At 64.4% G+C, this 56,701-nt stretch carries 53 protein-coding genes and 1 tRNA gene (2 of these 54 only partly in view); 14 read left to right on the plus strand and 40 right to left on the minus strand.

All coding sequences use genetic code 11. The annotated features are described in order from the left end of the window. Together accC and aat are read left to right on the plus strand one after the other, a co-directional pair. A protein-coding gene (accC, locus tag F3W81_RS09405; RefSeq protein ID WP_193083325.1) for an acetyl-CoA carboxylase biotin carboxylase subunit crosses the window boundary here: on the plus strand, positions 1-272 show its 3' portion. 1,078 nt of this gene lie to the left of the window's left edge; 272 of the gene's 1,350 nt are visible here — the last part of the coding sequence; the start codon falls outside the window, past its left edge; its stop codon occupies positions 270-272. A gap of 141 nt (positions 273-413) precedes the next feature. Next, on the plus strand, positions 414-1,082 hold the full coding sequence (gene aat, locus F3W81_RS09410; RefSeq protein ID WP_193083326.1) for a leucyl/phenylalanyl-tRNA--protein transferase: 669 nt from the start codon (positions 414-416) through the stop codon (positions 1,080-1,082). Between the two features lie 6 nt (positions 1,083-1,088). Here the strand turns inward: aat and F3W81_RS09415 are convergent, their stop codons facing one another. The 5 genes from F3W81_RS09415 to F3W81_RS09435 all read right to left on the minus strand — a co-directional run bounded on the left by F3W81_RS09415 (position 1,089) and on the right by F3W81_RS09435 (position 4,847). Continuing rightward, positions 1,089-1,562: a DUF2155 domain-containing protein gene (locus F3W81_RS09415; RefSeq protein WP_319022309.1), complete on the minus strand. Its 474-nt coding sequence runs from the start codon at positions 1,560-1,562 to the stop codon at positions 1,089-1,091. Continuing rightward, a complete protein-coding gene (gene mlaD / locus F3W81_RS09420; protein WP_193083327.1) occupies positions 1,559-2,017 on the minus strand; it encodes an outer membrane lipid asymmetry maintenance protein MlaD in 459 nt (152 codons plus the stop codon). Before mlaD ends, F3W81_RS09415 begins: the two co-directional genes overlap by 4 nt. A gap of 135 nt (positions 2,018-2,152) precedes the next feature. Further along, the gene (locus F3W81_RS09425; RefSeq protein WP_193083328.1) at positions 2,153-2,536 is read right to left on the minus strand and encodes an NADH:ubiquinone oxidoreductase subunit NDUFA12; all 384 of its coding nucleotides are present in this window, start codon (positions 2,534-2,536) and stop codon (positions 2,153-2,155) included. A 251-nt stretch (positions 2,537-2,787) separates the two neighbouring features. Beyond that, on the minus strand, positions 2,788-4,053 hold the full coding sequence (gene clpX, locus F3W81_RS09430) for an ATP-dependent Clp protease ATP-binding subunit ClpX (protein WP_193083329.1): 1,266 nt from the start codon (positions 4,051-4,053) through the stop codon (positions 2,788-2,790). Between the two features lie 161 nt (positions 4,054-4,214). Further along, positions 4,215-4,847, minus strand: a complete 633-nt coding sequence (locus F3W81_RS09435; RefSeq protein ID WP_193083330.1) for an ATP-dependent Clp protease proteolytic subunit — start codon at positions 4,845-4,847, stop codon at positions 4,215-4,217. Between the two features lie 320 nt (positions 4,848-5,167). On the opposite strand from F3W81_RS09435, the gene F3W81_RS09440 reads away from it, so the two are divergent. Further along, positions 5,168-5,854, plus strand: coding sequence for a DUF1045 domain-containing protein (locus F3W81_RS09440; RefSeq protein ID WP_193083331.1), 687 nt, complete (start codon positions 5,168-5,170; stop codon positions 5,852-5,854). A gap of 126 nt (positions 5,855-5,980) precedes the next feature. Here F3W81_RS09440 and F3W81_RS09445 read toward each other — a convergent pair whose 3' ends face one another. The 5 genes from F3W81_RS09445 to F3W81_RS09465 all read right to left on the minus strand — a co-directional run bounded on the left by F3W81_RS09445 (position 5,981) and on the right by F3W81_RS09465 (position 12,156). Continuing rightward, the gene (locus tag F3W81_RS09445) at positions 5,981-6,865 is read right to left on the minus strand and encodes an acyl-CoA thioesterase (RefSeq protein ID WP_193083332.1); all 885 of its coding nucleotides are present in this window, start codon (positions 6,863-6,865) and stop codon (positions 5,981-5,983) included. 190 nt (positions 6,866-7,055) lie between these two features. Further along, a complete protein-coding gene (locus tag F3W81_RS09450) occupies positions 7,056-8,246 on the minus strand; it encodes an MFS transporter (protein WP_193083333.1) in 1,191 nt (396 codons plus the stop codon). 386 nt (positions 8,247-8,632) lie between these two features. Further along, a complete protein-coding gene (locus F3W81_RS09455; RefSeq protein ID WP_193083334.1) occupies positions 8,633-9,316 on the minus strand; it encodes a Fe2+-dependent dioxygenase in 684 nt (227 codons plus the stop codon). Positions 9,317-9,456: 140 nt separating this feature from the next. Further along, positions 9,457-11,685: a TonB-dependent receptor gene (locus tag F3W81_RS09460; protein ID WP_193083335.1), complete on the minus strand. Its 2,229-nt coding sequence runs from the start codon at positions 11,683-11,685 to the stop codon at positions 9,457-9,459. 384 nt (positions 11,686-12,069) lie between these two features. Then, positions 12,070-12,156 (minus strand) — tRNA-Leu (locus tag F3W81_RS09465). Between the two features lie 337 nt (positions 12,157-12,493). Here F3W81_RS09465 and lipB point away from each other — a divergent pair. From lipB to F3W81_RS09485, 4 genes are all read left to right on the plus strand, one after another. Next, positions 12,494-13,102, plus strand: a complete 609-nt coding sequence (gene lipB / locus F3W81_RS09470; RefSeq protein WP_264298915.1) for a lipoyl(octanoyl) transferase LipB — start codon at positions 12,494-12,496, stop codon at positions 13,100-13,102. Between the two features lie 118 nt (positions 13,103-13,220). Continuing rightward, positions 13,221-13,643, plus strand: coding sequence for a c-type cytochrome (locus tag F3W81_RS09475; protein WP_193083336.1), 423 nt, complete (start codon positions 13,221-13,223; stop codon positions 13,641-13,643). A gap of 347 nt (positions 13,644-13,990) precedes the next feature. Further along, a complete protein-coding gene (gene ctaD, locus F3W81_RS09480) occupies positions 13,991-15,661 on the plus strand; it encodes a cytochrome c oxidase subunit I (protein WP_193083337.1) in 1,671 nt (556 codons plus the stop codon). Between the two features lie 151 nt (positions 15,662-15,812). Then, positions 15,813-16,298, plus strand: coding sequence for a DUF2244 domain-containing protein (locus F3W81_RS09485; protein ID WP_193083338.1), 486 nt, complete (start codon positions 15,813-15,815; stop codon positions 16,296-16,298). A 91-nt stretch (positions 16,299-16,389) separates the two neighbouring features. Here the strand turns inward: F3W81_RS09485 and F3W81_RS09490 are convergent, their stop codons facing one another. Further along, a complete protein-coding gene (locus tag F3W81_RS09490; RefSeq protein WP_193083339.1) occupies positions 16,390-16,572 on the minus strand; it encodes a DUF3008 family protein in 183 nt (60 codons plus the stop codon). Positions 16,573-16,889: 317 nt separating this feature from the next. Beyond that, positions 16,890-17,351 (minus strand): GatB/YqeY domain-containing protein, encoded by a 462-nt coding sequence (locus tag F3W81_RS09495; RefSeq protein WP_193083340.1) that lies wholly within the window; start codon positions 17,349-17,351, stop codon positions 16,890-16,892. 366 nt (positions 17,352-17,717) lie between these two features. On the opposite strand from F3W81_RS09495, the gene carA reads away from it, so the two are divergent. Both carA and F3W81_RS09505 read left to right on the plus strand, forming a co-directional pair. Beyond that, a complete protein-coding gene (gene carA, locus F3W81_RS09500; protein ID WP_193083341.1) occupies positions 17,718-18,884 on the plus strand; it encodes a glutamine-hydrolyzing carbamoyl-phosphate synthase small subunit in 1,167 nt (388 codons plus the stop codon). A gap of 180 nt (positions 18,885-19,064) precedes the next feature. Next, positions 19,065-20,978 (plus strand): glycosyltransferase family 2 protein, encoded by a 1,914-nt coding sequence (locus F3W81_RS09505; protein WP_193083342.1) that lies wholly within the window; start codon positions 19,065-19,067, stop codon positions 20,976-20,978. Here F3W81_RS09505 and F3W81_RS09510 read toward each other — a convergent pair. Next, positions 20,975-21,625 (minus strand): GntR family transcriptional regulator, encoded by a 651-nt coding sequence (locus F3W81_RS09510; protein WP_193083343.1) that lies wholly within the window; start codon positions 21,623-21,625, stop codon positions 20,975-20,977. The genes F3W81_RS09505 and F3W81_RS09510 overlap by 4 nt on opposite strands. 114 nt (positions 21,626-21,739) lie before the next feature. Here F3W81_RS09510 and F3W81_RS09515 point away from each other — a divergent pair, with 114 nt between their 5' ends. Then, a complete protein-coding gene (locus tag F3W81_RS09515; protein ID WP_193083344.1) occupies positions 21,740-22,384 on the plus strand; it encodes a pyrimidine 5'-nucleotidase in 645 nt (214 codons plus the stop codon). A gap of 66 nt (positions 22,385-22,450) precedes the next feature. After that, a complete protein-coding gene (locus F3W81_RS09520) occupies positions 22,451-23,647 on the plus strand; it encodes a UbiH/UbiF family hydroxylase (protein ID WP_193083345.1) in 1,197 nt (398 codons plus the stop codon). 68 nt (positions 23,648-23,715) lie between these two features. On the opposite strand, the gene F3W81_RS09525 is transcribed toward F3W81_RS09520, so the two are convergent. Together F3W81_RS09525 and F3W81_RS09530 are read right to left on the minus strand one after the other, a co-directional pair. After that, positions 23,716-24,174 (minus strand): Lrp/AsnC family transcriptional regulator, encoded by a 459-nt coding sequence (locus tag F3W81_RS09525; RefSeq protein ID WP_193083346.1) that lies wholly within the window; start codon positions 24,172-24,174, stop codon positions 23,716-23,718. Then, positions 24,171-24,626 carry an Lrp/AsnC family transcriptional regulator gene (locus F3W81_RS09530; protein WP_193083347.1) on the minus strand — a complete coding sequence of 152 codons (456 nt, stop codon included), beginning with the start codon at positions 24,624-24,626 and terminating at the stop codon, positions 24,171-24,173. The genes F3W81_RS09525 and F3W81_RS09530 overlap by 4 nt, the downstream gene beginning before the upstream one ends. A gap of 127 nt (positions 24,627-24,753) precedes the next feature. Between F3W81_RS09530 and ilvC the strand changes: the two genes are divergently transcribed. Both ilvC and F3W81_RS09540 read left to right on the plus strand, forming a co-directional pair. Continuing rightward, positions 24,754-25,776 carry a ketol-acid reductoisomerase gene (ilvC, locus tag F3W81_RS09535; protein ID WP_193083348.1) on the plus strand — a complete coding sequence of 341 codons (1,023 nt, stop codon included), beginning with the start codon at positions 24,754-24,756 and terminating at the stop codon, positions 25,774-25,776. Positions 25,777-26,147: 371 nt separating this feature from the next. After that, positions 26,148-27,395 carry an Hsp70 family protein gene (locus tag F3W81_RS09540; RefSeq protein WP_193083349.1) on the plus strand — a complete coding sequence of 416 codons (1,248 nt, stop codon included), beginning with the start codon at positions 26,148-26,150 and terminating at the stop codon, positions 27,393-27,395. A gap of 4 nt (positions 27,396-27,399) precedes the next feature. Here F3W81_RS09540 and folP read toward each other — a convergent pair whose 3' ends face one another. The 8 genes from folP to F3W81_RS09580 all read right to left on the minus strand — a co-directional run bounded on the left by folP (position 27,400) and on the right by F3W81_RS09580 (position 38,317). Next, positions 27,400-28,419, minus strand: a complete 1,020-nt coding sequence (gene folP / locus F3W81_RS09545; protein ID WP_193083350.1) for a dihydropteroate synthase — start codon at positions 28,417-28,419, stop codon at positions 27,400-27,402. Between the two features lie 80 nt (positions 28,420-28,499). Next, positions 28,500-29,444 carry a dihydroneopterin aldolase gene (locus F3W81_RS09550; protein ID WP_193083351.1) on the minus strand — a complete coding sequence of 315 codons (945 nt, stop codon included), beginning with the start codon at positions 29,442-29,444 and terminating at the stop codon, positions 28,500-28,502. A gap of 319 nt (positions 29,445-29,763) precedes the next feature. After that, positions 29,764-30,396 carry a cell wall hydrolase gene (locus F3W81_RS09555; protein ID WP_193083352.1) on the minus strand — a complete coding sequence of 211 codons (633 nt, stop codon included), beginning with the start codon at positions 30,394-30,396 and terminating at the stop codon, positions 29,764-29,766. A gap of 157 nt (positions 30,397-30,553) precedes the next feature. Beyond that, positions 30,554-33,118, minus strand: coding sequence for a putative PEP-binding protein (locus F3W81_RS09560; RefSeq protein WP_193083353.1), 2,565 nt, complete (start codon positions 33,116-33,118; stop codon positions 30,554-30,556). A gap of 121 nt (positions 33,119-33,239) precedes the next feature. Continuing rightward, a complete protein-coding gene (gene glyS / locus F3W81_RS09565) occupies positions 33,240-35,504 on the minus strand; it encodes a glycine--tRNA ligase subunit beta (RefSeq protein WP_193083354.1) in 2,265 nt (754 codons plus the stop codon). Between the two features lie 165 nt (positions 35,505-35,669). Next, a complete protein-coding gene (locus F3W81_RS09570; RefSeq protein ID WP_193083355.1) occupies positions 35,670-36,590 on the minus strand; it encodes a DUF1206 domain-containing protein in 921 nt (306 codons plus the stop codon). A 152-nt stretch (positions 36,591-36,742) separates the two neighbouring features. Then, positions 36,743-37,276: a DUF6446 family protein gene (locus F3W81_RS09575; RefSeq protein ID WP_193083356.1), complete on the minus strand. Its 534-nt coding sequence runs from the start codon at positions 37,274-37,276 to the stop codon at positions 36,743-36,745. 81 nt (positions 37,277-37,357) lie between these two features. Further along, positions 37,358-38,317, minus strand: a complete 960-nt coding sequence (locus tag F3W81_RS09580; RefSeq protein WP_193083357.1) for a glycine--tRNA ligase subunit alpha — start codon at positions 38,315-38,317, stop codon at positions 37,358-37,360. 200 nt (positions 38,318-38,517) lie between these two features. On the opposite strand from F3W81_RS09580, the gene F3W81_RS09585 reads away from it, so the two are divergent. Then, positions 38,518-40,299: a serine protease gene (locus F3W81_RS09585; protein ID WP_193083358.1), complete on the plus strand. Its 1,782-nt coding sequence runs from the start codon at positions 38,518-38,520 to the stop codon at positions 40,297-40,299. 78 nt (positions 40,300-40,377) lie between these two features. On the opposite strand, the gene cynS is transcribed toward F3W81_RS09585, so the two are convergent. From cynS to metZ, 17 genes are all read right to left on the minus strand, one after another. After that, positions 40,378-40,827: a cyanase gene (gene cynS / locus F3W81_RS09590; protein ID WP_193083359.1), complete on the minus strand. Its 450-nt coding sequence runs from the start codon at positions 40,825-40,827 to the stop codon at positions 40,378-40,380. Positions 40,828-40,850: 23 nt separating this feature from the next. Continuing rightward, positions 40,851-42,560 carry a bifunctional protein-serine/threonine kinase/phosphatase gene (locus tag F3W81_RS09595; RefSeq protein WP_226941933.1) on the minus strand — a complete coding sequence of 570 codons (1,710 nt, stop codon included), beginning with the start codon at positions 42,558-42,560 and terminating at the stop codon, positions 40,851-40,853. A 64-nt stretch (positions 42,561-42,624) separates the two neighbouring features. After that, positions 42,625-43,464, minus strand: coding sequence for a formate/nitrite transporter family protein (locus F3W81_RS09600; RefSeq protein WP_193083361.1), 840 nt, complete (start codon positions 43,462-43,464; stop codon positions 42,625-42,627). A gap of 360 nt (positions 43,465-43,824) precedes the next feature. Beyond that, positions 43,825-45,207 (minus strand): siroheme synthase CysG, encoded by a 1,383-nt coding sequence (gene cysG / locus F3W81_RS09605; RefSeq protein WP_193083362.1) that lies wholly within the window; start codon positions 45,205-45,207, stop codon positions 43,825-43,827. 249 nt (positions 45,208-45,456) lie between these two features. Beyond that, the gene (locus F3W81_RS09610; protein ID WP_193083760.1) at positions 45,457-46,905 is read right to left on the minus strand and encodes a TrkH family potassium uptake protein; all 1,449 of its coding nucleotides are present in this window, start codon (positions 46,903-46,905) and stop codon (positions 45,457-45,459) included. Between the two features lie 82 nt (positions 46,906-46,987). After that, entirely contained in the window at positions 46,988-47,611 is a 624-nt protein-coding gene (ureG, locus tag F3W81_RS09615) for an urease accessory protein UreG (RefSeq protein ID WP_193083363.1), read from the minus strand. A 17-nt stretch (positions 47,612-47,628) separates the two neighbouring features. Next, positions 47,629-48,360: an urease accessory protein UreF gene (locus F3W81_RS09620; RefSeq protein ID WP_319022311.1), complete on the minus strand. Its 732-nt coding sequence runs from the start codon at positions 48,358-48,360 to the stop codon at positions 47,629-47,631. Then, positions 48,260-48,874: an urease accessory protein UreE gene (locus F3W81_RS09625; protein WP_193083364.1), complete on the minus strand. Its 615-nt coding sequence runs from the start codon at positions 48,872-48,874 to the stop codon at positions 48,260-48,262. Before F3W81_RS09625 ends, F3W81_RS09620 begins: the two co-directional genes overlap by 101 nt. A 46-nt stretch (positions 48,875-48,920) precedes the next feature. Beyond that, a complete protein-coding gene (locus F3W81_RS09630; RefSeq protein ID WP_193083365.1) occupies positions 48,921-49,148 on the minus strand; it encodes a hypothetical protein in 228 nt (75 codons plus the stop codon). A 203-nt stretch (positions 49,149-49,351) separates the two neighbouring features. Beyond that, positions 49,352-49,975 (minus strand): hypothetical protein, encoded by a 624-nt coding sequence (locus F3W81_RS09635; RefSeq protein WP_193083366.1) that lies wholly within the window; start codon positions 49,973-49,975, stop codon positions 49,352-49,354. Between the two features lie 6 nt (positions 49,976-49,981). Continuing rightward, the gene (gene ureC, locus F3W81_RS09640) at positions 49,982-51,730 is read right to left on the minus strand and encodes an urease subunit alpha (protein WP_193083367.1); all 1,749 of its coding nucleotides are present in this window, start codon (positions 51,728-51,730) and stop codon (positions 49,982-49,984) included. 111 nt (positions 51,731-51,841) lie between these two features. After that, complete coding sequence (locus F3W81_RS09645; protein WP_193083368.1) at positions 51,842-52,579, minus strand: hypothetical protein; 738 nt, start codon at positions 52,577-52,579, stop codon at positions 51,842-51,844. A 54-nt stretch (positions 52,580-52,633) separates the two neighbouring features. Then, positions 52,634-52,939 carry an urease subunit beta gene (locus tag F3W81_RS09650; protein WP_193083369.1) on the minus strand — a complete coding sequence of 102 codons (306 nt, stop codon included), beginning with the start codon at positions 52,937-52,939 and terminating at the stop codon, positions 52,634-52,636. A 134-nt stretch (positions 52,940-53,073) separates the two neighbouring features. After that, on the minus strand, positions 53,074-53,376 hold the full coding sequence (locus tag F3W81_RS09655; protein WP_193083370.1) for an urease subunit gamma: 303 nt from the start codon (positions 53,374-53,376) through the stop codon (positions 53,074-53,076). 1 nt (position 53,377) lies between these two features. Then, positions 53,378-54,169: an urease accessory protein UreD gene (locus tag F3W81_RS09660; RefSeq protein ID WP_193083371.1), complete on the minus strand. Its 792-nt coding sequence runs from the start codon at positions 54,167-54,169 to the stop codon at positions 53,378-53,380. A gap of 191 nt (positions 54,170-54,360) precedes the next feature. Then, on the minus strand, positions 54,361-55,452 hold the full coding sequence (gene folE2, locus F3W81_RS09665; RefSeq protein ID WP_193083372.1) for a GTP cyclohydrolase FolE2: 1,092 nt from the start codon (positions 55,450-55,452) through the stop codon (positions 54,361-54,363). Positions 55,453-55,649: 197 nt separating this feature from the next. Beyond that, on the minus strand, positions 55,650-56,701 hold the 3' portion of the coding sequence (metZ, locus tag F3W81_RS09670; protein ID WP_193083373.1) for an O-succinylhomoserine sulfhydrylase. The gene runs 133 nt beyond the window's last position; only the last 1,052 of its 1,185 coding nucleotides appear in the window; its start codon lies beyond the right edge, outside the window; its stop codon occupies positions 55,650-55,652.

Consider the following 56,701-nt stretch of genomic DNA (forward strand, 5'->3'; position numbering starts at 1 on the left):
GTGGGCTTGGCGTGCGGATGGATTCGGCGCTCTATGACGGCTATTCGATCCCGCCATACTACGACAGCCTGATCGGCAAGCTGATCGTGCACGGCCGCGACCGTCGCGAGGCTCTGGCCCGCCTCGACCGCGCTCTGGGCGAGCTGATCGTCGACGGTGTCGAGAACACCGTGCCGCTGTTCGTGCGGCTGCTGCAGGACCCGGATATCCACTCTGGCACCTACAACATCCACTGGCTGGAAAAATGGCTGGAGCGGACCTACGCACGCTGATCGCCCCACACCAGCGACAAGACCTTCGGGCAGGATCATCCCCATGACCCTGCCCGACACGGTGCCTGAGGCCCTACCGGGCGCGGCGCAATACGATCTTTACCCCTCGGGTGCACGCTGCCCCGCAAAGACGGGTGCCCCATGAAAGATCACGACGACGATACCGCCATCACGCCGGAGCTGCTGCTGCAGGCCTATATGTCGGGTATTTTCCCCATGTCCGAAGGCCGCGACGATCCGGAGCTGTTCTGGGTCGATCCGCGTCGTCGCGGCGTGTTTCCCCTGGACGGTTTCCACATCTCACGCTCACTCGCGCGCAGCCTGCGCCGCCCCGACCACCGTGTCTCGGTGAACGAGGATTTCGCGGGTGTGCTTGAGGGCTGTGCGGATCGTCCCGAAACCTGGATCAACGATGAAATCGCCGGGCTCTATCTGGACCTTCACCGCCGCGGCTATGCCAGCTCGGTCGAGGTCTGGGATATGGAGGGTGCGCTGATCGGGGGCGTCTACGGCGTCACGCTGGGGCGCGCGTTTTTCGGCGAAAGCATGTTCTCGCGCCGCACCGATGCCTCGAAAATCGCGCTGGCCTGGCTGGTGGACCGACTGAACCTGACCGGTTTCAGCCTGTTCGACACGCAGTTTCTGACCACGCACCTCGCCTCGCTCGGCGGGGTCGAGATCAGCCGTGCAGAATATCACAGGATGCTGGCAGAGGCGCTGCAGGGCGGTGCCGACTTCGACCCACCCGCCCTGCAGCAGTCAGCCGACGATCTGCTGGCGCGTCATGCACGCCTGCAGATCGCGAAGTAGGACACCTTAGTCGACGGGTGCATTCTCGTCGGGGGCCAGATCTTCGACTTCGGGGGGCGGCGGTGGCGCTTCCTGGGCCGGATCCTGCACACCGGCAGGCACGGTGCAGCGCAGCACCCAGACGTCATAGCGGAAGTGGTCCAGCGCGTTCAGCGCCGGCGAGGAGGCAATCATCCAGCCGTCGAACAGATCCTTGGACTGGCCGCCCTCAGTCTCGCGGATATCGAGGCTGGCGAAGGCATCCCCCGACGGGTTCCCGACCGGATAGCGACAATCGCGCAGGCTGATCTCAAGGCTGCCAAAGCGCGCGCTCTGGCCATTCGGGATCTCGAGATCGGTGGTGTTGGCGTCGATCTTGTCCAGACCGCGCAGCACAACCCCTGTGCCGAGGCTCACCTCTTCCTGCGCCTGCGACGCCCCGGCCAGCCCTCCTGCCGCGAAAACAGCGGCGACCAGTGCAACACCTCTGAGCATCATCATTTATCCGAACTGTCGCCGCTACCGGCAACGAATTTCAGCAGCAGGGTGATCAGGCTGACCGAGCCCTGCGTGTCCAGAATCTCGTCGCCCGCAGCATAGTTGAAGGTCGACCCGCCGGGCATGATCTCGACGTAGTTGCCGCCCAGCAGCCCCTCGGAGGAGATGATCGCCTGACTGTCATCGGGCACGTCGACGCCGTTGCGCAGGCTGAATTCGGTGCGCGCCCGGAATGTCTTTGTGTCCAGGGTAACGCCCGTCACCGTGCCGACCTTGACGCCCGCCAGCCGCACATCCGTGCCGACATTGACACCTTCCGCCGAGCGGAAGGAGGCAGACAAGGGGTAGCTGCTGGCGCCGCCGCCGATACCGCTGACCTGTCCAGCATAGATCAGAAACGCCGCAGCGATGGCAAGAACGCCCGCGCCAACAACGACTTCAGTGGTGTTTTCGGACATTTTCCGTGAATTCCCGTTCTGGTCCCGCCCCCGAGCGGACCGTGCCGTCACGGTCGCGTCGCTGTCCGGGCAATCTGGTGCGCCCTGCCGCCCTGCCGACGCCGCCGCGATGGGGCGCCGTGTCAGGGCTGGTGGTTATTCCGGCGTCCAGGCCTGATAATCTTCGCGTGCGACCGGCACAGGGCGGCGCAGCGATCCCGGAGGCGCATAGGCCAGCGGCGAGCCGGTCAGGTTTTCCTGATGCGGCTTTTCCCAGGATTTATGGACGATCGGTCGATCGGTCGGCGTGGTGTCCACGGTGTGGTGCAGCCAGCCGTGCCATTCGGGATTGACCCGGCTCGCCTCGATCTCGCCATTGAACATGACCCAGCGACGCTTGGCGTCGGCGCTCGTGTAATACACGTTGCCCTGATCGTCTTCGCCGACCTTGGTGCCTTTACGGCGCGTGTAGAGTGCGGTGTTCAGCGTCGAGCCGTTCCACCATGTTACGCCGCGCAAGATTGATTTCAGAACGCCCATCAAAGCCTCCGATGTCTGTTGCCTAGGATATGGCCCATTCGGGCGCGAAGGTCCAGAGGTGCGCCGCCCTATCACGCCCTCACTCACCGCCAAATTCCGATGATTCTAGCAAAATGCACAAGGCATTGGCCCCGGATCGGCACCTGCACTGGCAGGTTCATGCCACTTGCCGCCTGTAACGAGCCTGAACCCCGCAACGAAAAAGGCCCCACCCGAAGGTGGAGCCTTTGAAACCGAGTCACCTGCGGGGATCAGCCAGCAGTCGCCTCTTCCTTTTTGGAATCGGAGTAGATCATCAGCGGCTGCGCGTCAGAGTTCACGGCCTCTTCATTCACGACAACCTCTTCGACCTCATCCATGCCGGGCATCTCGAACATCGTGTTCAGCAGAATATCCTCAAGGATCGAGCGCAGACCACGCGCCCCGGTCTTGCGCTTGATCGCCCGTTTGGCAATCGCACTGAGCGCATCGTCGGTGAAGGTCAGCTGCACGCCTTCCAACTCGAACAGGCGCTGGTACTGCTTGACGAGCGCGTTCTTCGGCGCCGTCAGGATGGTGACCAGAGCATCTTCGTCGAGGTCTTCCAGCGTTGCCAGAACCGGCAGACGGCCCACAAACTCAGGGATCAGGCCGAACTTCAGCAGATCTTCCGGCTCAAGTTCCTGGAAAATCTCGCCGACGCCGCGATCATCGTTGTCGCGCACATCAGCGCCAAAGCCCATCGCACTGCCCTTGCCGCGCTGCGCGATGATCCGGTCGAGACCGGCGAACGCGCCACCGCAGATGAACAGGATGTTGGTCGTATCCACCTGCAGGAATTCCTGCTGCGGATGCTTGCGACCGCCCTGTGGCGGAACGGAGGCCACAGTGCCCTCCATCAGCTTCAGCAGCGCCTGCTGCACGCCCTCGCCCGACACGTCGCGGGTGATCGAGGGGTTTTCGCTCTTGCGGGTGATCTTGTCGACTTCGTCGATATAGACGATGCCGCGCTGCGCCTTCTCGACGTTATATTCGCTTGATTGCAGCAGCTTGAGGATGATGTTCTCGACATCCTCGCCCACATAGCCCGCTTCGGTCAGCGTGGTCGCATCGGCCATCGTGAAGGGTACATCCAGAATGCGCGCCAGCGTCTGCGCCAGCAGCGTCTTGCCGCAACCCGTCGGGCCGATCAGCAGGATGTTAGACTTCGCCAGCTCGATATCGCCGCCCTTGGCGGAATGGTTCAGCCGCTTGTAGTGGTTGTGCACAGCCACCGAGAGCACCCGCTTGGCCGTCATCTGACCGATCACGTAATCGTCCAGAACCGCGCAGATTTCTTTCGGGGTCGGCACGCCTTCGGAGGATTTCAGACCGGTGGATTTGGTCTCTTCACGGATGATATCCATGCAAAGCTCGACGCATTCGTCACAAATGAAGACCGTCGGCCCCGCGATCAGCTTGCGTACCTCGTGCTGACTCTTGCCGCAGAAGCTGCAGTATAGCGTGTTCTTGCTGTCTCCGCCGGAATTCGTCGCCATCTTACGTTCTACCTTTCGCCCACTCGTGGGGCCTTTCTCTCGCGTCCGGGGGTGCCGTCCCCCGCAGCATGCAGGACAGACTAGGACAGCACCTGCGTGGCCACAACGCCAAAGTTACGCTTCGGCCCTTCCCCGCAAATCGGGAAAGGGCAATGGCAAACTTACTTAGCGGCGCCCGGGATGGCGTCGCGGCTGGCCACGATCTCGTCGATCAGGCCCCATTCTTTCGCCTCTTCGGCGCTCATGAAGTTGTCGCGTTCAAGCCCATCGACAATTTTTTCGTAGCTCTGTCCGGTATGTTTGACATAGATACGGTTAAGCCGCTCTTTAAGTTTCTTGGTATGCTCGGCGTGGATCATGATGTCCGTCGCCTGCCCCTGATAGCCGCCAGAGGGCTGGTGCACCATGATTTCCGAGTTCGGCAGCGAGAAGCGCATGCCCTCGGCACCGCCTGCCAGCAGCAGAGACCCCATCGACATCGCCTGACCGACGACCAGCGTCGAAACCTTGGGCTTGATGTACTGCATCGTGTCGTAGATCGACAGGCCAGCGGTCACGACACCACCTGGGCTGTTGATATACATGGAAATTTCCTTCGACGGGTTTTCCGCCTCAAGGTGCAGCAACTGTGCTACGATCAGGCTCGACATCCCGTCGTGCACCGGACCGGAGAGGAAAATGATCCGCTCTTTCAGCAGCCGAGAGAAGATGTCATAGGCCCGTTCGCCGCGGCTTGTCTGCTCGACCACCATCGGCACCAGATTGTTCATGTAAAAGTCTACCGGATCTCGCATGCTCGCCCTGCCCTTGATGTTCTATCCGATCCCTATCGATCAGACCCTAACAGAGTCTTAGTATTGCGCCGGATCAGCTGCAAGGGCAGGTGGCCATTTTGCCACGTCATGGTTGACGGCGCAGCCTTGCCCTGCCCTCCCCCTGCCCGCATCGCCACATAGGCTTGGGGCGCACTCAGGCCGCCATGGGGCTGGGTCCGACGCGCGCCACCCCGCAAAAACGTGATCAGCCCGGCCCCGTCGACGCCGTGTCATTTCCCTGTCATCCTGCCTGCGCTAACAGAGCCGCACAGACCCAAGGCCACAGTCAGGACGTCCCGATGACCGATTTCACCCGCTATGCGATCTACTACATGCCCGAACCGGGTGCGCTGGCCGCGTTTGGCGCGGCGTGGCTCGGCTGGGACGCGCAGGCGGGGCGCACCGCCCCCCACCCCGAGATCCCCGGCCTGCCGCTCAGCATAGACCAGATCACCGCGACGCCGCGCAAGTACGGCTTTCACGGCACGATCAAGCCGCCGTTCCGCCTTGCCGAAGGTCAGACACTTGAGGCGCTGCGCACCGCCGCTCGCGCCCTTTGCGCCGCGCAAACGCCTGTGACGATGGCGGGGCTGGACCTGCACAGCCTTGGGGCCTTTCTGGCGCTGACCCCGCGGGGCGACGCGGGCGCGCTGGCGGCTCTGGCGGGGGCGACGGTGCGCGGCCTCGACGACTTCCGCGCCCCGGCGCCCGAGGCCGAGCTGGCGCGTCGTCGCAAGGCCGGTCTCTCGCCGCGTCAGGAGGAGCTGCTGCGCGACTGGGGCTATCCCTATGTGCTGGAGGAGTTCCGCTTTCACCTCACGCTCTCGGGTCGTCTCGCGCCCGACGATGCCGCACGCACCGCCGAGGCCCTCGCCCCCCATCTCGCCGCGATCGAGGCCGCGCCGTTTCACATCACCAGCCTGTGCCTGACGGGCGAGGATGCCGATGGCCGCTTCCATCTGATCGAGCGCCTGCCTCTGGGCTGAACAAGCAACAGGCCGTCATACCCCTGTCATCTGCCGCGCCTAAGCTCGCGTCATCCCTTTTGCAGCACGAAAAAGGGCGGAAGGTCGCTGACCCCCGCCCGATTTTCGTGCCTTTGAGCTTCCCGGTCAGCCGGTCGGATCTTCGACCCGCAGCATCCCCTCCTGCGCGACCGAGGCCACCAGCCGCCCGTCCCGCGTGAAGATCTTGCCGAAGGTCATGCCCCGCGAATTCCCCGCCCAGGGGCTGTTCATGGCATAGAGCAGCCAGTCGTCCATGCGGAAATCGCCGTGCAACCACAGCGCGTGGTCCAGCGAAGCGACCTTGGCCCCGGGGTCGATCCAGCTGCGGCCATGCACCGTCAGCGCCGCCTGCAACAACCCCATGTCCGAGGTATAGGCCAGCGCCGCGCGGTGCAGGATCGGGTCATCCGCCAGCGGAAACCGGGTGCGGATCCAGCGATACTGCGTGCCCTCGCGCGGGCTCATGTCGAAGGGCGGCATCGGGCCGACCGGGCGCACCTCGATAGGCCGGTTCAGCCGCAGAAAGGCCAGGGCATCGCCGCTCAGCACATCGGGATAGCGCTCTGCCAGCTGCAGCTCGTTCTCCAGCTCCTCCGGCGGAGTGATACCTGGCGGAAAGGCTTCCTGATGCGACAGGCCCGCGTCCTCGATCTGGAACGAAGCCGACATGGTCAGGATCGGCTTGCCGCCCTGAATGGCGACAACGCGGCGGGTGGCAAAGCTGCGCCCGTCCATGTCGCGCGACACCCGGTAGAGCACCGGCTCCACCGCCTTGCCGGGGCGCATGAAATAGACATGCAGCGAATGATTGCGCCGCTCGGGGCCGACCGTATGGGTCGCCGCCATCAGCGCCTGCGCGATGACCTGCCCGCCGAAACTGCGCCCCTTGCCGCCGGGTGTGGCGATGCCGCGATAGAAATCCTCCTCGATCCGCTCAACCGTCAGGATCGGGGTCAGGGTATCGTCGACCTCGGGGGTGTCGTCGTGCATGGCTTGGCCTCCGGGCTGTTCAGCTGTGCCCCGCCGTGGGGCTGGCGCCCCAAAATCGCGAATTGCGCCGACATTGCAAGGCCTCTCAGCCGGCGCGGCGCGCGATTAGGGGGATCGCCGCGCCGCTTGTGGCAGGCGGAATGCGCGGTAGCGCGCCTTTGGATCCCGCCCTCAGCCGCTGCGCCGCGGCTCAGCCCGGCACGATTCCGCGACGGCGCGGCGCATCGTCGATCATCGCGATGCCCCAGACCACCAGCCCCGCCAGCGACAGCCCGACGCCGACCAGCCCGATCGACGGCCAGCCCAAGCCCGCCGCCAGAGCCATCCCGCCCAGCCACGGCCCGAGGGCATTGGCAAAGTTGAACGCACTGTGGTTCAGCGCCGCCGACAGTGTCGGCGCATCCGCCGCAAGGTCCATCAGCCGCGTCTGCAGGATCGTGCTCAGCCCGCCGGTGATCCCGATCACCAGCAGCACCGGAGCCATCAGCCAGACATTCCCGGCCACCGCCCAGAACGCCAGCATCGCCACCGCGCTCACCACCAGACAGACCGCGGCCGAGCCCATCAGCGATTTATCCGCCGCCCAGCCAAAGATGAACTGCCCGGCCGTCATGCCGACACCGAAGATCAGCAACATCACCGGCACCACCGATTCCGGTGCGCCGGCATATTCCATCACCAGCGAGGCGAGGTAGGTATAGACGCAGAACATGCCGCCGAAGCCGACCGCGCCAATGCCCAGCGTCAGCCAGACCTGCCGGTTCTTCAGCGTCGACAGCTCGCGCATCGGGCTGGCATCGGTCGCCGCCGCCAGCTTGGGCGCATAGAGCCAGACCAGCGTCGCACAGGCCGTCGCCAGAACGGCGACCAGCGCAAAGCTCCACCGCCAGCCGACCTGCGCGCCAAAGATATTCGCCAGCGGCACGCCCAGAATCGTCGACACCGTCAGCCCCAGCATCACCCGCGACACCGCCTGCGCCCGTTTGCCCTTGGGTGCCATCGAGGCCGCCATCAGCCCCGCAACGCCAAAATACGTGCCATGTGGCAGGCCCGCAAAGAACCGCGACAAAGTAAAGCCGCCCCAGCCCGGCATCAGCCCCGAGGCCGCATTGCTGATCGCATAGAACGCCATCAGGGCCACCAGCAGCCCGCGCCGCGACACCCGTGCCCCGAGCAGCGCAATCACCGGCGCGCCGACGCAGACGCCCAGCGCATAGGCACTGATCGCCCGGCCCGCCGCCGCCTCGGTCACACCGAACTCGCGCGAGAAATAGGGAAGGATGCTCATCGTGGCGAATTCCGCCACGCCGATGGCGAAACCGCCAAGGGCGAGGGCAAGCATGACAAGGCCGCGCCGCTGCGCGGTAATGACGTCAGACATCTGGCTACTCCGAAGCGCGGACACACCACGCCAAATCTGGTACGCCAGTCGCTGTGCCCGCCGCCCGAAGCCCCTTGCAGAGAGCCGCCCGTGCAGCGCGCACGATCTGGCGCGGATTGCTGGGGCAAGCGGAACAGACGCGACCAGAGCTCTGGCCAAACCGACTGTCTCAGACTCGCCTTTTTGACTGTTTCCGACGCATTCTCCGTCGGCGCAAGACCCACCACAGGCGATTGCCCCGGATTAACCCTGCCACAGGCGCATAGCTGCCATGACACGCCTGAAAAACCGCGCTTTCCCTCAGGAACAGGACAGTTTGGTCACTGTTTTGTGAAACTGCGGCTGTGCGGCAATCGCCCCTCAGCCGCCCCCTCGGACCCCGGCGCTCAGACTTCGGACCACTGCCGGATCATGTTGTGATAATGCGCCGTGATGCCCGTCACGCCCGGATCGTCGTCGGGCAACAAAGAGCGGATGCGCATGATCGACTGGTCCAGATCATACAGCATATGGCGCTGCCAGTCGTCGCGCACCATCGACTGCGCCCAAAAGAACGACCCCCAGCGCGACCCGCGCGTCACCGGCGTCACCGAATGCAGGCTGGTCGCGGGATAGATCACCGCCTGCCCCGCCGGCAGCTTGATGCGGTGTTCACCGTAGGTGTCATGCACCACCAGCTCGCCCCCGTCATAGTCCTCGGGCGGCGTCAGAAAGATCGTGGTCGAGACATCTGTACGCAGCCGCTGCCCCGTCCCCGGCGCCACCCGGATCGAGCCGTCGACATGCGCGCCAAACGTCATGCCCTCATCATAGCGGTTGAACATCGGCGGCAGCACATGCAGCGGCAGCACTGCCGAGGAATAGGTCGCATTGCGCGCCAGCGCCCGCAGCACGATGGTGCCCAGCTCTGCCGCCTCGGCACTCTCAACAGGGACCTGAAGGTTGTGCTTCACCTTGCCCGCCTGATCTCCGGCGGTGTGACGCCCGTCGATCCAGCCCGTCCCCTCCAGCACCTGCCGCATATAGGCGACCTCTTCGGGGGTCAGCAGATCGGGAATGGTCACAAGCATGGCGGTCTCCGTTGTCTTTGCGGGCAGATTACCGGGCTGTCGCCGGAAAGTTAAGTGTTTCCGTCAGGAATTATTCCCGCGCGTATCGCGCATGAAAAAGGGCGGCCGAAGCCGCCCCTTTCCCGGTCCCGAGGCCTGCCTCAGAACGAATGTTTCAGCGTGATGGCAAAGTTGCGGCCCGGCTCGGTATAGACGTGCTGGGTGACATGGGAATCGCCATAGATGTGCTTGTCGAAGACGTTGTTGACGTTCAGCTGCAGCGACGTGTCCTGGTTGAACTTGTAGGACACCATCAGATCGGTCTGCCAGCTGGACGGCATCACCCCGGCGACAGAGCCGTCGGTGGAATAGCTCGCCACGCGCTGATCGACATAGGTGGCCCCGGCGCCAAAGGTCAGGGCGTCGTTGACCTCATAGGTGCTCCAGAGCGAGAAGGTGTTCTTCGGGATCTTCGTCAGCTGCTTGCCGTTGCCCGGGTTCAGGTAGGGCGTGCCGCCCCCGCGCGGGGTCGAATAGCCGCCATCGATCAGCTTGACGTCCTGATAGACATAGCCGCCCGAAACGCCCCACTGCTGGGTGATCTGGCCGGCAAAGCCCAGCTCGATACCCTGCGCGCGGGTCTTGCCGATGTTCTCGACCTCGCCCAGAGCATTGGTGACGCGGGCATTGTCCTTCTCGGTGTGAAACAGGCTGGCCGAGAGCATCAGCTGGTCGTTGAACATCAGCCACTTGGTGCCGAGCTCATAGCTCAGCGTGCGTTCCGGATCGAGCTCGTTCAGGCTGTCGTCCGCGGATTCACCGCCTGTGCCCGCGCCCTGCCCACCGGGGGTCGAAGCACTGCTGATCGAGGCATAGAAGCGGCCCTGTTCAGTCGGTTTGTAGACCAGACCGGCAGACCCGTTCACCAGATCCGACGTCACCTTGTCGCTGTCTGTCGCGGTTTTGCTGGTCACGTCGTAGTTGCTGTAGCTGAGGCCGAAGGACGCCTCGAACTGCGGCGAAAGATCAATCGTGTCAAAGGCATAGACGGTGGTCGAGCGGGTCTCGTTCCACTGGCTCTTTTCGCCCGCGGTGATCGTGCCGGTCCAGTTGCCAAGTTGCGGATCGGTATAGCTGACATTGCCCGGCGTCGGGGTATAGTTGTAGCCGCCGTACTGCGTCGCCTTGGATTTCGAGATATCGACACCCACTGCAAAGCTGTGGTTCAGCGCCAGAACATCGGCCTCGCCCTTCAGCTGCGCGTTGAAGGCCAGCGTGTCGTTCTCACGATGGCTCGACTTGGCGCCCCGGCTGATCTCGCCCGTGCTGGAGATCCCCGGCTGCGTCGCCAGATAGGAGGTATCATCGCGCGTGGCGCGCAGCGTCGCGGCAAAGCTCAGGTTGCTGGCAAACTCGTGGTCCAGCCGCACATAGGCGCTCTGGCTCTCGCCGTCCGAAAAGTCGCGCCCCGGCGTGCCATAGAAGGTGTCGGTCGGCACATCGATCGGACGCCACGGATCGGACGCGGTGCCCGAGCCTCTGCGATAGGCGTCCGGCACGTTGTCGTTGGACATCCGCACGCCGTAATCGGGCATGTCCTCGTTCTTGTAGTAATAGAGACCGGCAGTGACCTTGGTGTCCGCATCGACCTGATAGCTCAGGCTGGGCGCGATGCCCCAGCGCTTGGAGGTCTTGCCCTTCTTGCCGCCCAGATCGTCCGCATCCTGATACATCAGGTTCAGCCGCACGCCGACATCGCCGACCTGACGGTTCGAATCCAGCGTGGCGCGCTTGAAGTTGCCGGTGCCATAGCTCAGCGACACATCGTCGAACGTGCCCGGCATCGGCACCTTGGAGTTCAGGTTGATCGACCCACCGGCCGAGCCTGCGCCCGTCGTCACGCCGTCCGAGCCCTTGGTGATCTCGACCGTTTCCAGGTTGAAGGATTCGTAGCTGGTGCGCGAGGCATTGCGCAGCCCGTCGATCATGATGTCGTTGCTGGCGTCAAAGCCACGGATCTGCGGGATATCGCCCGCAGGCACGCCGCCCTCGCCCGCGCGCATCGTGATGCCCGGCGTGGTGCGCAACACGTCATAGAGCGACGTCGCGCCGCGCTCCTCCATCTCCTTGCGGGTGACGACGGTGACGGATTTCGGCGTGTCGATCAGCGGCGCTGTCGCCTTGCCCGAGGCCGCATTGGTCACGGTATAGCTGTTGGCCGCTTCGCCCTCGACATCGCTTTGCACGGTGATCGGGGCCAGATCGACGGTCTGGGCAAAGGCAGGCCCGGCCACGGCGGCGGTCATCGCGATGATCGGCAGCAGGCCAAGGGTGGGTGACAGGCGCGCAGTGGACGACGCCGCACCCGGTTTCGGTGTGGTAAATGACATCTGGATCAGGCTCCCCAGCATGAAAAGGAAAACCGCCCAAACGGCTGAAAGAGGCCGGGGCGGTGAGATATTGCTGGCTTGCGGCTTGCGAGATTTCTGCGGTCCGCCCCCGGTGAAACGGGGGTCACTGACCGCGCAACGCCTTTCCAATTACAGCAGGCCCACGTTGTCAATCGGCCAGTCTTGCGAAAAGTCGCATTTCGCAAAAGCGTGGCAAAAGGCCCTCACCCCGGCGCGCTGGCGCGACGACACAGCGCGACCCTGCACAGCAAAACCGCCGGACAAAACACGCGTATCGCGGGACAATCATTCAGAAAAGAGAGGGGGGAAACGACCTTAGATCGGACCGGCCCGCTGAGCCTGTTGCTCAAGCCGGGCCTGAAATGGTGCGGTCGAGAGGACTCGAACCTCCACGGGTGTTACCCCACAGCGACCTCAACGCTGCGCGTCTACCAATTCCGCCACGACCGCACGTGATCAGGTAGTTAGCGGCGATATACCCAGCCGGTTTGGCAATGTGAAGACCAAAATTGCCCTGCCCGAACTATTTTCTCGCACCCCGGCTTTTCGCACGTCTCGCGCCCCGATGTTCCCCGCCTATCTGCCCCTGCCTGCCCCGCCCTGCGCGCATCCAAGGGTGACGTTGCATTCCCCCCTGCAATGGCGGAAAACTGGCCAGCCCCGCCGCGCTGACGGGGCACGAGATCCCAAGCTCCGGAGACCCGCCTTGTCCGCCACCCCACCCGATACCACCCCCGAATGGATCATCTCCGAAGGTCTGACAGGCTACGCCGAGGCGCTCTCCTTCATGGAGGCCCGCGTCGAGGCGGTCGCCCGTGGCGAAGCGCGTGAGGCGATCTGGCTGCTGGAGCATCCGCCGCTCTATACCGCTGGCACCTCTGCCAAGGTGCGCGATCTTGTCGACCCGGATCGCTTTCCGGTCTTTGATGCGCGGCGCGGCGGGCAGTACACCTACCACGGCCCCGGACAGCGCGTCGCCTATATCATGCTGGACCTGACCAAGCGTGGCCGCGACGTGCATGCCTTCGTTCTGGCGCTGGAAAACTGGATGATCGCGACGCTGGCCGAATTCAGCATCACCGGCGAAATCCGGCAGGGCCGCGTCGGCGTCTGGGTGAATCGCCCCGACAAGGCCCCCCTGCCCGACGGCACCCCGCGCGAAGACAAGATCGCCGCCATCGGCATCCGCCTGCGCAAATGGGTCAGCTTTCACGGCATTTCGATCAACGTCGAACCCGAGCTTGAGCATTTTTCCGGTATCGTGCCCTGCGGCATCACCGGCCACGGCGTCACCAGCCTTGTCGATCTCGGCCTGCCCGTCAGCATGGAAGATCTCGACGTCGCGCTGATGACCACCTTTGCGCGCGCCTTCCCGGAACCGGGCTCCGCCAGCTGATCCTGCCGCCTTCGCGCGGCCGCCCCTGCGACAATTGCGCGGCCCCGCCCCCCTTTGGCCTGCCCCCGCGATGCCCTAGAGTGCCCGCATCGCCAGACGCCACCCCGGAGGATCCGACATGACCCGCACCCTGATCACAGCCACCGCCCTGCTCTGCCTCGCACTCCCCGCCCTCGCGGACATGGGCAACGTGGCAGAAGGCGAGAAAGAGTTCAGGAAGTGCAAATCCTGCCACCAGATCGCCTCGGCTGACGAAGTGATCGTCAAAGGCGGGCGCACCGGCCCGAACCTCTACGGTGTCATCGGCCGGCACGCCGGGGCCGAGGATTTCCGCTATGGTGCCGACCTCAAGCGCGCCGGCGAAGAGGGCCTCGTCTGGGACGTCGACAACATCCAGGCCTATATCACCGACCCGCGCGGCTTCCTGCGCGAAACGCTGGGCGACGACAGCGCACAGGCCAAGATGTCGTTCCGCCTGCGCGACCATCAGGGCGACGTCGCCGCCTACCTCGCGCAGTTCTCCGGCGACGGCGGCTCCTGAGCCACCGCCCTTTAGCCCGCGAATCGCCGCGCGGTTGCGCGCACCCCCGCGCCGGCTCCACCCCAGCGTGTCGCATTTTGCACCCTGCGCGTGTAATGCCCCTCGCCGCGCGGCATCTCCCAGCCGCCGCGGGCCGCGACCGACACCCCATGCCCGCCAGACCCCGCGCAACCATGCCGAAAGTGTCACCTCAGCATCACGCAGCCTCGCGCGTTGACAAAAATAATTGATCTGCGTCAATACCGGCCATTGCCCCGAAGGGGTGGCTCTTTTAAAAAGCCTCTAATCAACGTGCGCGCGGGAGGAGACACCCACTCAGGCGCTTCAACTTCTAGCAGGAGGCAGACATGGCCGACGCAGCCGTTCATGGCCACGGGCATGAAGACAACCGTGGGTTTTTCACCCGCTGGTTCATGTCCACCAACCATAAGGATATCGGGATCCTGTATCTGATCGTCGCCGCCGTGGCCGGTCTGATCTCGGTTCTCTTCACCGTCTACATGCGGATGGAGCTTATGCACCCCGGCGTTCAGTTCATGTGCCTTGAGGGCGCACGTTTCTGGCCGTCATCCGCAGAGTGTACCCCCAACGGGCACCTCTGGAACGTCATGATCACCTATCACGGTGTCCTGATGATGTTCTTCGTCGTCATTCCCGCGCTGTTCGGCGGCTTCGGCAACTACTTCATGCCGCTGCAGATCGGCGCTCCGGACATGGCCTTCCCGCGCCTGAACAACATGTCGTTCTGGCTCTATGTCGGCGGCCTCTGCCTCGGCGTCGCCTCGCTTCTGGCGCCCGGTGGCAACGACCAGATGGGCTCCGGGATCGGCTGGGTGCTCTATCCGCCCCTCTCGACGTCCGAGGGCGGCTATTCCACAGACCTCGCGATCTTTGCCGTGCACGTCTCCGGGGCCTCCTCGATCCTCGGTGCGATCAACATCATCACCACCTTTCTGAACATGCGCACGCCCGGCATGACGCTGTTCAAGGTGCCGCTGTTCGCCTGGTCGGTCTTCGTCACCGCCTGGCTGATCCTTCTGGCGCTGCCGGTTCTGGCCGGTGCCATCACCATGCTGCTGACCGACCGCAACTTCGGCACCACCTTCTTCAACCCTGCAGGGGGCGGCGATCCGATCCTCTACCAGCACATCCTGTGGTTCTTCGGTCACCCCGAGGTCTACATCATCATCCTGCCCGGCTTCGGCATCATCTCTCACGTGATCTCGACCTTCTCGCGCAAACCGATCTTCGGCTACCTGCCGATGGTTCTGGCGATCATCGCGATCGGCGTGCTGGGCTTCGTCGTATGGGCGCACCACATGTACACGGTCGGCCTATCGCTGACCCAGCAGAGCTACTTCATGATGGCCACCATGGTCATCGCCGTCCCGACGGGCGTGAAGGTCTTCTCCTGGATCGCAACGATGTGGCAGGGCTCGATCGAGTTCAAGACACCCATGCTCTGGGCCTTCGGCTTCCTGTTCCTGTTCACCGTCGGTGGCGTCACCGGCATCGTGCTCAGCCAGGCTCCGGTCGACCGCGCCTACCACGACACCTACTATGTGGTCGCCCACTTCCACTACGTGATGTCGCTCGGGGCCGTCTTCGCCATCTTCGCCGGGATCTACTTCTGGTTCGGCAAGATGACCGGCCGCCAATACCCCGAATGGGCCGGCAAGCTGCACTTCTGGGCGATGTTCATCGGCGCCAACCTGACCTTCTTCCCGCAGCACTTCCTGGGTCGTCAGGGCATGCCCCGCCGCTACATCGACTATCCCGAAGGCTTCGCGGTCTGGAACTTCTGGTCCTCCATGGGCGCCTTCCTGTCCTTCGCCTCCTTCGTGTTCTTCTTCGGCGTGATGTTCTACTCGCTGTTCCGCGGTGCCAAGATCACCGAGAACAACTACTGGAACGAATACGCCGACACGCTGGAATGGACCCTGCCCTGCCCGCCGCCCGAACATACGTTCGAGCAGCTGCCCAAGCGTGAAGACTGGGACAAGGTCCACGCCCACTGAGCGCAGATAGCCTCACCGATACCACCAAAGGGGCGCCTCCATCGGGCGCCCCTTTTTCAGTTGGGCAGGCTTCTTCTTGCCCTGAATATTCCGGGGTCCGGGGCAGCGCCCCGGGGCTTGCCCCAGGACCCCACCCCGCAGGGAGAGCCCCTTGCCCTACCACTGGCACGATCCCGGCCGGCTTGAGCTGACACCGCATCGCTCCCTGCCACCCCAGGGTTTTGCCGTGGTCATCGGCCTGTTCTTCAGTCTGGCGATGGTGCCGCTCTTCACCATGCTGGGCTCACCGGTGCTCTGGGGATTGCTGCCCTTTGCGATGATTGCCCTCGGCGCGCTCTGGTGGGCGCTGCGCCGCTCCTACCGCGACGGCATGATCCTTGAGCGTCTGCACCTGGACGAGGACAGCTGGACCCTGCTGCGCGACGGCCCACGCAACCAGCACCATGAATGGCAGTGCAAGCGCTACTGGGTCCGCGTGCAGATGCACGAGACCTCCGGGCGTGTGCCCTTCTACATCACCCTCTCCGGCAATGGCCGCGAGGTCGAGATCGGCGCGTTCCTGTCGGAGGACGAGCGCAAAGCCCTCTTCCCCGAGCTCCTCAATGCCGCCTCGCGCAAAACAGATAGCCCCAACTGACGGGACGACGGGCGGCATGATGCCCGCATCGCGGGCGGGCGCCGGTCCCGCACTTCCGTCAGGCCTGCTCCTCCCGCTCAGCGCTTAGCGCTCACTCCGCCTCATCCGGCAAACCCTTGCGTGCAGTCGAGGCCATCTCTTCCAGTTCCGCCTCGCTCATGCTGTCGTACATGTCTTTCGAGGCGCCCTGCAAATCCGCCACCTTGCTCTCGCCCCGCTTGGCGGACAGGGCCGCCCCTGCCGCCCGCTGCTGCGCTTTCGATGTCGCTTTCATAGCTCAGATCCTCTCCGATGTTGCGGCCCCGCGCCCGGCCCTCACAGCCCGCGCGCGCCGACTCCAGAACCAAACCCGCCCTGCTCGCCCCGGGTTCCCACAGCCCCCAAAACCCCCATCCCACCGATTCGCACACGCCGCTGACACAGCATCTCCGCTGAAATGACACCGTTCGGATACCGTTCAGATACCGACGCAATACCGACATGGCGTTTTGGGCCGCCCGAAATCGCCCTCCGGGCGCACATACCCCCAGAAACCAAAAAGCCCCCACCGGTTTCCCGGCAGGGGCTCTCACATCTCTCTGAAGCGTAACCTCAGGTGGTCAGGCGTTTTTTCACCATCGGGCCAACGGCACCAAAGTCCATCTGTCCGGTGTATTTGCCCTTCAGATGCCCGATCACCTTGCCCATGTCACGGATCGAGTTGGCCTCAGTTGTGGAAATGGCCTCTTCTATCGCCGCCTCGACTTCCTTGTCACGCAGCTGCCGCGGCAGGAATTCCTCGATCACCTTGATCTCTTCCAGCTCCTGCTCTGCCAGATCGATCCGCCCGCCTTCCTCGTAGGCCCGCGCGCTCTCTTGGCGCTGCTTGGTCATTTTCCCCAGTATAGCAAGCACTTCGGCCTCGCAGACACCGTCATCCTTGCCGTCGCCGCGTGCGGCGATGTCCCGGTCCTTGATGGCTGCATTGATCAGCCGCAGGGTGCAAAGCCGATCCTTGGCGCGCTCTTTCATCGCGGCCTTCATGGCTGTGTTGACCTGGTCTCTCAGTTGCATCTCACGTCTACCCCGGAGTTGGTTGCAAGTGACGACATATATAGAAACGTGCGGCCATCGACAAGCGTTCCACATCCCTTTCGCCGCGCTGCGGAACTGTTTTGAGCCTGTACTGAGGGGTTTTGCCGGGTCAAACCCCCTCAGATCAAGGGAAACCGCCGCACCGCAGCAATCGCGCGCCCTCAGGACCTCTCCGACTCAGCCCGTGTCACACTGCCCTCCCTGCCCAAACCGCATGGCGGCAAGCGAGCCGCCCCCCGCATTCCCCCCGCCCAAAGCCCCACAGGCCCCTACCAGCCCTTGACCCGCCCGGTCTGCGCTTCTAGGTATGCTTCGATTTGCCATATTCCCAGAAGAGTTGTTGCCATGCCCCTTATCCAAGGACAGAAACCGACTGCCTGCCTCGCGCTTGCTGATGGGACGATCTTCTACGGCAAGGGGTTCGGCGCCACTGGCGTGACCGAAGCCGAGCTTTGCTTCAACACTGCCATGACGGGCTACCAGGAGATCATGACGGATCCCTCCTATGCCGGTCAGATCGTCACCTTCACCTTTCCCCATATCGGCAACGTCGGTGTGAACCCCGAGGATGACGAGACCGCGAACCCCGTCGCTGCAGGCATGGTCGTCAAATGGGACCCAACCGAGCCCTCGAACTACCGTTCGGCTGGTGAGCTCGGCGATTGGCTGGCGTCGCGCGGCCGCATCGCCATCGGCGGGATCGACACCCGGCGGCTGACCCGCGCCATTCGCGCCCGCGGAGCGCCCCATGCGGCCCTCGCCCACAACCCCGACGGTCAGTTCGATGTCGAGGCTCTGGTCGCCCGCGCGCGTAGCTTTTCGGGCCTTGTGGGGCTGGACCTGGCCAAGGATGTCACCTGCGCCCAAAGCTATCGTTGGGATGAGATGCGGTGGGCCTGGCCTGATGGCTTTACCCGTCAGACCGAGGCGCGCCACAAGGTCGTTGCCATCGATTACGGTGCGAAACGCAACATTCTGCGCTGCCTTGCATCGGCAGGCTGCGATGTGACTGTGCTTCCCGCAAGTGCAACTGCCGAAGACGTTCTGGCCCACAATCCTGATGGTCTGTTCCTTTCGAACGGTCCGGGCGACCCTGCCGCGACCGGCAAGTACGCCGTCCCGATGATCCAGAAGGTTCTGGAGCGCTCTGATATGCCGATTTTCGGCATCTGCCTCGGCCACCAGATGCTGGCGCTGGCGCTCGGCGCACAGACCGTCAAGATGAACCACGGCCACCATGGCGCCAACCATCCTGTGAAGGATCTGGACACCGGCAAGGTTGAAATCACCTCGATGAACCATGGGTTTGCCGTCGACAGCCAGACCCTGCCAGCTGGCGTCAAGGAAACCCACGTCTCGCTTTTCGATGGCTCCAACTGCGGTATCCGGATGGCCGATCGTCCGGTCTTTTCGGTACAGCACCACCCCGAAGCCAGCCCCGGGCCGCAAGACAGCTTTTACCTGTTCGAGCGCTTTGCCACCTCGATGGACAAGGTCAGCAGCGCCGTCTGAGCGGGTGTAAATTGCGACAGGAAGGGGGCCAGCTGGCCCCCTTTTTTCATGCCCTCCGCTGTCTTGCCCGTGCGTCTGACCCAGAGCCCGAGCGCAATACCCTCATGGAAAGGTCTTATTAACGACCAATTAACCTTGGCTTGCGAAACAGGTCTGCGGCAGAAAAAAGGGCCTTCAGTCATGGTGTCGAACCTGCGCAAGCTGGACACGCAGTCATCGGCACATGGCGCCCTTCCCCAATCAGGGGGGATGGACGCGGCTCAGCCCGGGCGTTTTCAGGAACTTGCCATCGACTTTCGGCGGCCCCCGGAGGGTACCTCTGAAGGCCGCTCTCTTGCAGACAATCTTCGCCGCTCATGGGCAGAGGGCGAGATCACCGAGCGTCACGTATTGGATCTCCTCAGCCTCAGCCTTGGGCTGAGCCGGGTCGACTTTGCGAGCGAGGCTCCTGACAAGCACCTGCTGGGCCTCTTTGATCCGGGATTTTGCCTCAAACATCAGATCGTTCCATGGTCGTTACACCAAGGTCGCCTGGTGATTGCGACCGCCCGTCCTGAACGCTTCCTGACGTTGCTGCCCACGCTGGAACGCAGCCTCAAGGACCCTCTGCAGATCGACAGCCGACCTGTGGTCGCCACACATGACGACATCCAGAACTACCTGGCCGAGGCGCATCACGACGTGCTTTATGCCGCGATGTCCGCCCGCGTCCCGGCGGTTGAGAGCTGCCGCACCTGGTCCCATACGTCACATCGGGTTCAGATCCTGATGCTGATCCTGATGGGCCTTGCCGCGATACTGTTGCTCTATCCAAAGCTGGTCTTTCTGGCTGGCGTGACCTGGGCAACCCTGACCCTGGCGCTGGCGATGCTTCTCAAGGGCGGCGCGGCCCTCACGCACCTGCTCAAACCTGAGGAACCAGAGCCGGTGCCAAGGGAGCCCACCGCACTGCTGCCGGAGATCTCTGTTCTAGTCCCTCTCTATAAGGAACGCCGGATCGCGGAATTGCTGATCAAGCGGTTGGGAAGGCTCAACTATCCGCGTGACAGGCTGGATGTTGTTCTGGCGCTGGAGGAACATGACAACGTCACCCGTGGCGCCGTCGCGGATCTGGAACTGCCGCGCTGGATGCGGGTCGTCGTCGTGCCGGATGGGGTGCCGCGCACCAAACCGAGGGCGATGAACTATGCGCTCGATTTCTGCAGGGGCGAGATCATTGGAATTTATGACGCCGAGGACGCCCCCGAGCCGGACCAGTTGCTGAAGGTGGCGGAGCGTTTTGCCACCAAGCCCCACCGGATCGCCTGCCTGCAGGGGGCACTGGATTACTACAATACGCAACAGAACTGGATCGCGCGCTGTTTCACGGTGGAATACAATAGCTGGTTCCGACTGGTTCTGCCCGGCATGTCGCAGATGGGGCTGGCTGTCCCGCTCGGCGGCACCACGGTCTTCATGCGCCGCGATGTGCTGGAGGAGCTGGGCGGCTGGGACGCCCATAACGTCACCGAGGACGCCGATCTGGGCTTTCGTCTGGCAAGGCACGGCTATCACACTGAAATCCTTGCCTCGACCACGTCAGAGGAAGCCAATTGCCATGCCCGCCCCTGGGTGACGCAACGCTCGCGCTGGTTGAAGGGGTATGTCGTCACCTACCTCGTGCATCTGCGCAACCCCCGGCTGGTGCTGCGTCAACTGGGGCTCTGGCGGTGCCTGGGCTTCCACGCGCATTTCATCACGGCGGTGTCGCAATTCATGCTGGCCCCGCTGCTCTGGTCGTTCTGGCTGATCCTGCTGGGACTGCCGCATCCGCTGCGCCACGTCATCCCGCCACCGCTTCTGACCACCTGCGCGGTGCTGTTCTTTACGGCGGAGATCCAGAACATCACTTTAGGCCTGATCGCCACAAAAAAGGCGGGGCACCGGCATCTCTGGAAATGGGTGCCGACGCTGCATTTCTACTACCCGCTCGGGTGCCTCGCCTCATACATGGCCTTGTATGAGCTGATCTTTTGTCCGTTTCACTGGCATAAGACCCAGCACGGCCACTCTATCCCCGAGCAAGATGAGACCGCGAATCCCCCCGGGGCCTAGATATGATCCTCATCACGCACCGCATCGAGCTTGAGACGCGTGATGAAGGCCTTGGAAATATGGGTGCGCAGGGCATCGCCCGCCTTCCCTTCATCGCGCGCGGCGATAGCACGGACGATGGCATCATGTTCGGCGAGTGAATCCTCGTCCCGCCCCTCCGCCGCCAGAGACGTCGTGGCCAGCAGCGCCATCGAGCGATGCACGAGGTCGAGTTGCTGCACCAGAAACCGATTGTGCGAGGCAAGGTGGATCTGGTGGTGAAACCGCCGGTTCGCCCGGCTCAGCGCCTGCGGATCCCCAAGGTATTTCCGGTCGTCAGAGATCATGTCCTGCAGCACACGCACCTCTTCGGGATTGGCATGACGCGCTGCGAGACGCGCCGCCAGCGCCTCGAGCTCAGCTCGAACGATGTAAAGCTCCGCCAGCTGGTTGTGATCGAGCGAGGCGACGATCAGCGACCGGCCATCACGCGTCAGCAGCGCCTGTGTCTCAAGCCTTTGTAAAGCCTCGCGAATCGGGGTGCGAGAGACGCCAAAGCGCTCTGCCAGCTCGCTCTCGACCAGACGGTCACCGGGGCGATAGACGCCGACGTCGATCGCTTCGAGAATGAGCGAATACGCATCCCCCTGCGCGGGTTTGATGGCCATGCCGAGCGGCTCCTTTTAAAGTCGTGTTACATTAGGCCTGAGGGGGCGAACATGGCAAGCAATCGGTCGCCCCGATGACTTGCGCGCGCCCCGCAGTGACGGTAGCGTCCGACCATGCAAAAAGCTTCGTTCAGCCATGTGACCAGCTGGGTCTTCGACCTCGACAACACGCTCTACCATCCCTCGGCCAGGCTTTTTGATCAGATCGAAAAGCGCATGATTGCCTGGATCATGACGGCGCTGAAGGTTGATGCGATCGAGGCCAACCGCCTGCGCGGGCATTATTGGCGCACCCATGGCACCACTCTGGCAGGGTTGATGCGCGAACACAGCGTCGATCCCGCCGCCTTTCAAAGCGATGTGCATGCGATCAACGTCGACCATCTGGAGCGCGACCCCGTGCTGGCCGACCATATCCGCGCCCTACCCGGCCGCAAGATCGTCTATACCAACGGCTCCGCGCCCTATGCCGAACGGGTGCTGGCCGCGCGCGGGCTGGAGACACTTTTCGATGCGGTTTATGGCGTTGAGCATGCAGGGTTTCTGCCGAAACCGGAACGCGCCGCGTTTGATACGGTCTTCGGCATTGATGGCCTGGACACGGCCCGGGCGGCGATGTTCGAGGACGATCCGCGCAATCTGGCCGAACCCTTTGCCATGGGGCTGCGCTGCGTCCATGTTGCCGAGGCCCCGGTTGAGGCCGCACATATCCACTTTCACACCGATGACCTGTCAGGCTTTCTGGGCAGGTTGCGCTGAGGCGCGACGGTTTGGCGCTTTTCCAGCGCCCGGCGCCGCTCTAGATACCTGATCAGGAGGTACGCCATGGACAAGCGTTACGATATCGTGATTTCGGGCGGCGGAGTCGCCGGTCTGACGGCAGCCTGCACCTTTGGCGCGGCCGGTTTTTCTGTCCTCTGCCTTGACCCGACGCCCCCCGTCGTCGCGCGAGAAGCCGAGGGCTCAGATCTGCGCACCACCGCCTTTCTGCAACCCGCGCGTAGCCTGCTTGAGGAGATCGGCCTGTGGCAGGCGCTGGCGCCCCACGCCGCACCGCTGAACATCATGCGGATCGTCGACGCTGGCGGGCCTGAGCCCGAAGCCCGTGTCGTGCGCGATTTTAATTCTGCCGAGATTTCCGACCTTCCCTTTGGCTGGAACCTGCCCAACTGGCTGCTGCGACGCGAGATGGTGGCCCGCATCGAAGCGCTTGAAACGGTTGAGTTTCGCCCCGGAGTTGGCAGCAAGAGCCTGTTCACCCGCGAGGCAGAAGCCTTTGTCGGTTTGAGTGATGGCAGCCGGGTGCGCACCCGTCTGGTGATCGCGGCCGATGGTCGCTCTTCGCCAATGCGGCAGGCGGCGGGGATCGCAGTGACGACGCGGCGCTATGGGCAAAAAGCGCTGGCCTTTGCCGTGACCCACCCGGTGCCGCATGACAATGTCTCCACCGAGATCCACCGCACAGGCGGGCCGTTCACTCTGGTACCTTTGCCGGATCTGGAGGGGCGCCCCTCCTCGGCGGTGGTCTGGATGGAGGATGGACCGCGCGCGCTGGAGCTGGCCGCGATGAACGTCAGCGCATTTGAAGATGAGATGATGCGGAGAAGCTGTGGGATTCTGGGGCCGCTGAAGCTGGAGACCCGCCGCTCGGTCTGGCCAATCATCACGCAGGTGGCTGAGCGGATGAACGGCCAGCGGCTGGCGCTGATAGCCGAGGCGGCCCATGTGCTGCCGCCGATCGGCGCTCAGGGGCTGAATATGTCGCTCGGGGATCTGCGGTGTCTGAGGGATCTGGCGGTCACGGCACCGGAGCGTCTGGGCGATGCAGGGATGCTCGACGCGTTTCATCAGGAGCGCCACCGGGAGGTGCAGATCCGCGCTGCAGGGATTGATGCTCTGAACCGGGCCTCGCAGATTTCATCGCAGCCATTGCGGGATCTGCGGGCGGCGGGATTGAATGCGCTCTATTCGGCGGCGCCTGTGCGCAAGGTGCTGATGCAGATGGGGCTGGGCGTGAAGTGAACCGTCGGCAGAGGGGCTCTGCCCCCGGCCTGCGGCCTCCCCCGGGATATTTTCAACAGGGAAACGTATCAGCCGAGCGGGCCCGGGAGGCGTTCTTCGGAGAGGAGGACGTTGGCATCGACGTTGCCAATGCCGGGCAAGGTCATGATTCTGCGGCGTAAAACGCGTTCAAAATCAGGGATGTCGCGGGCGGTGACGCGCAGGCGGTAATCATATGCGCCGAGGATGTGTTCGACGGTCTGGACCTCGGGGATGGCGGAGACAGCGCGTTCGAAATCTTCAAGGCTGAGGCGGCCCTTGGTGGCGAGTTTCACGCCGAGAAAGACTGTGACGCCGAAGCCGAGGCGGGCGAGGTCGAGCTCGACCCGTTTGCCACGGATGGCGCCTGCCTCTTCAAGACGACGGATGCGGCGCCAGGTGGCAGGCTGCGAGAGGCCCAGCTTGCGGCCGAGGGCACCGGAGCTTTGCGTGGCATCTTCGGAGAGCGCGCGCAGGATGCGGCGATCGAGGTCGTCCAGATCAATCATAGCGGGACCGATTCATCGTATTTGATGCGGGAGATATGCATCAGGGCGTCGAGGTCAGTGATATGGGGCAGCGGCAGGATGCGGCTGCGGTAGATCTCCTGGTAGTGCAGCATATCGCGGGCGATGACGCCGAGACGGGCATCGACTTGACCGAGGAAGGTTTGAATTTCAAGGACTTCTGGGATCTTGCGCGCTTCGGCGGCGAATTCTTCAAAGGCGCGGGGTTGGGTCTTGTCAAGGGTGATGCGCAGAGAGACCTCAACCTCGTACCCAAGAGCCTGCCAGTTGATCACGGCACGGGTGGCGTGAATGATGCCCTGTTCCTGCATCCGCTCAATACGGCGCCAGCAGGTGGCCTGCGTCAGACCGGAACGTTCGGCCAATTGCGCAGCAGAGGCAGCCGGGTCTGCCTGATATTGTCGCAGTATGCGTCTGTCGGCATCATCGAGCATGATTTTTACATCTTACAAAAATATAACGAATTGATTTTTTGATTATCACTTAAATGATGCAGGATTTGCAACGTTCGTGACGGAGAAACCGGTATTCTAAGTGTACAAATTGCAAGGAGAAGCACCGATGCGTGTTTATTATGACCGTGACTGCGACATCAACCTGATCAAGGACATGAAAGTGGCCATCCTCGGCTACGGTTCGCAAGGTCACGCCCATGCGCTGAACCTGCGCGATTCCGGCGCGAAGAACCTGGTCGTCGCACTGCGCGAAGGCTCGGCATCGGCAAAGAAAGCCGAAGCGGAAGGCCTGACCGTGATGGGGATCGCCGAGGCCGCTGCCTGGTGTGATCTGATCATGTTCACCATGCCCGATGAACTTCAGGCAGAAACCTACAAGAAATACGTCCATGACAACCTGCGCGACGGCGCGGCGATTGCCTTTGCCCATGGTCTGAACGTGCATTTTGGTCTGATCGAGCCGAAAGCTGGCGTCGATGTCATCATGATGGCGCCCAAGGGCCCCGGCCATACGGTGCGCGGCGAATACACCAAAGGCGGCGGCGTGCCTTGCCTGGTGGCGGTGAACAATGATGCGTCCGGCCGCGCTCTTGAAATCGGTCTGAGCTATTGCTCGGCCATCGGTGGCGGGCGCTCCGGCATCATCGAGACCAACTTCCGCGAAGAGTGCGAAACCGACCTGTTCGGCGAGCAGGCGGTGCTGTGTGGTGGTCTGGTCGAGCTGATCCGCATGGGCTTTGAAACCCTCGTGGAAGCGGGCTATGCCCCTGAAATGGCTTACTTTGAGTGCCTGCACGAAGTGAAGCTGATCGTCGATCTGATCTATGAAGGCGGCATCGCCAACATGAACTACTCGATCAGCAACACGGCCGAGTACGGCGAGTATGTTTCGGGCCCGCGCATCCTGCCCTACGACGAGACCAAGGCGAAGATGAAAGCGGTTCTGCGCGACATCCAGACCGGCAAATTCGTGCGTGATTTCATGCAGGAAAACGCTGCAGGTCAGCCGTTCTTCAAGGGCACCCGTCGTCTGAACGACGAACATCAGATCGAACAGGTTGGCGAGAAGCTGCGCGGCATGATGCCGTGGATTTCCGCTGGCAAAATGGTTGATAAAGCCAAGAACTGATCGCTTTTCGGAGCGATGGAGTTTGGGGAGGCCCTGCCAGTTGGCGGGGCCTTTTTTTGCGTTTGAGGCGCGTACCGGACAGGTGCGTGGCGAGGGCAGACTGGTGCGATTTGGCGTGTCGGTATTGCGTCGGTATCTGAACGGTATCTGAACGGTGCAAAATCCGGGAGGTCGAAGCCTGCGCTCTCAGAGGGGGCTCTGCCCCCGGAGCGCGCCGGGCGCGCCCCTCCCCCGAAGTATTTCGGGCAAGATGAGAGAGCGGCGGGCGCGACGGGGGCAGATCTCTGCGCGGGGGCGGGGCGCGGAACGGGCTTGCGCAGGGGGGCGGCTTTGGGTAATTCCGCGGGCTTCGTACAGCGCAGGAGGCTTTCATGTCGGACCGGATTCTGGCCATCGACTTTGGCACATCGAACTCGGCTGCGGCCGTGTTGATCGACGGCGCGCTGCAGCGGCTGCCGATCGAGGTCGGCGCCGAGACCCTGCCGACGGCCGTGTTCTTTGAGGCTGATACCGGCGCCATGCGCATCGGTGAGGCGGCGGCGAAATCGCTGATCGAGGGCGAGGACGGGCGCTATATGCGGGCGCTGAAATCGGTGCTGGGCACGACGCTGTTTCATGAAAAGCGCCTGATTGGCGGCAAGCGGCGCACTCTGGCGGATATCGTCACGGCGTTCATCCTGGCGGTGAAGCAGCGGGCCGAGGCGCAGCTGGGCCATGAGGTGCATCGTGTGCTCTCGGGGCGGCCGGTGCATTTCCATTCCTCGGACCCTGAGCGCGATGCCCAGGCGGAGGCGGATCTGCGCGGTTGCTACGCGGCGGCGGGGTTTACCGATGTCGCCTTCATGTTCGAGCCGGAAGCGGCGGCACGGGCCTCGCTCGGGCGCGAGCGCAGTGGCGAGCTGGGGCTGATCGTCGATATCGGCGGCGGTACGTCGGATTTTACCGTGTTTCGCGCCGAGGCGGACCGGCTGGAGGTTGTGGCGAGCCATGGCATCCGGCTGGGGGGCACGGATTTTGACCGGGAGGTGTCGCTGAGCCATGCGATGCCTTTGCTGGGGCATGGTGGCCAGCTGAAGCGCGAGATGGGTGAGGGGCTGTTGCCGATGCCGGTGTCGATCTTTGTCGATCTGGCGACCTGGGCGAAGATCCCGTTCCTCTATGCGCCGGATGTGCGCCGCTCGGTCGCGCATATGCAGCGCAGCGCGGTGGAGGCGAAGCCGCTGGCGCGGCTGGCCAGCGTGCTGGAGGACGAGCTGGGGCATGAGCTGGCCTTTGCCGTCGAGCGCGGCAAGATCGCGGCCAACCGGGGCGACACGGGCCGCGCGGTGATCAACATGACGATGATCGAGCGGGCGCTGAGTGCCGAGATCAGCCCCGCCTCGCTGGCCGAAGCGCTGGTCAAGCCGCGCGAGATGCTGGCGCAGGCCGCCGCCGAGACGCTGGAGATGGCGGGGGTGCGCGCCGATGAGATCACGGCCGTGATCCTTGTTGGCGGGTCGAGCCTGATGGCGATGGTGGGCGAAGTGGCGCGCGCCCTCTGCCCCGGTGCGCGGATCGAGACGTCGGAGGCGTTTACCGCTGTGGTCGACGGGCTGGCGCTGGCAAGCGGCGACGCCTGAGCCCTTAGCTGGCGGGCGACCAGGCGCCGGTGTGCACCGCCTGCCAGAGCCGCAGCGCCTGCGTGGTTTCGCCGACGTCGTGCACGCGCAGCATCTGGACCCCCTGCGACACCCCGGCCAGCGCCACGGCGATCGAGCCGGGGGCGCGGTCGCGCGCGCTTTCGGCGCCACCGATGGTGCCGATGAAGCGCTTGCGCGACACCCCCAGCAGCAGCGGGCAGCCGAGACCGTGAAACAGCGACAGCCGGTTGAGGATTTCGAGGTTATGCTCAAGCGTCTTGGCAAAGCCGATGCCGGGGTCGGCGAGGATGCGGGCGCGCGGTATGCCCTGCGCCTCGACCGCCTGAATGCGGGCCTCAAGCTCGTCATAGGTTTCCAGCAGGGCGTTGCCGTAGTGCGGCGCGAGGTGCATGTCGCCGGGGGTGTCGCGCATGTGCATGACGCAGACCGGCAGGGCGGTGGCGGCGGCGACCTCGGCCAGGTCAGGGTCATAGGTGAAGCCGGAGACATCATTGATCAAACTGGCACCGGCGCGGTAGGCGGCGCGGGCGACCTGCGCCTTGCGGGTGTCGATGGAGATCCGCGCGCCCATCTGGTGCAGGGCCTCGATCACCGGGGCGGTGCGGCGGATTTCTTCGTCCGGATCGATCAGGGCGGCACCGGGGCGGGTGCTTTCGCCACCGACGTCGATGATATCGGCCCCCTCGGCCAGCAGGGTGCGGGCATGGGCGACAGCCGCGTCACGCCCGTCGTGCTGGCCCCCGTCGGAGAAGCTGTCGGGCGTGGTGTTGACGATGCCCATGACCAGAGGCCGGTCCATCGGCAGGCCCGCCAGCGCCGGGCGCGGGCGGCAGAGGCGGCGTGACCAGTCCTCGGGCAGATCCTCGGCCGTGGTGACCTTGATGCCGCTGCGGGTGATCATTTCGATCTGATTGAACCAGAGCGGACCGCCGCAGAGGGGCAAGGCGCCCTCGGGGCGGGGCATGCCACCCTGAACGATGGGGCGATAGTAGATACGGGTCATGGGAAGCCTTCGCGCTGATCTCTAGGTGTTTTGCGACAGCATTCTTACCAAGATATTGAATGCCTGAGAGACGGGCCGCGTCAAGGCAATGTCAGGGTCACGTCGTCGAGGCTGGCGCGGGTCACGTCGGTGGTGCTGGACGCGAGGTCCGGGACCGTGTCGCCGATGATCAGCATATGGGTGGATTTCATCACCCCCGCGAACCAGAGCGCCAGAGAGGCGCCGTCGCCGATGCTTTCGGGGCGGTCCCCCACGGCGTCCAGCACGATCTTGGAGGGCGCCCATAGGCTGATCTGGCCCTGCTTCATCGCCCAGTCAAGCTCGGTCCGGGTGTTGACCACGACGCAGCGGCGGTCCTTGCCGGCGAGCACCCAGGCGGCCTGTTCAATGGCCAGCAGATCGATGCGCCGCTGCACGAGGGCCGAGGCGGATGTGGGGCGCGGTGCGTCGCCTGGCCCACAGCACAGGATCACCGGAAGGGCGGCGGCCTGCAACTGGTCCAGCCAGCCGCGCAGAAGGTCAGAGCGCGTCGCGGCCTCGGACAGGAAGACGATCAGCGGGTCGGGGCCCTTGTGGGTCAGCGCGGCTTCGGCCACCGGCTGGGCGTCATCATGGGCGCGCACGATCTCGACCCCGAGGGCGCCGGGACCGCGATCCAGCTTTTCGATACGCACGAAGACACGCAGCGCCTGTGGTTCGCTCAGGATCAGGGCGGCGATGTGATCGGCGAGGGTTTCCAGCAGATTGAGCCGCTCGGCCGCCAGAGCTTCCTCGATCGCTTCGCTCAGCGTGTCGTAGGAGAGGATGCGGTCGACGTCGTCTTCAAGCGTGGCATGGGCGTGGCGCACCTCGACCACGATGTTGAAGCGCAGGCGCTGCATGGTGCCGCGTTCGGACTGAAAGGCACCGATCTCGACCTCGGCCAGATGATCACGCAGCGAGATCCGGTCGGCGGGCGCGTCACCGGAGAGCGCGCGTGACCGCGCCAGCGGATGATCGAAGGCCTGACTGATATGGTCGCTCATCTGGTTGCCCCGCGCGTTGCCCGTCTGCGGATCCCTGCATGGCCGACCTGCTGGGATGCAGGCCGGACAGGGATCGCCCGTCTTCATGTCAGAAGACTGGCGGAAAGGCAAAGTCCTGTCGGCGCGAAAAGCGGCACATAGGCGCGCAGGGCCGAAGCGGGAGGCTGTGGAGCGGTGGGGGCATCCCCTGCCCTGTCAAGCGCCGCTCAGCGGCGCAGGGGGCTGGTGCTGGACCCGCGTGGTGCGGCCCCGGGTCCGATTGCGGTCCCTCGGGCGGTGGCGGGTCGTCTCAGGTCTGGTCGTCTCAGGTCTGGTCGTCTCAGTTCTGGGCGGTGCGGGTCGGCATCCGGTAGAACTGGTGCACACCGATGGCGGCCGTCTTTTCAAACTTCTTCGCCCAGCGGGGTTTGACGTGCAGGGTGTGGTAGAAGGTGGCGCCTTCGGTCAGCGGGCGCGCAGTGCCCTTGAGCGTGATCGCGGCAATCTTGGCAGCGCGGGCATAGGCAATCGGTTCGCCAATGACTTCTTTGCGGCCGTCGCAGGTGTAGGTGAACTGGCAGGCATATTTGCGACCTGTGCCCTGATGGATGACCCCGCATACGCTGTTGGGGAAGTCCGGGCTGTCGACACGGTTCAGGATGACCTCGGCCACCGCGAACTGCCCTTTGACGCTTTCGCCGCGGGCCTCGAAGTAGAGCGCCTCAGCGAGGCATTGGAAGGAGTCGTCGCCCTTGCCGGCGGGCTGTCTCGAGAGCCACTCGCGACTGTAGACCACGGGACTGGTCTTCGGCGTCGTCACCTTGGGGGTCGTCAGGAAGGAAGCGAGGCGGCTTTTGGAAACGGATTGCATCGCCTGCTGCTCGACCTTCATCGCGTCGGTCATTGTATTTTCGGCGATCGCGGGCGGCGCGATCGCGAGAAGTAAAATGAAGAAAGCAGCACTGAATTTCATGTTCTGGTCCCCTGACGCAGCGTCTGGCTGATCGCCAACGGTCCGGCTACCTAACGAAAAGTGATGGAACCGTCTACCCTAGGAGGGGATTTTGACAGGCAAGATACTGCCGCCGGCGGCCGGACAAGGTGTTAAGAAAGTGTTAACCACCTGAAACTCAAGATGTTTTAAATGCCCTCGGCGGCAGGGTCGGACGGATATTCAATTGCGCTGCAGCCAGTCTTGCGACGGGAACCCGGAAGGGTGAGCAGGACACATAGTCGAACCCGGCGGCCCGACAGAAGGCGATTGATTCGGCATTGCCGCCGTGTTCGCCGCAGATCGAAAGGGTCAGATCGGGACGCGCCGCGCGGCCCCGTTGTGCCCCAATCATGAGCAGTTCACCGACCCCTTCGGTGTCAAGGGTGTGAAAAGGATCCTCGGGGTAGACGCCCTGCTTGACATACTCGGACATGAACTTGCCCGCGTCATCGCGCGACAGCCCGTAGGTCATCTGCGTCAGGTCGTTGGTGCCGAAGGACAGGAAGGCGGCGAAGGGCGCAATCTCGCCCGCGCGCAGGGCGGCGCGGGGTGTCTCGACCATGACGCCGAGGCGGTAGGTGAAGTCGCGCCCGGTCTCGGTGCGCACGGCGGCGGCGACGGCATCGACGCGCATCTTGACCAGCTCGACCTCGCGCTTGGCCGAGACGAGCGGGATCATGATTTCGGGCACGACGGGCGCTCCGTCGCGGCTGGCGGCGATGGTCGCCTCGAAGATCGCACGGGCCTGCATGTCGTAAATCTCGGGGATGGTGATCCCGAGGCGAACGCCGCGCATCCCCAGCATGGGATTGTATTCGCTGAGAGATTCGACGCGGCGCGTGACATCGGACAGGGGCAGCGAGAGGGCCTCGGCCAGCTCACGCAGACCGGCGCGGTCCGAGGGCAGGAATTCATGCAGGGGCGGATCGAACAGGCGGATGCAGACTGGCTGGCCCTGCATGATGCGGAACAGTTCGATGAAATCGGCGCGCTGCATCGGCAGCAGGCGGTCGATGGCGGTGCGCCGATCGGCGGGGGCGTCGGCGAAGATCATCTCGCGCATCACGGTCAGGCGACCGGGGTCGAAGAACATATGTTCGGTGCGGCAGAGGCCGATGCCTTGTGCGTTGAACTTGCGTGCCACCAGCGCGTCGGCGGGGGTGTCGGCGTTGGCGCGGATGCCAATGTCGCAGAACTCCTCGGCCCAGGACAGCATCGACTGGAAGGCGTCGTCCTGCGCGGCTTCGTGCAACGGCGTCTCGCCCGCGAGGATATCGCCGTCGCTGCCGTCGATGGTGATCAGGTCGCCGCCGCGGAAAACGCGGCCATCGCGGGCCTTGATGAACTGGTTCTTCATGTCGAATTGCAGACCCGTCACGCCAACGACGCAGGGCAGCCCGAGGCCGCGCCCGATGACGGCGGCATGGCTGGTGATGCCGCCCCGCTCGGTCACGACGCCGACCGAGGCATGCATGCCGCGGATATCCTCGGGGCCGGTTTCGCGGCGCACCAGAACGCAGGCCTCACCGCGCGCAGCACTGGCCTGCGCGGCGGCGGCGGAGAACACGATCTTGCCGGTGGCGGCGCCGGGACTGGCGGCGATGCCCTTGCCGATGACGTCGCGCTTGGCCTCCGGGTCGATCTGGCGGTGCAGCATTTCGCTGAGCGCGCGGGGGTCGACGCGGCAGATCGCCTCCTCCCTCGGGATCACGCCATCCTCGGCCAGAGCGACCGCGATACGCACCGCCGCGCGCGAGGTGCGGCTGACGCGCAGGGCGTCGAGGATGTGGAGCTGGCCGTCCTCGATGGTGAATTCGGCCTGCATTTCCTCGCGCAGGCGAAACCGCATCAGTTCGGTATATTCGACAAGCTTATCAAAGGCTTCGGGAGCCAGATCCTGCAGTGATTCGCCGCGTGCATCGCGCGCGAGATATAGCGATTGCTTGCCCCGCTGCAGCGCCTCGCGGCCCTGGCTCTGGCTGAGATAGCGGCCGGTAAAGCGCGGCTTGCCGGTGCCGGAGGAGACCCGCTGAATCACGCCGGAGCCGCATTCGCCATGCCGTCCGAGGCCGAGCGCCATCTCCTGCACGACGAGGCCGAGGCCGGCATCCGCAGGCGCACCCTTGGCCTGACGCAGCAGCCGGGCGGTGGTGCCGCGCCAGGCGCGGGCCATGGATTTCAGCACGGCGGTGATCTGCACGCGAGGGTCCTGGGGGAAGTCCTCCTCCGTCTCCTCGCGGTAGGCGCGCAAGGATTCGGCCAGCGCATCGGGGCCGTGGTCGGGCAGGTCCGAGAACATGTCCGGGTCGAGGCGTTCGACGTGCACGGCGTAGGTGCGCACGAAGCGGTTATAGAGACGCGTCGCGGCTTCCTCGCCCAGCTTGGCCGAGAGGGCGGCATGGACGGTGTCGTTGATGCCGAGGTTGAGAACCGCGCTCGGCCCACCCCAGTCAGGGTCCTCAGACGAGGGACGCACGCAGAGCAGCGGGTGCGCGCCGAAGGGTGCTAGCAATTGCGCGAGGTTGGGCATCCGCCCCTCGGCAATGTCGTGCACCGAGGCGAAGGACAGCGCGACGGTGCGCGGCACCGGCAGGTTCAGCCGAACCAGACGTTGCAGGCATTTCGCCCGCCCACCGTGCGTTTGTGTCGCAATCGGCGCGGTTTCGGTGATGAGGGTGATGTTGGGGTCGTCTTGCTGCACTGCGGCACCTGCTCTTCTTGCTGCAGCATAGCGAGGTGGCGCAACAGGGCAAGGGAAAGTCGGGCAGCGCACCGCGCAAGCCCGACCAATGGCGCGCCCTTGGCGAGGCGCGCCGGGGGGTTTAGCCCTCGATCCGGGTCAGGTCAGCGACCTTGAGGACCGTGGTGCGGATGGTCGACAGCAGGTTCAGGCGGTTGCGGCGCACGACGTCGTTGTCCGAGTTGATCTGCACAGCCATGAAGAAGGCGTCGATGGGCGCGCGCAGAGCGGCCATGGCGGCCATGGCGGCGGCGAAATCCTCTGCCTCCAGCGCAGCGGCGATCTTCGGCTCGGCGGCCTCGAGCGCGGCGAAGAGGGTCTTTTCCTCCTCGGCCTCGGCGAACTTGATGTCGGCCCCGAATTCGTAGGCGACGCCGTCCTTTTCCTCGGCCTGGCTGAGGATGTTGTTGGCGCGCTTGAACCCCTGCACGAGGTTGACGCCATCGTCGGTCTTCAGCGCATCCGAAAGGGCACGGGCGCGTTTGACCAGCAGGGTGATATCGTCATTGCCGGGCATGGCGAGGCAGGCGTCGATGACATCGTGGCGGATGCCCTCGTCCTTGAGGTGGACCTTGAGGCGGTCGTGGAAGAAGGCGAGGAGGTCGGCGGCGACATCCTCAACAGGCTTCAAGACCTTGCTACCATCAGCTTCCCAGCACAGCATTTGATCGTGCGCCAATTTCAAAATACTATCTTTGCTCAGCTTTTCATGAACTGTCTCAAGTTCCGTTTGCGCGTAAAAGTCAGCGGACTTAGTCTTCGATGCATCGATGTCGTACTTCTCAAAGAGCTTTCCTGAGAAACCGAGATCCTGAAGAGTAGATGCGATTGAAGTTGACAAGACTTCGAGCAAATCCATTTGGACATCATTCGCCAGCAGCAACCGAATAACCCCCAACGCCGCACGGCGCAGCGCAAACGGGTCCTTGCTGCCTGTCGGCTTCTCGTCGATGGCCCAGAAGCCAGTCAGCGTGTCGAGCTTGTCGGCCAGTGCGACCGTGGCGGAGACGGGCGCGGTCGGGACGTCGTCGGTCGGACCCAATGGCGAGTAATGCTCCTGACAGGCGGCGGCGACCTCCACCGGAAGGCCAGCGGCCTCGGCGTAGTAGCGGCCCATCAGGCCCTGCAGCTCGGGGAATTCATAGACCATTTCCGAGCTGAGGTCGGCCTTGGCGACGCGGGCGGCTTTTTCGGCCAGATCCGGGTCGGCCCCAAGGGCGGGGGCGATTTCGCGTGCAAGGGCAGCGATACGCTCGATCCGCTCGGACTGGCTGCCCAGCTTGTTGTGGAAGGTGACGTTGGAGAGGGCGGCGGTCCAGGCCTCCATCCCTTCGGTCTTGGCGACGCGCAGGTCGTTCTCCCAGAAGAATTTCGCGTCCGACAGGCGGGCGGCGAGGACCTTCTGGTTGCCAGCGAGGATGGTTGCGCCGTGGTCGCGGGTTTCGCGGTTGGCGACGGTGATGAAGCGTTCGATCCGGCCGGTCTTGGGATTGCGCACCGAGAAGAACTTCTGGTGCTCTTTCATCGAGGTTTGCAGCACCTCGGGCGGCAGGCCAAGGAAGTCTGCCCCGATCTCGCCCATCAGGACGACGGGCCATTCGACAAGACCTGCGACCTCAGCCAGCAGGCCGCGATCCTCGACCACTTCAAAGCCATTGGCGAAGGCCTGATTGGTGGCGTCCTGCCAGATGTGGTCGGCGCGCTCAGCCGCGTCCAGAATGACGAAACGGCGTTTCAGCTCAGTCACATAGCCGTCGAAGGAGGAGACGGGGAAGCGGCCGGGCGCGAGGAAGCGGTGGCCCTCGGTGGTGTTGGAGCTCTTGATGCCATCGACGTCGAGGGGGACAACCTCGGCCCCTGCCTCATCCGTCAGGATGCAGAGGATCGAGTGCAGCGGGCGCACCCACCGCAAGGCGCCCTCGCCCCAGCGCATCGACTTCGGCCAGGGGAAATTGCGGATGGTGGTGTCGAGGACTTCGGCGACGATCTCGGCGGCCGGGCGGCCCGGTTTTTCGATCACGGCGAAGAAGACGGCGCCCTTCTTGTCGTCGCGTTCCTGCAGCTGGTCGCGGGTCAGACCGGCGCCGCGCAGAAAGCCCTCGATGGCTTTTTCGGGGGCGTCGGTGCGCGGACCTTTACGCTCTTCGCGCAGGGTCGGGCTTTCGGCGAGCAGGCCGGAGAGCGCCAGCGTCAGGCGGCGGGGCGTGTGGAAAGCGGCGGCACCGGCGTAGGTCAGGCCAGCCTCGACGAGGCCGTCGGTGATACGTTTCTTCAGATCCTCGGCTGCGCGCGCCTGCATGCGCGCGGGGATTTCCTCGGAGAAAAGTTCGATCAGAAGATCCGGCATGGTATTCCTTCCCGCCTTGGGCCGAAGGGCCCGGGCCTGACAACTGGCAAACGCCTGTTCCGTGGCACGCTGGATAGCGAAGCCCCGCCCTGTGGTCCAGACGGGGCGGGGCGAATTTTCAGGGATATTTGATGGGCTGGCGCTGAATGGCAGGGAAATGCCCGCTCAGGTGGTGGTTGGGTCCGCCGCCTTCAGCGCGCTCTCGGCCGCGCGGCGTGCCGATCTGGCATTCAGGCGCGAGGCGAGGCTTTCGGTTCCGGGCTTCACCCGGCGCGGCACGAAGCGATAGATCGCCTCGATCCAGCAGAACAGACCGAAGAAGGCGAGGCCGAGGCCGAGCAGCGCCAGCAGAATCTGGCCATAGGGCTGGGTGCGCACCGTCTCGAAGGCCTTGCCGATGGCACCGGCCTGATCGGGGTCGGCGGTAAGACCGGCATAGACCAGAAAGCCGCCGATCATCAGGATGACGATGCCATGGGCGACGAGGCCGGCCTTGATCATCGGCTCCAGCTTTTCGACGACGGGGCTGGCGCGCAGGGCGGTGCGGTATTTCTCGGACCAGGCCTTGTAGAAATAGTAGATCCCGGCGCCACAGGTCACGGCCCCGATGGCGATGATGATCTCGGAGCCATAGGGCTTGGTGAGCAGCCATGAGGACAGGCTCTGCGCCTTGTCCTCGCCCTGCCCGCCCGAGCTGCCGCCAAGGCCGAGGGCGATGCGTGCCGCCGTCAGGGCGAGGCCTGCGTGCAGGATGCCGGTGATGATCTGGCCCGCGCGGGCGATCAGGCCCTTGGCGCCTTTGCCCTCTTCCTCGAGGTCCATGTAGCCGTCGATGACCCGCCAGACGGCGAAGGCCAGCAGGCCGACCGCCAGCGCCCAGAGCATCGCAAGGCCCCAGGGTTCATCACGCAGGGCGCTGAACGCGTCGCTGGTGCCCTTGGCCTGCGCGCCAGAACGCGCGGCAAGGCAGGCGAGTGTGCCGAGGATCAGATAGGTGAAACCGCGTGCGGCGTAGCCTGCGCGCATGGCCGGAACGACCCAGGCGGGGGCCTGATCCTTGGTGGAATTGGGTGGGGTGGATGACATGTATTGCGACCTCCTGCTTGCAGACACAGCGCAGGGGGGCGCGAAAAGTTCCGCTTTGCGTAAGGTACAGCGCAACAGAGCCGCTGGGCTGGCGCAACATCTGACCGGGCGCGGGTGGGCGCGCGGAGGGGCTGGGATGCGGCGGCGGGCCGTTATTGGCGGGCGATGCCTTCGGGCGGCGGCGGGCAGCCCTCGGGTGCCGGGCGGCCATCAAAGACGACTTCGCCGCAGTGGTTGATCTGGTGCCAGACAACCCCCCGGCCGTCGCCGAACAGCGCCACGACCCGGTCGACGCCGTAGTGCACGTTTTCAATCGACAGGAAGGCCTGCGCCTGACCGCTTTCCAGCGCGTCGCCGATTTCATCCGCGTCATAGCAGCCGAACCAGCGCGGGCCTTCGATCGGGCGCGCATCCGGGTAGGGGGCGTAAGCCTGCGACAGGCTCACGGTCGAGGCCTGGGTGGTGAAACAGCCCCGGTAGCGGATCGGCGAGGAGGTCGCGTCGATGGCCTGAAACTCGGCGTAGGGAATGGCTTCGGGCTGCCCGGTGTCGAGGCGGGTCAGCATGACGTCGTCGGTGCCCGTGGCCGCGACCTCCTCGTAATAGGCATAGACCTGCAGGTAATAGACGGCGCCGCCGACCAGCACAGCGCTGAGCAGGGTGAAGATGACGAGGATTTTCCCCATGGTGTCAGGCCCTTCCTTGTCTGGTTGGGGGGCCCTGAGGCGCCCCCTGTTGGCCCGGCGAAAACCCCTGTCCGCGCTGCTTTACGCGACGGCTTCGGGGGTCCAGCCGCCGGCTTCGGTCTGCACGAAGGCATCGGCGCAGGCTTTCGCCAGCGTCCGCACCCGGCCGATATAGGCCTGACGTTCGGTGACCGAGATCACGCCACGCGCGTCCAGCAGGTTGAACAGATGGCTGGCCTTGATGCACTGGTCATAGGCGGGTTGCGCCATGACGATGCGCTTGCCGGTCTTGGGATCTTCGACCGGGTGGGCCAGGATTGCGGCGCATTCGGCCTCGGCATCCTCGAAATGCTTCAGCAGCATCTCGGTGTTGGCGATGTCGAAATTCCAGCGCGAGTATTCCTGTTCGTTCTGCAGGAAGACATCGCCATAGCTGAGCGCGATGGGCGACTGAGGGTCGTTGTAGGGCATGTCCATGACGTGATCGATGCCGAGGACATACATCGCCAGACGCTCCAACCCGTAGGTCAGCTCGCCCGAGACGGGGTGGCAGTCGTGGCCGCCGACCTGCTGGAAGTAGGTGAACTGCGACACTTCCATGCCATCGCACCAGACCTCCCAGCCGAGACCCCATGCACCGAGGGTGGGGCTTTCCCAGTCGTCCTCGACAAAGCGGATGTCGTGCATGTCCATGTCGATGCCGATCGCCTCAAGCGAGCCGAGGTAGAGGGCCTGCAGATCGGGCGGGCTGGGTTTGATCAGCACCTGATACTGGTAGTAATGCTGCAACCGGTTCGGGTTTTCGCCGTAACGCCCATCTGTTGGGCGACGCGAGGGTTGCACATAAGCCGCAGCCCAGTGCCGGTTGCCAAGCGAGCGCAGGGTGGTCGCGGGGTGAAAAGTCCCAGCCCCGACCTCCATATCGTAGGGTTGCATGATGGCGCAGCCCTTGGCGGCCCAATAGGCCTGCAACCTCAGGATAATCTCCTGAAAGCTTTTCGGTTTCGCGATACCGGTATCGGCTTTTTGCGGTTCGGACATGAGGGCCCCTCTGGCGACTGAAGTCGGACGTCAGGCGCCTAAGTACGGGTGCCCTGCCACGGGGTCAATGTGGCGATACGGCATTTGACGCGCATTTATTGGGTGCATGCGCGCGTTAATTTGCTAAACGGACATGAACACAGGGGCGACAAGCCCCGGAACGAGACACGTCGAGACCGTTGGGCGAGAGGCAATTCCACATGATCCGTATTCTAGTTGCGCTGGTATGCGCATTGAGCTTTGGCGTGCAGGGGGCCTGGGCACAAAGCACCCCCGCCAACCCGGTCTATGTGCAGATCGAGGCGCAGCCGACCCTTGAAGAGGCCCAGCAGAGCATCCGCATCTACACAGGGTCGCTTCAGGATGTGAACGGCTTCAGCCTTGGCAACGGCTATTATGCCATCGCGCTTGGGCCCTATGCGCCGGATCAGGCCAATCAGGTGCTGAACGTGCTGCGCAGTGAAGGCCGTATCCCGCAGGACAGCTATATCGCGCAGCCGCAGTGGTTTGCCGGGCAATTCTGGCCGGTCGGCGGCAGCCGCCCCGCCGAGGCCCCGCAGGACAACGTCGCCGCCGCACCCGCGCCAACAGCCGAGCCTGCCCCGCCGGCGGCCACGCCCCAGAGCACCGATGACGTCAACGCGGATTTCGGCGGTCTGCCCGACGAAAGCCCCACCGAGGCGCTGCGCAGCGAAAAAGAGCTGAGCCGCGAGGGGCGCGACCAGTTGCAGATCGCTCTGGAATGGGCGGGCTATTACAACGGCGCGATTGATGGCGCGTTTGGCGCGGGCACCCGCAACTCGATGGGCGCCTGGCAGCGTGACAACGGCTATGAGATCACCGGCATCCTGACCACCGCACAGCGCGCCGACCTGCTGGGCAAGTACAATGCCGTGCTGAGCGACCTTGGCCTGCGTCTGGTGCGCGACGAAAAAGCCGGGATCGCCATTCAGATGCCCACAGATCTGGTGGCCTTCGACAAATACGAGGCGCCCTTTGCCTTTTACGAGCCCACCGGCGCGACCAAGGCGCGCGTCATCCTGATCTCGCAACCCGGCACGGCGGACACGCTGGCGGGGCTGTATCAGATCATGCAGACGCTGGCCGTGGTGCCGCAGGACGGGCCGCGCAGCCGCAAGGGCAACAGCTTTACCATTCAGGGCAGCAACGCCAGCTTCACCTCCTACACCGAGGCGAGCCTTGAGGACGGGCAGATCAAGGGCTTCACGCTGGTCTGGCCGCTGGGGGACGATGCGCGCCGAGACCGGATGCTGGCCGAAATGCGCGCCAGCTTTACCCGGCTCGCGGGCGTCCTGCCAAGCAGCGCCGGGATCGACGACAGTCAGTCCGTCGATCTGCTATCGGGGCTGAAGATCCGCAAACCGAAACTGTCGCGCAGCGGTGTCTTTGTCACCAGCGACGGTGTTGTGCTGACGGTGGCCGACGCGGTGAGCAGCTGTTCGCGTGTCACCCTGGCCGAGAGCTATGACATGGAGATCCTCGGCGTCAACGACACCACGGGGCTGGCCGTGCTGCGCCCGAAATCGCCGCTCACCCCTGCCGGTGTCGCCGCGTTTTCGACGCAGGTGCCGCAGATCAGCGCCGAGGTGGCCGTCGCGGGCTATTCCTACGAGGGGGTTCTGGGCGCGCCCAGCCTGACCTATGGCACGCTGGCCGATGTGCGGGGCCTGAACGGTGCCGAGCATATCGACCGTCTCGACATCAACACCCTGCCCGGCGATGCCGGTGGCGCGGTGTTTGACGACAGCGGCGCGGTGATCGGCATTCTGCGCGGCAACATCGAAGCGGGCCGTCAACTGCCCGAAGGCGTCAGCTTTTCCGTCGATGCGGCCAGCGTCATGGACCTGCTGAAAACCGCAGGGCTGAGCGCGCTGACCAGCACCGAGACCGGCCAGATGGCGCCCGAGACACTGGCGCGCAAAGCCACGGCGATGACCGTTCTGGTGAACTGCTGGGAGTGATCCCGACCGCTGAACTGACGTGAACAAGGGGCCATTCTGCTGCTGCGGAATGGCCCCTTTTCTATGGTCTGGCGCGGCTTACCAGGCGTTGTAGCCGAGGTATTTGCCCGACATCTCGATCTTCACGCGGTCGCCTTTTTCATGCGGCACGCGGGTGATGTGAAGGTCGAAATCGATGGCTGACATGATGCCATCCCCGAATTTCTCGTGGATCAGCGCCTTGATGGTCGGGCCGTAGACGCCGACGATCTCGTACAGGCGATAGATGCAGGGGTCGGTCGGCACGGCCTGCGCCCAGACCTTGGTGGGGCTCTCGCTCAGCACCGAGGCGGCCTCTTGCGGCAGACCGAGGGCCTTGACCATCGCCTCGGCCTTGTCGGCGGGCATGGCATTCATGCCCATGGCGCAGGAATGCGTCCAGACGGGCGACATGCCGATGCTTTCAGCGATGCCCTCCCACGTCAGGCCGGCCTGTTTCTTGGCCGAGAGGATCATTGCGGTCACGTCTTCCTTGGTCATCATGTCCATGGGGGTTTTCCTTTTCTTCAGGGTCAGGGAGTGGTGATTTTTGCCAGCAGGATCAGGCAGATGAATGCCAGCAGCGCCGAGAGCCCCTGCCAGAAGCGCAGCGGGTGGCGCTGTGCCAGTGGCACCGGATTGCGGCGACTGTAGGCGGCACCGGGGCGGCGCAGGGCGGCGTCAAATTCCGACAGCGCCTCGAACCGGCGGGCGGGATCGGGGTGGCAGGCGCGGCGCAGCGCATCGTCCAGCCAGTCGGGGACGGCGTTGCCCTCCTCGCGCGCAGAGCGATAGCTGAGGCGCGCGACATCGCGGCGGGCGCGCACCTTGGAGACCTGCGTGCCATAGGGCAGACGCTGGGTCAGCATCTCGTAGGCGATCACCCCGAGCGAGAAGAGATCGGCGCGCCAACTGACGGGATCGCCACTGAAATACTCCGGAGCGGCATATTGCAGGGTGCCGAGGATCGGGTCCTCCTGCGGCATCGGCGCGGCCTCCTGCACACCGGCGACACGGGCCGAGCCGAGGTCGATGATCTTCACCGTGCCGGCGGCGTCGATCATGATGTTTTCCGGGCGCAGATCCTGGTGCAGCATGTCGCCGCGGTGAAAGGCGCGCAGGCCCCGGATCACCTGCCCGATGATCTCGCGCACCTGATCGAGGCTGGGATTCGGGTGATCGGTCATCCACTGGCGCAGGGTCACGCCCTCAACGAACTCGGTCACGACATAGAGGGCGCTGCGCTGCGCGGGGGGCGGCGCGGCGCGCAGCACATGGGCGGAGGTGATGCGGCGGGCGATCCACTCCTCCATCAGGAACTGGCGCATGTAGGTGGGGTCTTCGCGGATCTCGATGGCGGGAACCTTCAGCGCCACCTGCCCGCCCTGCGGATCCGAGGCGAGGAAGATGGTCGAGCGGTGGTTGGCGTGGACCCTGCGCAGCAAGGTGTACCCGTCGAGGGTATCGCCCGGACGCAGGCCCTGCGGCACCGGCAGGCTCGTCTCGAACAGGCCCCCCGTCGGCAGGGCGTCGATGCGGGCGATCTGGATCGTGAGGTTGTCGGCGCTGCCCCGCGCCAGCGCCTCTTTCGCGATCAGGCGGGCGGCAAGGCTCAGGTCGGGCACCTCGCGCAGGGTGCGGGCGACAAAGCGTGCCTCCATATGGTCATGCACGCCGTCGGTGGTCAGCAGGTAGATGTCGCCGGGTTGGAGGGCCAGACGGGCATAGTCGACCTCAACCTCGGCGCGCAGGCCGATGGCGCGGTCAAGGTAGCTCTCGGTCGAGGAGAGCGTCAGGCGGTGATCGGTGGTCAGCGGTTCCAGACTGTCGCCCGACAGACGCCAGACGCGGCTGTCGCCGACGTGGAGCACATGCGCCTCGCCCCCCTTGAGGATCAGCGCGGCGAGGGTGCAGACCTGCCCGCGATCGTGGTCGAGGCCGGGGATGCGGGCGTTCTGGGCATGCAGCCAGGCATTGGTGGCGGCAATGACGCGGGTGGCGGCGGTGCGCACGCTCCAGGCGTCAGAGGTACAGTAGTAATCATCGAGCAGGCTGGCGACGGTGGTCTGGGCGGCAAGGTGGCTGACATCGGACGAGGAAATCCCATCGGCCAGCGCCAGCGTCACACCCTTGAGCGCCAGGGCCTGTCCCTCAGGCACCAGAGCCCCGTGGAAATCCTGATTGGACGGTTTCAGCCCGGCCGAGGAATACTGGCCGATGGAGACCGAAAGCACATCCGTCACTGGCGCGTCCTTTGGCATGGGAAAGCGAGAGAGGCCCCACGGGATGCAGGGCCTCTGCTGAGCCTTATTCGGCAGGCATCTTCACGACGGCGGAGGGCTGGGGCCGCGTCGGGGAAGTCTTGTAGTGCGTGGAGTAGATCATGCCGCCGACAAAGGTCAGGCCGCCGACGAGGTTGCCAATCACGGTCGGGATCTCGTTATAGAGGAAGTAATCCGTCCAGGTGAAATCGCCGCCCAGCATGATGCCACTGGGGAACAGGAACATGTTGACGATGGAGTGTTCGAACCCGAGGTAGAAGAACACCAGGATCGGCATCCACATCGCCATGATCTTACCTGAGACGGACGACGACATCATCGCCGCGACAACGCCGGTCGAGACCATCCAGTTGCACATGACGGCGCGCACGAAGAGGGTCAGCATGCCCCCTGCCCCGGCAGCGGCGTAGCCGAGGGTCCGCCCCTCACCGATGTGGCCGATCTTGACGCCGACGGCATTGGGCTCCTGCGTGAAGCCCATGGTGAAGATGATCGTCATGAAGACGGCCGTGGTCATCGCACCGGCAAAGTTGCCGACAAAGACGAGGCCCCAGTTGCGCAGCATCCCCTTCATGTCACAGCCCGGCCGTTTGGCGATCAGCGCCAGCGGGACGAGGGTGAAAACGCCGGTCAGCAGGTCGAACCCCATCAGGTAGAGCATGCAGAAGCCGACGGGAAACAGCAGCGCCCCGATCAGCGGGTTGCCGGTGTTGACGGTGACGGTGATCGCAAAGGCCGCCGCGAGCGCCAGGATCGCCCCGGCCATATAGGAGCGGATCAGGGTATCCTTGGTGGACATGAAGATCTTGGCTTCGCCGGCTTCGACCATCTTGGCCGCAAACTCGGCCGGGGTGACATATGCCATGTCGGTTCCTTTCAGGGGATCAGAGTGGAGGGGGCATTCGGGTCTTGGGGAGGGGAGCAGATCGGAGGTCAGTCCGGGCTGCGCTTGGAATGTCTGTCCGGGACCACACGGGGCAAACGACGATGCGCCCGCGATGCCACCGGGGTGGATCGACGTCGCAGCGCCATTGCTGCTGGCCCTCTGAAAGGGCATCTGACGGAAAGTGCCGCGCCATTGCGGCGGATCCTGTGACACCTCGCGGTGTCGTCTGTCACGTTTGTCGCCGAGGTCGTCCCCGCCGACAAGAAAGATGTATCACGGAACCGTTATTGCCCGTGAAATTGGCGGAGATTGCCTTTAATTCCGGCAATTCCCAGCAGATCAGCTGACGGCAACAGGGCGTTGTGCCATTGCCGCGTGCCCCTTGGCATAGCGCACCAGAAGGATGGCGGGGCTGGTCATCTGGTTGCGTTCCAGCGCCTGCGCCAGCCCGTCGAGCTGCGTCGTCAGGCAGCGTTCGCGCGCGGTGGTGGCAGAGGAGACAACCTCGACAGGGCAGTCGCCGGGCACGCCGGAGGCCAGCAGATGCGCCTCGATCTGGGCGGCGCGGTCGACAGCCATGTAGAAGGCCATGGTCGTGCCGGGGCGGGCCAGCGGGGTCCAGTCGGGGGCGGCGTCAGCGGGGCGGCAGGTGCCGGTGGTGATGACGAAGGTGTCCGTCTCGCCGCGCTCGGTCAGGGGGCGGGTCATGGCGGCGGCTGCGGCAGAGGCGGCGGTGATGCCGGGCACGATCTCGATCTCGATCCCGGCGGCGCGGGCGGCTGCGATCTCCTCCGCCGCGCGGCCGAAGATCGACGGGTCACCGGATTTCAGACGCACGACGCGCAGGCCCTTTGCGGCCTCGGCCACGATCAGTGCGTCGATCTTGTCTTGCGGCCAGGCGTGGGCACCGACCTCCTTGCCGACATAGATGCGGTCGGCGTCGCGGCGGGCCAGCTCCAGCACGTCCGGGTCGACGAGGCGGTCGTAGAAGATCACGTCAGCCTCCTGCATCCGGCGTACGGCACGCAGCGTCAGCAGATCCCGCGCGCCCGGGCCTGCGCCAACGAGAGAGATACGGCCTTTGGTTTCAGGGGCTTGGCCCTGCGCGATGGCCGCCTTCAGCATGTCGGCGGCGGCGTGTTCATCGCCCTTGCGGTGCTTGTCGAAAGCGGCGCCGGTAAAGGCCCATTCCCAGAAAGCACGTCGCGCAGCGGGGGCGATCTTTTCCGCCACGGCATCGCGCAGACGGCCTGCAAGGGCGGCGAAGGCCCCAAGGCGCGGGTCCAGCATGACCTCGATATCGGTCTTGATCGAGCGGCCAAGCACGGGGGCCATGCCCTCGGTGCCGATGGCGACGACGACCGGGTCGCGGTCGACGACGGAGGGGGTGAAGGCATCGCAATGTTCGGGCCGGTCGACCACGTTGACCACGGCGCCAGCGGCACGGGCCAGCGCGGCGAAGGCGAGGTCCGTCTCCTCCTCCCCCGTCGCGATGAAGCAGAGGGCGCAGTTGGCGAAGGTGTCGGGCGCGGCCTGCGTGAGATGGGTGGCACGGCCAGAGGCCACGAGGCCTACCAGCTCGGGGTCGAGATCCTCGGCGACGATGACGATCTCGGCCTCGGTCTTGAGCACGAGGCGGGTCTTGCGCGCGGCCTCAGTTCCGCCACCGCAGATCACCACGCGCCGTCCGCTCATACGCAGAAACATCGGGAAGTTTTTCATCATATGCTCCGTATTCGGAAAGTCGGAAACAGAAAAAGCCACTGACACGCACCGCAGGGTTTGCGGAGGGTCGAGCGGCCTTGCTCACGAATTCCCAATCACCGGGAGGCGATGCGCAGGCTTCGTTGCCGGTGCATCTGGGTTCGTTAAGGGGCAAGTCGTCGATTCAGGCAAGAGAAAGTTTAACACGGCGTGGGGCGGATCGCCAAAATCCTGCGAATTGGCGGCATTTTCGGCAATCTTCGCCCCCTAGCCGCGCCAGAAATGCACGGTCAGCATGGCATAGACCACCATCAGCTCCAACCGGCCGATCAGCATCGCGGCGCAGAGCAGCCATTTGGCGGTATCGTTCAGCGGCGCGAAATTGCCCGCGGGGCCGATGATGTCGCCCAGACCGGGGCCGATATTGGCCAATGCCGTCGCCGCGCCGCTGAGCGAGGTGACGAAATCCAGCCCCGTTGCCGCCAGAGCCACGGAAAACACCCCCAGCGTCACGGTGAAGAAGACGAAGAAGGACATGACAGACCCGAGGACTTCCTCGCTCAGCGCGCGGCCCTCGTAGCGGGGGGAGAAGACGCCATGGGGCGAGTGGATGCGCTTGATCTGCACCCGGATCGAGGCGAACAGGATCTGATAGCGGAAGATCTTGACCGAACAGGCGGTCGAGCCCGCGCAGCCCCCAATCAGCCCGATGAAGAAGAACAGGGTGATCAGGAACGACCCCCAGTTCATGTAATTGACCGAGGCAAAGCCGGTGCCGGAGATGATCGAGACGATGTTGAACAGGCTTTCGCGCAGCGCCTGTTCCCAGTGATGCGGAAAGATCTGCAGCAGGGCGATGGTGCTGATCGCGACCAGCGTGCCGATGGTCATGAAGAAGCCGCGCACCTGTACGTCGCGAAACACCGCAAGGCCGTTGCCGTTCAGCAGCTGCACATAGCGCACGAAGGGCAGCGCCGCGAGGATCATGAAGAGGGAAGCCGCGTATTCCATACTGCCGGAGAAGGCGGCGAAACTGGCATCGCGGGTGGAAAATCCGCCCGTCGATGTGGTGGTGAGCGCATGCACCACGGCGTCGAACGGCTCCATCCCCAGCACGAGGTAGGTCAGCAGACAGGCGATCGTCAGGCCGACGTAGATCACCGCGATCTGGGCTGCGATAGCGCGGGCGCGCGGCAGAATTTTTCCCATCGTCTCAAACGCTTCTGATCGGAAGACCTGCATGCCCCCGACCCTGAGTTCGGGCAGGAACACCATGGCCACGACGATGATACCGATGCCGCCGAGCCATTGCAGGATGCCGCGCCAGAGCAGCAATCCGCGCGGCATGTCGTCCAGCCCGGTGAAAACGGTGGAGCCGGTGGTGGTGACGCCCGACATCGCCTCGAAGAAGGCATCGACGAAGCTGGCGTCGGTCTCGCCCAGCAGAAACGGCAGCGCTCCGAAGATCGGCAGCGTGGTCCAGACGCCGGTGGTCAGCAGAAAGGTCTGTTGCAGGGTCAGCCCGTCCCGGTTGCCATTCTTGCAGGCAAGCGCCGTCAGACCGCCGGCGGCAAGGGTGATGACGGCGCTTTCCACGAAGACGTTCCAGTGGCCCTGGTTGTCGTAGATATCGACCGCCATGGGCAGCAGCATGGTCAGCCCGAGGACCGCCACCAGCAGCCCGATGACATAGCCAATCGGGCGGATGTCGATCATCGCCGGACGGCGGTGCTCAGCCCCCCGATCCGTCTCGAAGGCGTGCGTGTCGTGTCGGATCTGGAGCTTGGGTTTGTGCACCTCAGGCGGGGACCGCCAGCCCGCCGATCTGTTCGATCAGGCTGAGGATTTCGGAAATCCCCTCGCCAGTCTTGAGGTTGGTGAAGACGAAGGGACGGCTGCCGCGTTGTGCGCGCGCGTCCCGCTCCATCACCGACAGATCTGCGCCGACGTAGGGCGCGAGGTCGGTCTTGTTGATGACGAGGATATCGGATTTCGTGATCGCGGGGCCGCCCTTGCGCGGGATTTCCTCGCCCGCGGCGACGTCGATGACGTAGATCGCCATATCCACCAGCTCGGGCGAGAAGGTGGCGGAGAGGTTATCGCCACCCGATTCCACCAGAATCAGGTCCAGATCGGGGAAATCGCGGTTCAGCTCGGCGATGGCGGCCAGGTTGATCGAGGCATCCTCGCGGATCGCGGTATGCGGGCAGCCGCCGGTTTCGACGCCGCGAATCCGGTCCGAGGTCAAGGCCTGCATGCGCACCAGCGCCTCGGCATCTTCCTGGGTGTAGATGTCATTGGTGACGACGCCGATGGAGAGATGATCGCGCAGAGCCCGACACAGGGCTGCTGTCAGCGTGGTCTTGCCCGCGCCGACAGGGCCGCCGAGACCGATACGCAGAGGGCCGTGGGGGGAATGCATGGTCGTGTCCTCCGATATCATGAGCGGAAAAGCCGGGTGGTCAGGGCTTCCTGTCGCATCGCTGCAATGTCGGACAATAGCGCACAGCTGCCAAGGGAGTCGAGATCGCCCGGCAGGGCCTCATGCGCCAGCGCTTCGCACAGGGGCTGCAGGCTGAGCTGGATGCGCTGGCCGTCGGTCTGACCCAGCGGCACCAGCCGGATCGCGGCCGAGGTGAGGTTGGCAGCGAAGGCCTGCAGGAACAGGCGCAGCGTCAGCTCAAGCGGCAGATCCATCAGGCGGGCCGCGCGGCCAAGGGGCACCGGGTAGGGCATCGAGGGGATGTCGAGGTCGTGCACCGCAGCGGTGGTCGCAGCAAAGGCCGCGCCCTGCTGCAGCGTCTCGGTGCGGCGCGAGGCCGAGGGGGCCAGCGCCGTGGCAAGCTCGGCAATCTCGGGCAGAGTTTCCGGCGTCGCGTGGTAGGCGGCGGCCAGCAGGATCGCATCGTTGTGCCCTGCCCCGTGGCTGAGGACATCGCGAATCCAGTCCGCAGTGCTGGGGGTGTCGTGGACCCAGCCCTCGGCCACCGCGCCCTCGATCCCGTGGGAATAGGCAAAGGCACCAACGGGATAGCTGGGCGAGAGCCAGCGATGCAGGGTCAGCGCGGGGTCAGTGATCATTGGGGTGGTCAGGATCGTGCGGATGCGCGTGGGTGTGGTCGTGCGGATGCGCGTGCGGGTGCGCGTGATCGTGCTCGTGTGCATGGTCATGAGAATGGCCGTCGCCATGGTTGTGCGCGTGGGGCTGCGCCCCGCCATCGTTCAGGGTATTGCCGTGCTCATGGGCATGGGTGCGCCCATGGCCATAGGCGCCGCCTTCGGGGATGAAGGGCGCTTCAATGGCGTCGATCTGTGCGCCGAGATGGGCGAGCATGGTCGCGATCACCTTGTCCTGACGGATCAGCAGATGGTCGGCAAAGATCTGACAGGGGGTGTGGCGATTTCCGATGTGCCAGGCGAGGCGGGCCAGTTCAGGCCCGCTGACGCGCAACAGCGGCTCGGCGGCGGCGCGGATCCCCACGAGGCGGCCATCTTCAAGCTGAAGGGCATCGCCATCGTCGAGGGATATCGTCTGGGCCAGGTCGGCCACAAGGCGGTCGCCGCCATCCGTGGTCAGGCCCTTGCGCCGGATAAAGCGCGCCTCATAATCCAGTGTCACATGGTCCGCGATGCGGGCCGATGCTGCGATGTCGCTTGCGCGCAGGGCGGTGAGGGCGCGGATCATGCCGCAGCCCTCGGACCATCACCAACGCGGGTCGTCGTTTGTGAGATCAGACGTAGAACAGATCGCGGAAGACGTAGGCCGGGATCTCGTCGCGCTTGATGCCCAGTTTGGCCAGCTCGGCGTCGGATTTGGCGTTCAGACGGGCGATCACTTCGGACCGGCTGCGACGTTCCATATAGGCGACCAGGCCGGTGGAGACGGCGCTGAAGAAGCTGTTCAGTTTGCCGGAAAAGCCGGTGGATTGTGCGGAGATGTTGCTGGTTACGGAAGCCATGTTGTACCTCATTAAGCGTTGGTTGTGGTTTGAACCCTTGCTCAATGAAATAGGTCAGCTCTTGCGCCATGACTACGTTCAATCCTTCATTACCGCCATGCGTTTGCTGCAACGCAGCAGAGACCGGCATAAACGTGTTTGCAACACTTTGGTGATCCGCGCCTTTGGTGTGGCGCGCGGTGGCCGCCCCTGTGGCGCGCACCCTATTGCCCTGCCCGGTCCAGCAGGTCATCGGCGTATCCGATCCGGTCAGACTGAAAGATGACATTCATTTCCCCATCAATATCAGTGGCATAGAGTACAGAAATTCCCAGCTCTGGCAGGTAGTACATGATCGCGTGGCTGATCGGGCCATCCTCGCCCTCGACCCGCACATCGGCGGGAATCGCGGTGTAGGTGCAGGCTCCGATCACCAGCTGGGTCGCCTCGGCGAACGCATAGCTGTGGCGGGCGCTGCTGGTCTCTCCGTTGGCAGAGCGTTTGACCACCGCCGACCAGGTGATGCCCGGCGACGGTTTCGGCAGCTCGGCGAGGCCGCCGGAATAGGTGTAGGAATCCGTGTTGAGCGGCCCATCGAAGAGATCCAGCGAGGTCAGGATATAGAGGCCATGGGCATCGGTTTCCTGATAGGTGACGCGGCCATCCTCCAGCGCGAAAAAGCTGACGATGCCCGGACCGGCGCCGTAGTAGACATCGAGATAGCCGGGCGCGGCACCGGGCGCAGAGAGCGCGATACCACGGATCAGGTCGCCGGACACAGGGCAATCCGCCAGCGCGGCGCTGGCGGACAGGGCAAGCGCCGCACTGGTTAAAACACTACGCAACATACTGGATCAGAACAGGAAATAGCGCTGTGCCATGGGCAGTTCGGTGGCAGGTTCGCAGGTCAGCAGCACGCCGTCGGCGCGCACCTCATAGGTCTCGGGATTGACCTCGATCTTGGGCAGGGCGTCGTTGAGGATCAGATCACGCTTGGTGATGTTGCGGGTGTTCAGCACGGCGACCGTCTGCTTGGCGAGGCCGTAGCGTTCGCGCACCCCCTCTGCCTGAGCCGCCGCCGAGACGAAGACCACGGCGGAGTTTTCCACCGCCCGGCCATAGGCGCCGAACATCGGGCGGGTGTAGACCGGCTGCGGCGTCGGGATCGAGGCGTTGGGATCACCCATCTGCGCCGCGACGATAGAGCCGCCGAGCAGGATCATCTCAGGTTTGACGCCGAAGAAGGCCGGGCTCCACATCACCAGATCGGCGCGCTTGCCCTCAGCGATGGAGCCGATCTGATGGCTGAGACCATGGGCAATCGCCGGGTTGATGGTGTATTTCGCGATATAGCGACGGACGCGGAAGTTGTCGTTGTCGCCGGTCTCTTCCGGCAGACGGCCGCGCTGTTTCTTCATCTTGTCAGCGGTTTGCCAGGTGCGGATCAGCACTTCGCCGACGCGGCCCATGGCCTGACTGTCGGACGCGATGATCGAAAAGGCACCCATGTCGTGCAGGATATCCTCGGCGGCGATCGTCTCACGGCGGATGCGGCTTTCGGCGAAGGCGACGTCCTCGGGGATGGATTTGTCGAGGTGGTGACAGACCATGAGCATATCCAGATGCTCGTCAATCGTGTTGCGGGTGAAGGGGCGCGTGGGGTTGGTGGAGGACGGCAGGACGTGTTCCTCGCCGCAGATCTTGATGATGTCGGGGGCGTGACCGCCGCCTGCGCCCTCGGTATGAAAGGCGTGAATTGTGCGTCCTTTCATGGCCTTGACGGTATTCTCGACAAAGCCGGATTCGTTCAACGTGTCGGTGTGGATCATCACCTGCACGTCGTATTCATCGGCCACGGTGAGGCAGCAGTCGATGGTCGCGGGGGTGGTGCCCCAGTCCTCGTGCAGCTTCAGCGAGCAGGCCCCGGCCCGGATCTGTTCCTCCAACGCGGCAGGGAGCGAGGCGTTGCCCTTGCCCGCAAAGGCGAGGTTCATCGGGAAGGCGTCGGCCGCCTGCATCATGCGTTCCATATGCCACGGGCCGGGGGTGACGGTGGTGGCCAGCGTGCCATGCGCGGGGCCGGTGCCGCCTCCCAGCATGGTCGTCAGACCGGAGTGCAGGGCGTCCTCGATCTGCTGCGGGCAGATGAAGTGGATGTGGCTGTCGAACCCGCCAGCGGTCAGAATTTTCCCTTCGCAGGCAATAACTTCGGTGCCGGGACCGACCACGATGTCGACGCCGGGCTGGGTGTCGGGGTTGCCCGCCTTGCCGATCTTGTGGATGCGCCCGTCACGCAGCCCGACGTCGGCCTTGTAGATGCCGGAGTGGTCGACGATCAGCGCATTGGTGATCACGGTATCGACCGCGCCCTCGGCCCGGGTGCGCTGCGATTGGCCCATGCCGTCACGGATCACCTTGCCACCGCCGAACTTGACCTCCTCGCCATAGAGCGGGCCGTTGCCGCCTCCGCCCAGAGCCGCGCGTTCGGCGGTCAGGTCACGCTCGACCTCGATGATGAGGTCGGTATCGGCGAGGCGCAGGCGGTCGCCGGTGGTGGGGCCGAACATCGCGGCGTAGTCGGCGCGGGAGATCTGGGTGGGCATTCAAGGCTCCTGAGAAGTCATCGGAGGACGTGATTTGGCACGTCGGTATCTGGTCGGTATCGGGGCGGTAACCGGGCGGTGCGAAAAACGACGCGGCAGAGTGGGCGGAGCCTAGGCCTTTGGGTCACTCTCAGGCGCAGGGGCCTTCGGCGGCATTGCGGGCGGCGTGGCAGGCGGGCGCGTCGTCGGCTTGGCGGCCTCGAGTGGTGTTTGGGTGTCGGGGGTGGCTTTAGCCTCGGGGGCCGGTGTGGCTTCGGGCACGGCTTTGAGTTCGGGGGCCGCTGCGGCTTCGGGGGCGGCTTTGGCCTCCGGCGCGGCTTTGGCTTCGACGGTCGGTTGCGGCTCGGCAGGGGCTTTGGCGGCGGCGGCAGGCGTCGGAGCCTGCACCGGGGCTTTGGCGGAAGCAGGCGTTTCAGCCTTGGCCGGGGCTACGGCTTTCGGCTTGGCCGGGGCCTTTGCCTTGGCCGGGGCCTTCGCGGGCGTCTTGGCGGCGGGAGGCGTCTGAACCTCGGGCTGCGTTTCGGCGACGGGTGCGGCTTCGGCTGCCTTGGGCGCGCTGGCGGGTGGCACGGCGCGGGCTGTCGGGGTCGCGCGGGTGCGCGAGGCCGATTTGCGGGTCGCGGGCTTGCGCGTCGCAGGCTGGCGTTTGGCGGGCGCTTTCGGGGCGGCGGGTTCGGCGGGGCTCACCTCGGCGGCGATGCTCTGCGCCACGACCCCGGCCATATCGCGGGGCGCGTTCAGATAAGCCCGCATAAAGCGGAACGGCCAGTCGGCCAGCCGCACTGTGCCAAACATCATCGTCTGCATCAGGGTTGCCTGCCGCATCATCAGCTGTGTCGGGTCCATCATGGTCGTGCTCCGCTATAAGTGGCGTTTCCGGTGTCGTGTCAGGTGATGGGCGCGTTACAGCGCGCCCATCACCTGCTGATTGAAGCCGTAGATCTTTCGGTCGCCGGAGAACGGGATCAGATGCACTTCGCGCCGCTGACCGGGTTCAAAGCGCACCGCCGTGCCCGCCGCGATGTCGAGGCGCATGCCGCGTGTCGCTGTGCGGTCGAAATCGAGGGCAAAGTTCGCCTCGGCAAAGTGGTAGTGGCTGCCGACCTGCACGGGGCGGTCGCCGGTGTTGGCGACCATCACGGTGATCTGGGTCGCGCCCTCATTCAGGGTCAGGGTGCCGGCGGCGGGGAACAGCTCTCCCGGGATCATCTGCGGCGCTCCCACGGCTGGGGCGTGCGCTGAGCGGCACGCACGGGGGTCAGCGCGGGCTGGGGGTGCAGGCCAAGAAGCCTCAGCAGGGTGTCGATAAATCTCATACGCGCGGGCCTCTCATTCAGGGGGACTTAACGGATCGGATTGTGGACGGTGACCAGTTTGGTGCCATCGGGGAACGTCGCCTCGACCTGCACTTCGTGGATCATCTCGGGGATGCCGGACATACACTGTTCAACGGTGATGACCTGCGCACCGGCCTCCATCATCTCGGCCACGGTGCGGCCATCGCGGGCGCCTTCAACCACGGCGTCGGTGATCAGGGCGATCGCCTCGGGGTAGTTGAGCTTGACCCCACGGGCGAGGCGCTTGCGCGCCACCTCGGCAGCCATGGCGATCAGCAGTTTGTCTTTTTCTCTGGGGGTCAGTTGCATGTCAGAGCGTCCAGGTCCTTGGGATGTCTTGGCCGGAGAGCCGGGTGATGGCGGGAATGAGACGCTTGCGCAGCTCGAACCCGTCGGGGGCGGCGATCCGGGCGAAGAGAAGATCGGGGAGGATCAGGCTGGCCCCGCCAAGGGGGCCGAGCAGATCGCGGATGGCGGGCAGCAACGCCTCGGCCTCGGGGGCGGCGAAGATCAGCGCGGCGACGGCGCGGTTGCCACCGGCAACGGCGGGGCGGGCGAGCTTTGCGTCGATATCACCAGAGAGGCGGAAGGTGTCCGCGAAGATCAGCTGGCCGTCGCGGCGGAGGCGCCAGTGGTCGGTCAGCGTGCCGGAGTGGACGTATTCGCCCATGGCGAGGCGACCCGAGATCAGAGGCTCGACCGCCAGAAAACGGGCCCCGGGGGCGAGGTCGACATCAAAGCGGCGCACCACGCGGGCGGCGTCAAACAGGATGGTTTCCTGTGGCAGCCAGTCGAGGCGAGCGCCCTGCCCCACCTTGAGGTGGATGTCGAGGCGGCCGGTTTCCGTGGGCTGGGCGCGGTAGAGGCGTTCAGCCGCCTGCGAGGTCAGCACGAGGGCAGCATCGGGCAGCGCCTCGGCGGAAATCTGGTACTGATCGCCGCCCGTCACGCCGCCGGAGGTGTTGAGGAAGACCGCGTTCAACGCGCCGTGGCGCGAGGCGGGAAACAGAGCCTTGAGGGAACCGGACTGATGCAGATCACGAATGCGCGCACCGGGCCGTGCAGACAGCCGCAGTGTCCCGCGGGCACGGGGTTGGCGCATCGCGAGCGGGCGCAGGTCTTTCGCGTCGGCATTGATGGTGGCGTCCCTCCGTCAGGGGCAGTTTTATCAAGCAGCTGTCGGAGTGTAAGCACAATTCAGAGGCCGCGCCAGAACACGCTGCAAAATGCGCCACCCTGCACGAAAAATGGGCGCCTCCAAGAAGGGACGCCCATCATCGGAAAGGGTCTGGTTCAGCCTGCGTGATGCAGGGTCGAGAAGAACTTGGGGTCGAGGCTGGACGTGCGGAACGTCGGCCCCTGCGTCAGCACCGACACGGCATCGTGGCTGTGCAGGCTTTCCTGATGGCTGGCGGCCACGCGGAAGTCACCGATGCGGACATCATCCTGCAATTGCTCACAGAACAGCCGGGCCGCATCCTCGACGAAGATCGGGTTGGCGGCGTTGAGCTCGGCAAAGGCCTGCTCGTCTTCGCGCTTTACCATGACTTGAGTTTCGGTCGGCACGGCAGCGCGGGCCATGTCGATCAGGTCTTCGAACCACAGGCGTTCTTCGTCCGGCTTGGCCTGCACGGCGATGCGCGCGACCGAGCGTTGCGAATGCGGCGTTGCCAGCTGGTTGCGGGTGCGGCGGGCATGCTCGGAGAGCTCAAGCGAGCAGGGGCAGGTCGAGGAATAGACGTAGTCGAGGTGCATGTAGCGATTGCGCACGCCGCCCTCGTCCACCAGCTCCAGCGCGATGTCGTAATACTGATAGCCCTGCAGACCGGAGCGCAGCGAGGTGATCTTCACCGGGTAGGAAAAGCGCATCATGATGCGGGCGTCGAGGCTTTCGAGGTCGGATTTGTAATCGTTCAGCGCGGATTCGATGACGCTGAAGGAAAAGCATTTTTCGGAGTGGGCATAAAAGCTGCGCATGATGCGCGACATGTTGATGCCCTTCTTGTCTGCCTCAAGGCTGACGGAGCCGGTGACGGAGGTTTCCAGCATCAGCTCGGCGCCGTCGCGGGTGTGAAAGCGGATCGGCAGACGGAAGTTCGAGATGCCGACGTGCTGGATCTGGGCGCGGGCGCCACGGATCAGGCTGGCAGGCCCGTTCTGCAGGTCGGGCAGCGTGTCGCGATAGGCCTCGTCCGACACGAAATCGGTCGGGTAGACATGCGACATCACCGGGTAGTTCGCCTGCCCGGGCAGCAGACGTGCGACAGCGGGATCAAGCGCTGTGATTTCTTCATCGCTGGCCTTGGCGGCCCAATCGCGCAGAAGATCCAAAGCGGCGCGCGCCTCTTCGGTTTCCGGCTTCATCTTGTTCAGGTGGATATTCATACCGCCCCCCATTCGCTGCGTGCCCCTTGGGTCTGCGCAAAAACGCAGCAGACCACCAAAAGTGGCACCCGCTTCATATAGGTGCCACTTGCGTCATTTTTCAATCGCACAATGATTACGCGGCACTATCACGGACGGATCATTAAAGACCGAAACAAATTCGGCACACTCTTCACAGGTCACTGCGGCGCAACGTGTTACGCCTGTTCGAGTGCGGCCAGAACATCTGCGACAATATCTTCGCCATCTTCGATCCCCAGAGAGATTCGCACAAGCCCGGAGGTGATTCCCAAGGCCGCGCGCTGGTCGTCCGTCAGGCTGGAGTGGGTCGTGGTTTCGGGGTGCGTGTAGATCGACTTGGCATCGCCGAGGTTGTTCGACAGCACGCCCACGGTGATCGCGTTGAGGAAGCGGAACGCGGCCTCCTTGCCGCCGGCGAGGTCGATGGAGACGACGGTGCCGCCCTGCCCGTTGGTCTGGCGCTGCACCAGATCGTATTGCGCGTGGCTGGGGTGGCCGGGATAGATCACACGGGCCAGCTTGGCGTGACCCTGCAGGGCCTCGGTCAGGGCAATGGCATTGGCGCTCTGGGCGTTGACGCGCAGCTCGATCGTCTCCATCCCCTTGAGCATCAGCCAGGCGTTGAAGGGCGACAGCGCACCGCCGGAATGCTTGAGGTAGGGCATCAGGGTTTCGCGGATATAGTCTTGCGTGCCGAGGATGATGCCGCCGAGCGCCCGGCCCTGCCCGTCGATGTGTTTCGTGGCGGAATAGACGATGACATCGGCGCCAAGCTCGACCGCTTTGGAATAGACCGGGGTGGCGAAGACGTTGTCGACGATGACCAGCGCACCATGGGCATGGGCGATCTCGGCCACGCCCTTGATGTCGATGACTTCCAGCGTCGGGTTCGACGTGGACTCGAAGAACACCGCGACAGTATCGTCACGCACGGCGGCGCGCCATGCGTCGAGGTCGGTGCCGTCGACCAGCGTGATTTCCACGCCGTAGCGGCCCAGCACCTTTTCCAGGATATAGAGGCAGGAGCCGAACAGCGCCTTGGCAGCGACGACGTGATCGCCGGCCTTGCAGACCGACATCAGGGCTGCGTTGACGGCGGCCATGCCGGAGGCGGTGGCAAAGGCGTCCTCGGTCCCCTCAAGCATCGCCATGCGGTCTTCGAACATGGCGACGGTGGGGTTGCCGTAGCGGGCATAGATGAATTCGTCCGGGCCGGTCTCGCGGAAGC

This window comes from Pseudooceanicola spongiae (assembly GCF_014899185.1).
GTDB classification, from domain to species: Bacteria; Pseudomonadota; Alphaproteobacteria; order Rhodobacterales; family Rhodobacteraceae; genus Pseudooceanicola; species Pseudooceanicola spongiae.

Coding starts and splice junctions, on each gene's coding strand:
- F3W81_RS09445 (WP_193083332.1), bottom strand. CDS start 6,865: ATGCACGACGACACCCCCGAGGTCGACGATACCCTGACCCCGATCCTG.
- F3W81_RS09455 (WP_193083334.1), bottom strand. CDS start 9,316: ATGCTTGTGACCATTCCCGATCTGCTGACCCCCGAAGAGGTCGCCTAT.
- F3W81_RS09580 (WP_193083357.1), bottom strand. CDS start 38,317: ATGTCCGAACCGCAAAAAGCCGATACCGGTATCGCGAAACCGAAAAGC.
- carA (WP_193083341.1), top strand. CDS start 17,718: ATGCCCCTTATCCAAGGACAGAAACCGACTGCCTGCCTCGCGCTTGCT.
- F3W81_RS09575 (WP_193083356.1), bottom strand. CDS start 37,276: ATGGGGAAAATCCTCGTCATCTTCACCCTGCTCAGCGCTGTGCTGGTC.
- F3W81_RS09570 (WP_193083355.1), bottom strand. CDS start 36,590: ATGTCATCCACCCCACCCAATTCCACCAAGGATCAGGCCCCCGCCTGG.
- F3W81_RS09505 (WP_193083342.1), top strand. CDS start 19,065: ATGGTGTCGAACCTGCGCAAGCTGGACACGCAGTCATCGGCACATGGC.
- mlaD (WP_193083327.1), bottom strand. CDS start 2,017: ATGTCCGAAAACACCACTGAAGTCGTTGTTGGCGCGGGCGTTCTTGCC.
- ureC (WP_193083367.1), bottom strand. CDS start 51,730: ATGCCCACCCAGATCTCCCGCGCCGACTACGCCGCGATGTTCGGCCCC.
- F3W81_RS09515 (WP_193083344.1), top strand. CDS start 21,740: ATGCAAAAAGCTTCGTTCAGCCATGTGACCAGCTGGGTCTTCGACCTC.
- F3W81_RS09450 (WP_193083333.1), bottom strand. CDS start 8,246: ATGTCTGACGTCATTACCGCGCAGCGGCGCGGCCTTGTCATGCTTGCC.
- ureG (WP_193083363.1), bottom strand. CDS start 47,611: ATGCATTCCCCCCACGGCCCTCTGCGTATCGGTCTCGGCGGCCCTGTC.
- F3W81_RS09435 (WP_193083330.1), bottom strand. CDS start 4,847: ATGCGAGATCCGGTAGACTTTTACATGAACAATCTGGTGCCGATGGTG.
- F3W81_RS09585 (WP_193083358.1), top strand. CDS start 38,518: ATGATCCGTATTCTAGTTGCGCTGGTATGCGCATTGAGCTTTGGCGTG.
- F3W81_RS09525 (WP_193083346.1), bottom strand. CDS start 24,174: ATGATTGATCTGGACGACCTCGATCGCCGCATCCTGCGCGCGCTCTCC.
- clpX (WP_193083329.1), bottom strand. CDS start 4,053: ATGGCGACGAATTCCGGCGGAGACAGCAAGAACACGCTATACTGCAGC.
- F3W81_RS09610 (WP_193083760.1), bottom strand. CDS start 46,905: ATGATCGACATCCGCCCGATTGGCTATGTCATCGGGCTGCTGGTGGCG.
- F3W81_RS09555 (WP_193083352.1), bottom strand. CDS start 30,396: ATGAAATTCAGTGCTGCTTTCTTCATTTTACTTCTCGCGATCGCGCCG.
- F3W81_RS09530 (WP_193083347.1), bottom strand. CDS start 24,626: ATGCTCGATGATGCCGACAGACGCATACTGCGACAATATCAGGCAGAC.
- F3W81_RS09645 (WP_193083368.1), bottom strand. CDS start 52,579: ATGATGGACCCGACACAGCTGATGATGCGGCAGGCAACCCTGATGCAG.
- F3W81_RS09415 (WP_319022309.1), bottom strand. CDS start 1,562: ATGATGATGCTCAGAGGTGTTGCACTGGTCGCCGCTGTTTTCGCGGCA.
- F3W81_RS09475 (WP_193083336.1), top strand. CDS start 13,221: ATGACCCGCACCCTGATCACAGCCACCGCCCTGCTCTGCCTCGCACTC.
- folE2 (WP_193083372.1), bottom strand. CDS start 55,452: ATGAATATCCACCTGAACAAGATGAAGCCGGAAACCGAAGAGGCGCGC.
- F3W81_RS09660 (WP_193083371.1), bottom strand. CDS start 54,169: ATGCGCCAACCCCGTGCCCGCGGGACACTGCGGCTGTCTGCACGGCCC.
- F3W81_RS09510 (WP_193083343.1), bottom strand. CDS start 21,625: ATGGCCATCAAACCCGCGCAGGGGGATGCGTATTCGCTCATTCTCGAA.
- F3W81_RS09550 (WP_193083351.1), bottom strand. CDS start 29,444: ATGAGCGACCATATCAGTCAGGCCTTCGATCATCCGCTGGCGCGGTCA.
- F3W81_RS09540 (WP_193083349.1), top strand. CDS start 26,148: ATGTCGGACCGGATTCTGGCCATCGACTTTGGCACATCGAACTCGGCT.
- F3W81_RS09630 (WP_193083365.1), bottom strand. CDS start 49,148: ATGGCTTCCGTAACCAGCAACATCTCCGCACAATCCACCGGCTTTTCC.
- F3W81_RS09650 (WP_193083369.1), bottom strand. CDS start 52,939: ATGATCCCGGGAGAGCTGTTCCCCGCCGCCGGCACCCTGACCCTGAAT.
- F3W81_RS09600 (WP_193083361.1), bottom strand. CDS start 43,464: ATGGCATATGTCACCCCGGCCGAGTTTGCGGCCAAGATGGTCGAAGCC.
- F3W81_RS09425 (WP_193083328.1), bottom strand. CDS start 2,536: ATGGGCGTTCTGAAATCAATCTTGCGCGGCGTAACATGGTGGAACGGC.
- F3W81_RS09440 (WP_193083331.1), top strand. CDS start 5,168: ATGACCGATTTCACCCGCTATGCGATCTACTACATGCCCGAACCGGGT.
- F3W81_RS09655 (WP_193083370.1), bottom strand. CDS start 53,376: ATGCAACTGACCCCCAGAGAAAAAGACAAACTGCTGATCGCCATGGCT.
- cynS (WP_193083359.1), bottom strand. CDS start 40,827: ATGGACATGATGACCAAGGAAGACGTGACCGCAATGATCCTCTCGGCC.
- aat (WP_193083326.1), top strand. CDS start 414: ATGAAAGATCACGACGACGATACCGCCATCACGCCGGAGCTGCTGCTG.
- F3W81_RS09460 (WP_193083335.1), bottom strand. CDS start 11,685: ATGTCATTTACCACACCGAAACCGGGTGCGGCGTCGTCCACTGCGCGC.
- F3W81_RS09490 (WP_193083339.1), bottom strand. CDS start 16,572: ATGAAAGCGACATCGAAAGCGCAGCAGCGGGCGGCAGGGGCGGCCCTG.
- F3W81_RS09520 (WP_193083345.1), top strand. CDS start 22,451: ATGGACAAGCGTTACGATATCGTGATTTCGGGCGGCGGAGTCGCCGGT.
- folP (WP_193083350.1), bottom strand. CDS start 28,419: ATGACCCGTATCTACTATCGCCCCATCGTTCAGGGTGGCATGCCCCGC.
- ilvC (WP_193083348.1), top strand. CDS start 24,754: ATGCGTGTTTATTATGACCGTGACTGCGACATCAACCTGATCAAGGAC.
- lipB (WP_264298915.1), top strand. CDS start 12,494: ATGGAGGCCCGCGTCGAGGCGGTCGCCCGTGGCGAAGCGCGTGAGGCG.
- F3W81_RS09495 (WP_193083340.1), bottom strand. CDS start 17,351: ATGCAACTGAGAGACCAGGTCAACACAGCCATGAAGGCCGCGATGAAA.
- ctaD (WP_193083337.1), top strand. CDS start 13,991: ATGGCCGACGCAGCCGTTCATGGCCACGGGCATGAAGACAACCGTGGG.
- F3W81_RS09625 (WP_193083364.1), bottom strand. CDS start 48,874: ATGATCCGCGCCCTCACCGCCCTGCGCGCAAGCGACATCGCAGCATCG.
- glyS (WP_193083354.1), bottom strand. CDS start 35,504: ATGCCGGATCTTCTGATCGAACTTTTCTCCGAGGAAATCCCCGCGCGC.
- F3W81_RS09620 (WP_319022311.1), bottom strand. CDS start 48,360: ATGACCATGCACACGAGCACGATCACGCGCACCCGCACGCGCATCCGC.
- cysG (WP_193083362.1), bottom strand. CDS start 45,207: ATGAAAAACTTCCCGATGTTTCTGCGTATGAGCGGACGGCGCGTGGTG.
- F3W81_RS09635 (WP_193083366.1), bottom strand. CDS start 49,975: ATGTTGCGTAGTGTTTTAACCAGTGCGGCGCTTGCCCTGTCCGCCAGC.